Genomic DNA, 57,671 nt, shown 5'->3' on the forward strand with positions numbered 1-57,671 from the left:
CCCCAAAGGTTAGATTTTGACTCTAACTTTTGGGGTGCACAACATTTTCTCAAAGGTGGGTTTTTAGCGTGGAACGGTTTAGCGAAGTCCGTTATGATTATAAAAATAGATATGAAGGGGTATGGGATAGCATGAAACGTCTTACATTCCTAATTACAATGCTACTTACACTCAACCTTGGTTCGTGCTCCAACTCAGATGCCGGTATAAAAACGGAAATCCTTGTGGCTGCCGCTTCAAGCATGACACCTGCGTTAACGGATATTGCCGCCAAATTCGAAGAGACCAATAAAGATATTAAAGTTACGTTTACTTTTGGATCTTCGGGAAAACTTGCCCAGCAGATAAAAGGCGGTGCGCCTGTCGATGTTTACATTTCTGCGAACAGTACAGACATGGATATACTTGAGAAAGCAGATAAAATTGAACGAAACACGCGTGCAACAATCACAAAAAATACGTTGGTTGTCATTCAGCAAAAAGGTGGCGTGCATTCACTGTTGAATGCGGAGAATCCGTTAATGACTGAAGAGACCCACTTTGCCATAGGTAACCCGGATACTGTCCCAGCTGGAATCTACGCAAAGGAAGCACTTGTGAAAATGGGGAAATGGGAAGGACTTGAACCAACGTTTGTCTTCGGCAAAGACGTACGCCAGGTATTAACGTTTGTCGAAACAGGAAATGCCGAGATGGGCATTGTTTTTACAAGCGACGCAGAGTCGTCTGATAGAGTAGAAGTTATCTTGGAAATTGATCCGGCACTGCATTCTTCTGCTGATTATCCGGGCGCAATTGTGGCGTCTACAGAACAGCGGGAAGCAGCACATGCCTTTCTCGACTACATGAAGACACAGAAGGTCCAAGAGGTCCTGGTTGACTACGGATTTACAAACTAAAAGGGGGAATATAGCCAATGGGAGACATCAGTTACGGGCCGCTCATACTCTCGATTAAAGTCGCGGCCATCGCGACAATCATCGTCTTTCTCACGGGTACGTTCCTCGCGCACACATTCGCCAAGAAAAACTTCTTTGGAAAGACCATCATTGAAGCATTCTTCCTGCTACCACTTGTATTACCGCCGACTGTTGTCGGATTTGGACTTCTAATCCTTTTCGGTAAAGAGCAGCTCCTAGGGAAATGGTTGTATGAATATGCACAACTCCAAATTGTCTTCTCGTGGATTGGGGCCGTTATCGCTTCAACCATTGTCGCATTTCCACTCATGTATCAAAGTGCATCGGCTGCATTTAAACAAGTCGATGGGAAACTAGAAGCCGCAGCTCATACATTGGGTGCTTCGAAATGGCGCGTTTTTCGAACGATTACGTTTCCACTTGCATGGCCAGGTTTGTTAGCGGGGGTCGTTTTAACGTTCGCCAGGGCGCTCGGTGAGTTTGGAGCAACACTTATGATAGCGGGTTATATTCCAGGAAGGACAGACACCATCCCAATGGCTATCTACTTTGCGGTTGAAGCGGGGGACATGAACACGGCGACATTCTGGGTAATTATCATCATCGCTCTAGGGTTTAGCACAATACTTTGGCTTAGCTGGTGGTCGAACCGCAATTTACGCCGCTTCACTGTGAAAAGGAAAGGGGGGACTTCCCGAAATGCTTGACGCACACCTCGTCAAAAAACTACCGGATTTTACAATTGATGTAGAGCTTGAAACTGCTAAAGGGGAAGTAAGTGTTTTATTTGGACCATCGGGTTCTGGCAAAACGACTTGTCTCGATATGATTGCAGGTCTCGTTCATCCCGATTCAGGTTATATTCGTATGAGGGATAACACTTATTTTTCAGCAGCTGAAAAGTCTCGCCGAACTGAAAAACGCAACGTCGGATATGTCATGCAGGACTATGCTTTATTCCCTCATATGACGACAGAGAAGAATGTTCAATACGGCATGAAGTCTACGTGGAAAACTGAAAAAGCGCTACTGCTTCTTGAACGATTCGGAATCCATCATCTGCGAAACGCGTACCCTCATGAAATGTCTGGCGGCGAGAAACAACGAACCGCAATCGCCCGGGCACTTGCGACGGAACCTGATATCCTTCTTCTGGATGAACCACTGTCTGCCCTTGACGATAAGGCGCGTCATGACGCTCTTAAAGTCATTACAGATATTCAAGGTGAATTGAATATCCCAATTATTATGGTGACGCATAATTTGATGGAGGCAGAGAAAGTCGCAACGCATATATATCGATTCGAAAAAGGTCGCTTAATCTAGTCCGCTTTGGACAGAGTAAGCGGCCTTTTTATTAGGGGATTCCCCGCATCAAATAGGCACATCCCTACTGATTTTTCAACCAGAAGGCGCCTATATGATAGGTGTGCGCTTTTCAGCTTCATGTTTTGTCTGGGTTTCTCATTTTTGCAATGTGGCCGTTTACCAGATTGGTTCACGTCTGGAGTGTACCGTTGAATTATGTAGGAAGAAGCTATATCCTATATAGAAGGAACCATGAAAACCAATGAACGAAAAAAGGCAACGCTGCCTTTTTTCTATATAGGGAGAAATAGGAATGGATGAACCATTAAGATTTAATTATCAGCAAGAAATAGAGCGGTTACAATCATTTTTCGGTTTCGACTTTGTCGCACTTGCACTAGTTGAGTCAGCGGAAATGCGTTTCGCCCATAAATGGAAATACGTAACAGGCAATCACAGCAGCCGCTATAGACGTATCACTTTGCAAACAGGAAAAGGTGTTGCTGGGTATGTTTTTAAATCAGGAAAACCACTTTTTGTTCACGATGTAGACGTGGAACTTGATTCAATGGATCTGTTTAACTATCCGCTAATTGTTTCAGAAGACATAAAAAGTTTCGGAGCGATACCTCTTTATAAATACAATCGCGTCAACGGTGTGTTATTTGTAGCTTATCGAGAGAAAAAAAAGATGACTGCAGAAGAATTTTTAGAATTTATAAATCATGTCGGTCTGAGATTCGGTCCGTATTATAATGAGGAGATGGTAAAACAGTGATGCGTTTCGGGAGTTTTCAGTTGACAGACTTGTTAATGAAAATGTACGACAATTCAGCTGAGGCCATCTTCTTTTTTGACTCAGCTGGAAAAATAATTGACATGAATAGTGCAGCCAAACTTATTGTAGGCGCGGAAGTACTGGATGGAATGATTGCGGGAGATGTAAAATCAATTTGCGCGACATGCAAAGGCTATACGAGTGAAACGGAACTTCAGACATGCCTATCCTGCTATTTGGTAAGCCCACAAAATGATTTCAGCTCATTTCAAGTTTACCTGGATACGCAAGGCAAAGGAATAACTCCGTACACGGCAAGTTACCAAACCATTGATGAAGAAAATGGAATCCGTGTCTTTATGTTGAGAGATTTGACGAAGCAGTACAAGACGCAAGAAACGCTTAACCAGAAAACCATGATGAAAAGTATCATTAAAGCGCAAGAAGATGAACGCAAGCGGTTGTCAAGAGAATTACATGATAGCGTAGCTCAGGAAATGTTAAGCTCCCTTGTTGATTTGCGTGTGTTGAAGTACATGAATGTCGATCCAGAGGTACTCAAAAAAATTCAACAAACGGAAGGTTCATTGATGCGTTTGCTGGATGAAATTCGTCACTTGTCCGTTGAGTTACGACCTGCTACTTTAGATGACCTTGGCCTTGAAGCAGCTTTTAGAACACATTTTAAATGGGTGGAGAAAAATTATGGTTTAATCGTACATTTTACTGCTGAACTTGAAGCTAAAAGATATGAGGGTGAAATTGAGACAGTTGTCTATCGGATTTGTCAGGAGTCAGTTCTAAATGCGCTTAAATATGCAGGAACGGACGAAGTTTTCGTTCGACTGTTTGAATCTTCAGGACATCTGAAATTGAGTGTGTACGATAAAGGGACAGGATTTGATAGAAATAAAATCACCCCAAGTGGTACGGGTCTTGGTCTTTTTGGTATGAAAGAACGCGCAGAACTGGTGAATGGCCAATTCGTTATTAAATCAATTATTGGCAAAGGTACTTCAGTACGTTTGGAAATCCCACTAATCGCAACTGAAGAAGAGGTGGAAAGTAAATGAAAATAATTATTGCAGATGACCATGCCGTCGTTCGTAGTGGATTTATGCATATTCTGAATTATCAAAGTGATATGGAAGTCGTTGCCACTGCCGCAGACGGTCTAGAAGCATACGCATTAGTCGCAAAGCACCGCCCAGATGTTTTGTTGCTGGATTTAAGCATGCCTCCTGGAGAGAGCGGACTAATTGCTACCGGTAAAATTAATGAAGATTTTCCTGAAACAAAAATTCTGATTCTGACAATGCATGATGATGAAGAGTATTTATTTCATGTGTTGAAAAATGGGGCATCGGGTTATGTTCTAAAAAATGCGCCCGATGGTGAGTTACTTGCTGCGATACGTACAGTTTACGCGGGGGATACGTTTATTCATCCTGCTATGGCCACTTCACTTGTCCGTGAGTTTGTTAAACATGGCACGGAAGTGGTAGAAGATGATCCCTTCAAGATTTTAACAAAACGTGAAATTGAGGTTCTCCCGCTTGCAGCGAAAGGTTTTGGAAATAAAGAAATTGCGGAGAAACTATATATTTCTGTTAAGACTGTTGAAGCACATAAAGCTAGAATAATGGAGAAACTTCAGTTAAAAAGCAGACCAGAGCTCGTTGAATATGCATTACGTAAAAAACTATTAAACTTTTAGCAGAGAGGTGTGTTTCAAATGGCTGAGGCACAAAAGTTTAAATTCGACTTACCGGCTCTACGCGTGTTAGAAAATGAACATCACTATCTAGCGTATTTAATGAGCGGCTGGCATACAATTGTTCTGGCTTTTGAGCGGGATATCTATACCGTCAAAGAAGGCCACGAAGCTCTAATGTCACTTCGAAAACTCATCGTCGATTTCATCGAACCATTAAAGAATCATACAGACAAAGAAGAGGGATTTTTGTTTCCGATGCTTGCACAATACGTTGGCTCGGAACAGGGACCGATCAATGCAACGTCCTTGTCATTTGACTCTATTATATGGATCGACTTAGCCTGTCTGCGGAAGTCTTCAATTCGACGGGTCAAGGGATTGTTGTAACGGATGCGTCGGGAACAATTCAATCAGTGAATCCTGCTTTTACGAAGGTAACAGGATATACCGAAGAAGAAGTAGTCGGAAGAAATCCGAATATGTACAGTTCAGGTAAACACACGAAAGAATTCTACACATCGATGTGGGGTCAAATTGGCCAAGATGGTTTATGGTAAGGTGAAATATGGAATAAACGCAAAAATGGCGAGGAATACCTAGAACACCTGTCCATTAGTGCAGTGAAAGACGGTTCAGGAGATATAACCCGTTACGTTGGAACATTCAGTGATATAACGCCGAGAGGCTAAGAGGGCATCCGGTCGTTGAGAACGGTAGCCCTCGCTTCAATTTGTAGGAGGAGTAGACATTGGGAAATCGCTATTCAAGACAAACGTTGTTTAGGCCAATTGGGGAAATTGGGCAGGATAAGTTAAGTTCTTCCCACGTCGTTGTCATTGGGTGTGGAGCTTTAGGTTCAGCTATTTCAGAGACCCTTGTCCGAGGAGGAGTGCGAAAACTGACGATTGCAGATCGGGATTATGTAGAACCGTCAAACTTGCAAAGACAACAGCTGTTTACTGAGCAAGATGCGCGGGACGGTATACCGAAAGTGATTGCTGCTGAAGCTCGGTTAAAGATGATTCGAGAAGACATTGACATTGTAACAGTGCTTGATCATGTAGATGGACCTATTATGGAACAAATTATCGCTGACGCTGACTTAATCATGGATGCGACGGATAACTTTGAAACACGTCTGCTAATAAATGATATCGCATGGAAAAATAATATTCCTTGGATTTACGGGGCTTGTGTTGGTAGTTCAGGTACGGTATTCCCATTTGTTCCCGGTCAATCCGCATGTTTCCGCTGCTTATTGCCAGTCTTGCCGTCAGTTAACGAAACCTGCGACACGTCGGGAATTATTGCACCTGCAGTGCAAATTACAGCTGCACATCAAAGTGCAGAGGCACTGAAATGGTTAACAGGGAATATAGATGCAATGCGCAAGAAGCTATTCCATTTCGATGTGTGGAACAATACTCATGTAGAAGCAGGGATTTCCCGTATGCGAAACGAAGTATGTGAGACATGCGGAAATACGCCGACGTATCCAGCGCTACATCGTGCAGGAGGAACCGGATACGCGGTATTATGCGGTCGTGATACGGTCCAGATTATACCTGAAACAGGTCGTTCATTGACGTTAGTAGATGGAGAAATAGTTGCTAAACGTCTGGGGAAACCCTATAAAATGACTCCTTTTTTTGTGGAATTTAGCGCTGAGGGCTATCGTTGTATATTGTTCAAGAATGGGCGCTTGTTAATTCACGGATTGAAGGACATGAAGATAGGTCGTAAATTATACCATCAACTTTTTGGGTAAATCGGAGGAATGGGCTTGTCGCACTTAAGTGAAACTGAAAAAGAGAAAAAACTAGTTTTTTGTGTCTTGACGACGAGTGATACACGTAATGTGTCGAATGATCGAAGTGGTTGGACAATTCGTCAAAAGCTTGAATCCGCAGGACATTATGTATTTGAATCGTGGATATGTCAAGACGATTCAACGGAAATTGAATCTATTGTCGAAGAATGGTTGAGGAATCCTAACGTAAATGCCATTATTTCAACAGGCGGTACGGGCATTGGTTTCCGTGATGTCACAATCGAAACTGTATCGCCCTATTTCACGAAAAAAATAGATGGTTTCGGCGAGTTGTTCCGTTATTTGAGCTATACGGAGGATGTCGGATCGAAGGCGTTGTTAAGCAGGGCGGCAGCAGGTGTAGTGAAAGAAAAGGCGTTTTTCGCACTACCCGGATCCGTGAAAGCAGTGGAACTTGCAATGGACAAGCTAATTTTGCCTGAGATTCACCATATAGTGCATGAACTTACAAAACACTTAGATGACTGAATCAATTTCAAAATAGGAGATTTAGTATAAAATCCGAACAATGTTGATTTACACTCCAGGCGGACGCTTTCCGCGGGCACGGCTTCAATCTCCTCGTCACTGCGTTCCTGCGGGGCTTTCAGCTCGCGCTTTTCCCGCTGGAGTCGCCGCCTTCCGTTACAATCAACGGAAATCCACGTAAACGAATAATCGATTACGAGATTTCATTAATATTAGAGTTTTCAATCAAAATGAACAATTATGAAATTAGTTCGACCGACAATAAAAAAGCTCACCTGAAGTGAGCCATAGAGCTAATTACAATTGTCTTTCATAATCGCCATTTTTCCCGCCAGTTTTACGCAAAAGCATTGTCGGGCCGATGACCATTTCTTTGCCGGCCGCTTTGCACATGTCGTAAATAGTGAGTGCAGCAGCGGAGGCAGCAGTCAGTGCTTCCATTTCAACACCGGTTACGCCTTTTGTCTTTACTTCAGCTTCGATGAGTACTTCATAATGAGCGGCTACTTCATCGATGTTCCACTCAAACTGGATATTAACACCGGTCAAAGGGATTGGGTGACACATAGGAATGATGGAAGAAGTACTTTTTGCTGCCATGATTGCCGCGACTTGAGCGACAGCGAAAACATCGCCTTTTTTGTTTGTACCTTCAGAGATTTGGGAGTGGATTTTTTCATTAACGATGATGGATGATTTGGCGATAGCTGTTCTTGTGGTTTCTACTTTATCGGAAACATCAACCATCTTTGCACGTCCTTGTTCGTTGAAATGTGTGAGCTCTGACAATGGAGTCATTCCTTTCAAGAGTACATAATAAAATTAGTATAGCAGAAGGGGAGGGAAATACATGGTGGAAATGAGAAAGCCGATTCAAGTATCGGAAGCTATCGAACTTATCATGGAGAACAAACACGTAACAAAAACAGAGATGATTCCGCTTGATCATACATATGGAAGAATACTAGCCGAACCGGTTATTGCAAAACACGATGTGCCCTCATTCAATAGATCACCGTATGATGGATTTGCGGTCCGTGCATCGGATACGGCGGGTGCATCGGGAGAGAATCGCATCAAGTTCACAGTGATTGGTGAAATAGGCGCAGGGCATGTAGCGGATCGGGGAATCGGTCGTGGAGAAGCGTACAGAATCATGACAGGTGCTCCGATTCCGGATAACGCAGATGCTGTTATTATGTTGGAACAAACGATTGAAGGACAGGATAGTTTCACAATACGAAAACCATTCAGCCGAGACGAAAATGTTTCCTTTAAAGGCGAGGACTCCAAGAAAGGCGAGCGTCTTGTGGAAGCGGGAGCGTTCATCCATCCGGGTACGATAGCACTTCTGGCAACGTTCGGTTATGCAGAAGTCAAAGTCGCGAAACGTCCCAACGTGGGCATACTGTCGACAGGCACGGAGCTGCTGGAAGTTTCCGATGAACTTGTACCGGGGAAAATTCGTAACTCGAACGGACCGATGATTGCAGCACAACTTACACGTATGGGAATTAGCTACAAATCATATGGCATGCAAGAAGATGATCTAGATGCGTGCACTGAAATCGTTGAAAAAGCGCTCATTGAAACTGATTTATTAATTACGACAGGTGGTGTTTCTGTTGGTGATTATGATTATTTACCCGCAATCTATGAACGATTGGGAGCTAGGGTTTTATTTAACAAAGTTGCGATGCGTCCGGGAAGTGTAACGACGGTCGCCGTTCTTGGTGAAAAGCTATTATTCGGTCTATCGGGAAATCCGTCCGCTTGTTTTACAGGATTTGAATTGTTTGCTAGACCCGCCATTCTTGGTATGCAAGGTGCCAACACGCCTTATATGCCGCGCATGCAAGCGAAATTAGGAGAAGATTTCGCAAAGCCAAACCCTTTTACCCGCTTCATTCGTGCATTCTGGGAAATGACGACGGAAGGTTTAGTTGCAGTACCCGCAGGTTTTAATAAATCCAATGCGGTATCATCGATTGCCCGGGGGAATTGCTTAATCGTACTTTCAAGCGGGACGCGCGGTTACACAGCGGGAACTCGAGTTGATATTTTGTTGCTAGGATCTGAACAAGGGGTTGGTGAGTGGGTATTATGAAGACACTCCAAGTTGTTGGTTATAAAAATAGCGGAAAAACGACACTTACATCGAGATGGATTTGTTTGTTGAAAAACAATGGCTTTTCAGTCGCCGTATTAAAGCATCATGGCCACGGTGGACAGCCTGCCATGCCAAATCCATCGACAGATACGATGCAGTTTTTTGGAAGTGGAGCAGACGTTTCAGTTGTTGCAGGTGGGGGTGCGGTTCAAATACTGTTGAATGAAGAGCCTGGATTCACCGAACTTAAGATGCTGGCCGCAATCAACAAACCGGATATTTTACTCATCGAAGGGTATAAGAAAGAACAAGGAGAGAAAGTAGTCCTTCTCAGAGATGCTTTGGATTGGGCGTCGTTAAGCGAATTGGATGGTATTCAGCTTGTTATCGGGTGTCCAGAAATTACAGTAGATAGTTCGCATATTGAATCAGCGCTGAATGTTGAACAGCTCGATTCGTGGTTACTTAACTGGATTGAAAAGGAGGATTGAGATGAAACCGTTTGAAATTGTTGAAACACCGATTGAACCGAAAAAGTACTCCGATTACGTTCTCCATGCCGGTGCTGGTGCTGTCACTGTGTTCACAGGGCATGTGCGGGAATGGACGCACGGAGTCCGTACATTATATTTGTCATACGAGGCGTACGTTCCGATGGCGGAAAAAAAACTGGCGGAAATCGGGGCGGAAATGGAAGCGAAATGGCCTGGCGTGAAAGCGGCAATCGCCCATAGGATTGGGGAGATGCATATTTCGGATATTGCTGTCGTCATTGCGGTGTCTTCACCGCATCGTAAAGCGGCCTATGAAGCGAATGAATATGCGATTGAACGCATCAAGGAAGTCGTACCCATCTGGAAAAAGGAAATCTGGGAAGACGGCGAGGAATGGATTGGTGGTCAGAAGAAATATCCGGAAAAGGGGATTGAGTAAATATGATTATAGTGAGTTATTTTGCGAGGTTGCGTGAACTTACTGGCAAATCTGAAGAAACAATCAATCGTGAATCAATGACTGTCCGCGAGCTGTTGGACTGGGCGGAAACGGCGTATCCAGGTTTTGGAAAAGATACCGTACATGTTGCAGTGAATGAGGAGTATGCCTTAAAAGAAGATGTTATCCAATCGGGCGATATATGTGCATTCATTCCACCGGTGAGCGGGGGATGACGAAGACGGTTGGCATCGTCCTTGCAGGTGGACAATCAAGGCGGTTCGGTTCTCCGAAAGCGTTCGCCAAACTGAGAGAGCAGTATTTTTATGAAAGAGCAAAGGATGCTCTGGCGACAATCTGTGACGAGGTCATTGTCGTGACGCAACAGAATCTTTTAGAGCGTTTTCCGGCAGACGTTGAAGTTATTATCGATAAACCTGAGTATGCAGGACTCGGTCCGCTTGCAGGGATCCTGTCCGTGATGGAATCCGTGGAAGCGGACCGCTATGCGGTGTTGCCGTGCGATATGCCGTGTATAGATAGCCAGGTCATGTTAAAGTTGGTGGAACACCACGACAAAGGTGTTACTGGGGTTGTTTCGGATGGACGGTATCATCCGCTCGTATCCATTTGGGATAAGCAATTACAACTGGCAGTGAAGGAGTCTTTGGAAAACGGTCAACTGAGTGTTATGAAATTACTGACTCATAGCGATATTATGTGGATAAATGGAAGTGTATTGACCGACGATGAAAAGCGAATGTTTACAAATGTGAATACACCGGAAGCCCTGGAAAGGGGATGAAGTTTTGGAAGCGATTCTAGATAAACTCGGACGACCGATTCGGGATCTTCGGATATCCGTGACTGATCGATGTAATTTTAGATGTGCCTACTGTATGCCGAAAGAAGTTTTTGGTGATGATTATGTGTTTCTTCCGAAAAACGAACTTCTTTCCTTTGAAGAAATCGAGCGGTTCGCCAAATTGTTTGCTTCACTTGGCGTGAAGAAGCTTCGTTTGACAGGTGGTGAACCGCTTATGCGACGTGATCTGCCGAAATTAGTTGAAAAGCTGATGAAGATTGAAGGGATTGAAGATATCGGTTTGACGACAAACGGTGTGTTGCTCAAACAATACGCCCAGCCCCTTTATGAAGGAGGTCTTCGAAGGTTGAACATGAGTCTCGATGCACTTGACTCAGATGTTTTTGGAAAACTGAATGGTCGAGGGTTTAAACCGGAATTAATCCTTTCGAATATTGATTATGCGCAAAAGATTGGCTTTGAAATCAAAGTGAATATGGTTGTTCAAAAAGGCGTCAATGAAGGCGAAATCCTACCAATGGCCGCTTATTTTAAAGAGCGGGGTATCACGCTGCGATTCATCGAATTCATGGACGTCGGCAATGATAATGGGTGGAGCTTCGAAAAAGTCGTCACGAAAAAAGAGATTTATGACATGATTTCTGCCGTCCACGATATTGAACCGGCGGAAGAGGATTATTATGGTGAAGTTGCGAAGAGGTATAGATACTTGGATAATGGGGCGCAAGTGGGTTTCATAACTTCTGTTTCGGAGTCGTTTTGTTCTACATGCACACGTTCTAGGCTGTCATCGGACGGAAAATTGTATACGTGTTTGTTTGCGTCGGAAGGATTCGATGTAAGGGAATTGATCCGCAGTGGAATGACAGATGCAGAATTGCTCGATGCCATCACAAGAGTGTGGGAACGTCGCGGCGATCGCTATTCGGATGAACGCACTGAACAAACAGCGAAAAACCGGAAGAAAATCGGGATGAGTTATATAGGTGGGTGAGAAGGACAATATGTGTCGGGCGTTGTTTAGTACACTAGAAACGTTGCTTCCTCCATTAAAAAGTAAAAGCGGGTTACCTTATCTCCAAGGTAATCCGCTTTTGAAATTTAAGTTCTTTATTACCCTTCATCTTCCACAACAACTGACCGTCCTTTGAGTTTCAATAACATTGGAATGACAAGCCATAATGCAGCTACAATGATGAAAATAAGTGATAGCGGCTTTGTGAAGAAGATGCTGAATTCACCGTTTGAAATGGTGAGTGCCCGTCGCATATTATTTTCAATCATTGGTCCCAGAACAAGCGCTAAAACTAGTGGAGCTACCGGATAATCATTTTTCGATAGTAAATAACCAGCTATACCACAACCAAGCAACAAGTATAAATCGAATGTCGTATACTGTACGGCATATACCCCGAAAAATGAGATTGCAATGATGATTGGTAATAAATATTTCTTAGGTGTTTGAATGACTTTTGCAAACACACGAACGAGTGGCATATTCAGTACTAACAGCATCAAGTTGCCGATAAACATACTTGCAATGAGTCCCCATGCGATATCCGGGTGCTCGTCAAAGAGAAGAGGACCTGGCTGAATATTATACATAATTAGTGCACCCATTAATATAGCTGTAGTGCCGGAACCCGGGATTCCTAATGTTAGTAAAGGAATCATTGCACCGCCGGAAGCTGCATTATTTGCCGATTCTGGACCCGCTACTCCAGCAATGTTACCTTTCCCGAAACTCTCGGGATTTTTACTGAACTTCTTCTCCGTTATATAGGAGAAGAAAGATGCGAGTGTTGCACCGGCACCTGGAAGTACTCCAATGAAAAAACCGAGTAGAGAACCGCGTACAATGGGAACAGCGCTGTCTTTCATATCTTGTTTGGTCGGAAGGATGCGGTTAATTTTTGCAATCGCTCCGTCTTCTTCATCACGCTCCAATACCGTCTTGAATACTTCACCGAGCGCAAACAATCCGACAGCAATTGTTAAGAATTCCAATCCTGAAAAGAGAATCGGTTGATTGTATGTAAAGCGGGCAATTCCTGAAACCGCATCAATGCCGATCGTTCCAAGCATAAGACCAAAAACGGTCATCATTAACGCTTTCGTCATCGACTTACCGGCGAGTCCGCTTACCGCAGCCAAACCCAATAGCATTAAGGAAAAGTATTCTGCAGGCCCGAACTTGATTGCGACGTTGGAAAGCGGTTGGGCAAGTAGTACAAGGCCAATCAGCGAAATGATTCCGGCGCAAAATGAGCCGATTGCGGAGATAGCCAGAGCTGCACCGGCACGTCCTTGCCTAGCCATTTGATAACCGTCGAGCGTCGTGACGACAGACGAAGATTCACCGGGGGTGTTCAATAAAATTGATGTTGTGGAACCCCCATACATTGCTCCGTAATAGACGCCGGCCAGTAAAATAATTGAACTGGCAGCCGCGGCCTCAGTCGGCATTCCTGAAGTAATCGTTGCTGTAACAGGGATAAGGAGGGCAACTCCGCTCATCGGACCGATGCCGGGTAACACGCCGACTGCCGTACCGATGATGACCCCGACGAATGCGAATAATAGATTATGCCATTGAAAAGCTACACTGAATCCATCGGCTAAAAATTGTAAAGTGCTCATAGCTTGACTCCTTTCACACTAAAATACGGGGAATCCCGGCAATGATCCGCCAAGAAGTTTCGAGAACAAATAATAAATTCCGAATGAAAATGCCGCTGCAATGATGAAGGAAGGAAGTAATCGTCCGCGTTCCATTGTTTGGAAAGTAATGAGTAAAAATAAGAACGTTGAGATGACGTACCCGACCTTTTCCAAAAGAAATGCATATAAAACTGCGCTGACTATGATAATAATAAATTTCTTATATTGAAGCTTCGATCCAGATGTTGTTGTTGTTTTGTATTTAAATGTTTCATATAGTAGTCGCAAACTTAAAAGAATTAGAATAACGCCAAGCCACATCGGAAAGATTTTAGGACCAACTGTTGAACCGTACGCACTGTCCGAAATTCTCTGGCTTTCGATTACAAATAAAAGACCAATCAGTAAAAAGGCGACGCTGCTGTATCGATCGAATGTTTTACTCATAGTCTTTGACACCTCCCTAAAAGAAAAGGCGGCTGCTGAAGCCGCCCGAATAATGTTATTTTTGCATTCCTAGTGCTGTTAACAATTCCACTATAACTTTGTCCTGTTCTTCCAAATAAGTCGTGAAGTCATCAGCATTTCGGTATTCACTTTCCCAACCATTCTTCTCGAGTTCCGCTTTCCATTCATCTGTTTCCACCATCTCAGCTAATTTTTTAGACCAATAATCAGTAGCTGTTGCAGACATTTCTTTTGGACCGAAAATGCCGCGCCAAATTGTGAATTCGGCGTCAATCCCTTCTTCTTTAAAAGTAGGAACTTCTGTTAATTCACCGCTAAGACGTTCTGAGGAACTGACAGCAAGGACACGGACATCACCGGATTTCATATACGCGCCTATCGTTGAGGCATCAGTAGCGATAACGTCTGCATTTCCGCCTAGTAACGCTGCGACAGCCTCTCCGCCGCCATCGTATGATACATATTTCACTGTTTTTGGATTAAGTCCATATTCAAATGCTGGTAAAACACCGACAAGATGATCCATCGATCCAGGAGCGGATCCGCCGGCAAGTGTAACCGATTTTGGATCTTTTTTGATAGCTTCCAACACATCTTTCAACGTTTTAAACTCTGAGTCTGCCTTGACGACGATTGCTCCATAGTCACGTGTCAGCTGTGCCAAAGGCGTTGTATCTTTATAGCCGTAAGGACTGTTACCTTCAGCTTTATTGTTATTGATCAAAATTGGTGGAGATTTTACAAGAAGAACGTGATCATTTTTCGCTTCTTTAGTTGCGAATTCCGCCATATAAACAACACCGCCGCCGCCTGGTTTGTTTTCAACTACTATGGACTTATCGATTAGCTTGGTTTCGCTCATCGTTTTTGAAATTGCTCTGGCAGTTAAGTCCCATCCACCGCCTGCACCGGATGGAGCGACAATTGTTATATTACTTTCCGGATACTTAGATGTAGCGCTTTCAACTTTCCCTTCAGAATCTCCTGAAGAACATGCAGCTAGGCTGAGTGCCAATATACTTGCCAAGGCAACTGTTATTAATTTTTTTCCCATCTTCTAAAAATCCCCCTTTAAATTAAAATTGGTGATAGCGCTTTCATTCGCTATCACCAATCTATCAGAATATTTATATAACTAAAAGTTAACGTTTATAAGTTCGATAATGAAGTTAAACGTCATACTGTTCATTCTGTTCACGGTTTTTTGATAAAGTATCTTCTTTCCGGGCGCCCGACAGAACCGTATATAAGTTCTGTATATGCCCTTTTTTCCGTAACGAGGTATTCCAAATAACGTCTAGCGGTCGAACGGCTCACGCCGATTTCCGAGCCAAGTGTTTCTGCAGTAATACCGCCATCCATACTTTTAATATGATTCACTACTTTTTCTTTCGTTATGGGATCGATTCCTTTTGGCGGAATGATTTCTGTATTCGATGCTACGGATGTTGTTTTATTCCAAAGGGATTTGATGGAGTCCTCTCGCATAAGCCCTTCACCTGCAAGTGTTTTCCTCTTTTCTTTGTAAGAAAGCAGGCTCTCTTTAAAACGATCGAATGTGAGAGGTTTTAAAATGTAGTCTATCACCCCATGGCGGAATGCCTTTTTCACAATTTCGATTTCTGCCGATGCGGTTATAAAAATGATATCCGTTTCGGGGCTATTTTCATGGATGAATCCCATTAGCTCTGTTCCAAGAGTGTCGGGCAAATAGACGTCCAGTAATACTAAATCTGGCAATAGTGCTGTAATCCAATCTTTCGCTTCGTCGCCGGTATGCGCGGAACCTACGATTGTGAAGCCATCTATTTTCTCAATGAACCGTTTGTGGATGTCTGCAATTCGTATATCGTCTTCAATAATTAAGACTTCAATCAGTTTCGACATACGGAAATCCTCCTTTCGGGATAGAAATGATGAACAATGCTCCGCCTAAATCACCTTTTTCAAGCGTAACGGAACCACCGAGATTCTTCACATTTTCTTCTACTTTCACCAATCCGTATCCGCGGTCTTCCCGATCTTTTGTAGATACCTTTTCCTGAAATAGTACATCCAACACTTCATCGGCTATCCCAAGTCCTGAATCTTCCACTTCAATTAAGATTTCTTCCCCGTTATCCAAGATGAAGATGCGGACCATCCGCTTCTCTTCAGGACAAGATTCCGTTGCTTCGAAGGCGTTTGTAACCAAGTTTCCAATGATCGAAACGAAATGATTTTTTTCCAAGTGTTTTGGGAGACTTTTTAAGAAACTGTCTTCGTCAAGAAGGAAGCGAACTTTCAATTCTTTTGCCCGATTGAAGAAACCGATGACGATTCCACCGAGGAATGGGTCTTGTAAACGTTTTGTTACGAACTGGATAAGTGATTGGTGTTCGGCTGTCTCATCGTGAATCAGGCTTAGCGCCTCGTCATATGAATTGAGTTGAATAAGTCCTGAAATGGTATACAGGAAATTTGTGTATTCATGCGTTTGTGCCCGAAGTGCTTCTGTATAGCGTTTCACTTGTGATAATTCCATTGTAAGTTGGTCGATGTCCGATTGTAATCGGAAAGTTGAGACAGCACCGACGATTTGTTTACCGATGAGAATCGGGTTGCGGTTTACAATCACCTTTTTTCCGTAAATTTCCATCGGTTGATCGAGATGCCTTTCTCCTGTTTCAAGAACCTTTGGAAGGAGAGTGTTTGGAAGAACATCCTGAATTGTTCGACCGATAAGTTCAGCCTGATTGTGCAGGGAAAGCGTATCATAAGCGGCCATATTCACCGTTGTGATGATACCTTTGGCGTCTACCATTATAATTCCTTCGCGCACGGACTCGATAAGTGCATTCCGTTCAGTGAACAAATTTGCTATTTCCGCGGGTTCTAAATTGAAGAGTTCTTTTTTTATATTGCGGGCCAGAACGCTTGAACCAAGGATACCAAGGATAATTGCGATTAGTACGATGTAGAATATGTTATCTACATACTGAAAAAAGATCGAAGAAATATCCTCTCTTAAGAAACCGACGGAGACAATCCCAGTGATCACACCATCCTCGTTAAATACTGGGCTTTTCCCGCGCAGAGCATCCCCAAGAGTTCCGGTCGCCTCAGAAATATAGGATTCACCTAAAAGGAGTGCGCGTTCATTATCATCACCGACCATTTTTTGTCCAATTCTTTCAGCAACAGGATGAGCGTACCGGATGCCTTCGCTGTTTCCAATTACGACATATTCAGCTTCCGTTTTGAGTCGCACCGCTTCTGCAATGGGTTGCAATGCGTCCGTTGGATTAGCCTGTTCAAATGCCGCTCGAACATCGGGTCGATCCGCTGTTGTCCTGGCTATACTCAAGGCCCGGTCTCCAATCTGTTGCTCAATACCTTGCGACATCGTGAAGAAGAAGGAAACGCCGATAATAATTGCAATTACGGAAACAAACAATGCGCCATATGAAAAAATACGTGACTGTAAGGAAGTAGGTAACATGATATTCAACTCCGAATCTTGAAGTAATACATTTCTAAGTGCAGCTAGCAATCTGTTTGAAGCTAGTTGCTGATCAAATGCCACTCTTTATATGCTACACTATTGTCAATTATGGGAATAGGGGGATCCGAATGAAACCAAGAATCTTTATTACAAGAAAGCTGGATGACCGAGTGGTAGCACCGCTCCAGGAGAATTTCGATGTGAGAATGTGGGAATCGGAAAGTGAGAAGGTTCCGCGTGAAATATTATTGAAAGAAGTAGCGGAAGCCGTTGCACTTTGGAGTGTTACAGCGGATTCCATTAATCAGGAAGTATTTGCAGCGGCTCCGAACTTGAAAATCGTTTCAAATATGGCGGTCGGTTACAACAATATTGATATTGAGGCAGCGAAAGAAAAAGGTATTATCGTTACGAATACGCCAGGAGTGTTAACGGAAACGACGGCGGATCTTACATTCGGACTCCTTCTTGCGACAGCGCGGCGTATGATGGAAGCGGAAAGTGCTGTTCGTAAAGGCAATTGGACGTCTTGGTCTCCAATGGGCTATACAGGCATGGATGTCGGCGGAGCGACGCTTGGCATTATTGGCATGGGGCGGATTGGTGAAGCTGTTGCGCGACGGGCGAAGGGATTCGATATGCGTGTCCTATACAATAATCGCAATCGGAAACTTGAAGCGGAAGCGGAGCACGGTTTCGAATTCATGGAGCTGGATGAACTGTTGGCAGAAGCAGACTTCGTTGTCATCCTTACGCCTCTTACTCCTGAAACGGTGGGTCTAATCAATGCGAGAGAGCTAAAGCTTATGAAAAATACAGCAGTTCTCATAAATGTCTCACGAGGTGGAATTGTCGATGAGATAGCTCTATTCGATGCGCTGCAAGAGGGCACAATCTGGGCGGCAGGGCTTGACGTATTCAAAACCGAACCCGTCCCGCTCGATAATCCGCTTCTGACACTTCCGAATGTTACGGTCCTTCCGCACATCGGTAGCGCCAGCATTAAGACACGTCTTGCAATGATGAACTTGAACGCACAGGCGATTACTGCTGTACTTGAAGGGCGAGACCCGGAAAATCGAATTGTTTGATGAAGGATTCGGTTACAACTGTGTCGAATTAATTTAAAGTATATTTCAATTAAAGGAGGGAAAAAGCAATATGAAAGGTGCAGCTATACCTTATTTAACGTTCTATGGAGAAGGAAAAGAAGCGGCTGAATTATATACAAACGTATTGGGGCTTGAGCAAGTCAAAATACAGAAATATTCAGACGCTAATTTCCCGCATCCACCAGAAGCGGCGGATTACCTCCTTCATTGCCATTTGAAACAAGGTGATTTTCAAATCATGCTTGCCGATTCTGCGGACACGCCGATTGAACGCAGCAAACAAGACGTAACATTGCTCATCGACTGTGAAAGTGAGGAAGAGGTGAATCGTCTATATAACGGTCTCCGTGAAGAAGGACAAGTGCTCATGGAACTGCAAGATATGTTCTGGGGCGCGAAGTACGGAAAAGTGAAGGATAAATTTGGTTTTACGTGGGATTTGAACTTTGAGAAAGACAGCTGACTTTTAAAGTAGTCAAACGGAAGGTATCTGAAATCAGCCCCTTCTGTTTTTTATTGTCAAAATGGAAGGAGTGGAATAGGATTTGAAGGACGAAAGTGGTTTGGAAGTAAAGGCCAGGGAGAAGTTAAGGAATGTGGCTTTCGACTATATTGCTAGAGGCGCAGGGGAAGAAGCGACAATGAAGGCAAATAGAGAAGCCTTTAATAAGTGGCAAATCCGTCCCCGTGTGTTGCGAGATGTATCGGAACGCGATTTTTCAATTTCACTATTTGGGCAGAAGATGCAATCCCCTTTACTACTTGCGCCGATTGGTGTGCAGAAAATTGCCCACCCGGAAGGTGAACTTGCTTCAGCAAGGGCGGCCGCTGGTATGGGCATACCTTATATTGTGAGCAGTGCGTCTTCATATTCGATGGATGAAATTGCGAAGGAAATGGGAGATGGACCACGCTGGTTTCAGCTCTATTGTTCGCTTGAAGAAAGCGTGACGGAAAGTCTTGTCAAACGTGCAGAAGCAAATGGTTACTCGGCAATTGTCATAACAGTGGACACCCCGATGCTTGGCGTCCGAGAGACAGATCATATAAATGCCTACTCCCCGCTCAGTGAAGGGAATGGAAGTGGAAATTACATAACGGACCCGGCGTTTTGCAAACTGCTGGACAAGTCCCCGGATGAAGACAAGGAAGCGGCATATGTAAAACAAATTGAAATTATCGACCGCCCGAGTTTGAACTGGGAAGACTTACGAAAAATCCGGAGTTTTACTACGCTGCCTATTTTGCTGAAAGGTATTTTACATCCCGCGGATGCGCAGCTTGCAATGGATTATGGGGTTGACGGGATTATCGTATCCAACCATGGAGGTCGCCAGCTAGATCATTGCATCGCCTCATTGGACGCCCTCAAAGATATCAGTGACGTGGTAAAAGGGCGTATTCCTATATTGTTGGACAGTGGAGTCCGGCGCGGGACGGATGTATTGATAGCCTTGGCACTTGGTGCGGATGCTGTCTTGCTTGGCCGACCGTATATTTATGGGTTGGTAGTTGAAGGGGCAGAAGGGGTTGAGCGTGTTATCGCCCAACTTCTACATGAACTTGACGTGTCGCTGGCACTCACAGGGGCGAAATCCATTGGTGAATTGGATGAGTCAATTCTGGTTAGACGATAAAATGTGAAAAAACGGAAAGTCCTTGGTTGGGGACCTTCCGTTTTTATCTTTATTCAGCAAATGTTTTTGTACTGAAAGCGAAGCGTCAGCTACAGAAGACTCTCACCTCCAAAGGTGGGAGAAGATTGCGGTTTTGTTTTCCTGTTCAGTGGGTGTCCAAGCACCCGCTGAACGAGGAGGAATGAAGTTCAATTCCTCCCCGATAAAGCCTCCGGCGGATGTCACAGATTTTGAAAGGAGTCAATCGAGCAAGCTCGATTCAAAATCTGGACGCAATTACGCCGAGGCGTATTTGATTTATCGGCTTCTAGTTTAGTACGTCACCCAACCAATCACTCTCACTAGTTTGCAAACAATTTAAAGACGCCCAGTGCATCTAGGAAAACAATAATGATTGCGACGGGAGTAAGATATTTTAAAAGGTAGAACCAAATGTTGAAAAAGATCTTCCCAACTTTCGAACCTTGCTTCATTTCGTCAAATAATTCCGTTTTAGATATCTTTAATGGAATGAAGATAGAAATCAGTAATGCACCAAGGGGCATCAATATGTTGCTCGCTGTAAAGTCAACTAAGTCAAATACCGTTTTATCGAAAAATTTCACATCGCTCATTACTCCGTACGATAATGAAGATGGAATACCAACGATGAAAATAGCTATCCCAATAATCCAAGTGAATTTCTTACGTTTAGAAGGATTGTTTTTTGTTAACGTCGCAACGATAATTTCTATCATTGAAAAAGCTGAAGTTAAAGCTGCGAATAGGAACAAAATCAAGAACGCAATGAAAAATAACATACCAAAGGGCATTTGATTGAACACTGCTGGTAAGACTGAAAAGATCAATGTCGGTCCAGCATCTGGTTGCATTCCGAATGAAAATACGCCCGGAAAAATAGCAAGGCCTGCTAACAGAACAACGGCGATATTCATTGAGATGATTGAAATCGCAGAGCTCGGCAGATTTTGTGTTTTAGGAAGGTAAGAAGCATATGTAACCATGACCGATACACCTAAAGAGAGCGTGAAGAAGGCCTGTCCCAAAGCGAATAAAATCGATTCTGAGGTCAGTTTTGAGAAATCGGGAACTAGAAGGAACCTAACACCTTCCATAGCACCGTCTAAGCTGAGAGATCGGATAACGATGATGACAAATAAAATAAGAAGTGTGGGCATCATGAATTTACTTGTCTTCTCTATGCCTTTTTGAACACCTTTGGCTACGACAACAATTGTCAACACTATGAATATCAGTTGACCTGTCAATGTAGAGATAGGCTCCGAAATAATATCGTCGAACAATGGTCCAAATTGATCTGGCGAAAGTCCTGCAAGTTCACCGGTTAGCGCTTTAAATAAGTAGAGGATAATCCATCCTCCAATAACACTGTAAAATGACAACACTAAAAAACAGGTTACAACACCGATAATTCCAGTTATATGCCAACCTGATTGGGGGGCAAACTTTTTATAGGTCGTAATGGCATCGCTTTGGCTTTTACGCCCGAGAATAAATTCCCCGACTAACAGAGGGAAGCCTAATAAAAGTATGAATAACAAAAAGATTAGAAGAAATGCACCGCCTCCGCCTGTTCCGGCTACATAAGGGAATTTCCAAATGGCACCTAAGCCGATAGCGGAACCGGCAGCTGCTAATATAAATCCTATTTTTGATTTCCAATGTTCTTGTTGAGGCATATGGTCAATCCTTTCAATTCTTTACTTTATCATGAAGGTCTTACATTATCATGTTTCGATTAAAGTTGCATAAGATTATTCAAGAAATGCTTATAAAGGCTGAAATCACTTCATTTTAAAAGCATCGCCCTTTCCTACCTTTTTGAAAACTACTTGCCTTCATTATATCTGTCAGACGCTACAAATTCGACTAAACAGTTAGGTTGAAATAAATTCCATCTTTAATCATATCAGTCCGACAGACAGACTTCTGTCTAATATGATTAAAGAAAGAAATAGTCAGAATGCATCTACTAGGGGGAGAATTAAATGATCGGACGAAACGACCTATGTTCTTGTGGTAGTGGCAAGGAATAAAAGAAGTGTTGTGGATCGAAAGTGACAGATCTTGTTGATACGATTGTCAACGAAGAGCTTGACCGCGTGCTCGTCGGTTATTTTAATCATTACCTGAAAGATGATGGCGTTTAGTAAACATAGTTCTGTGATTGAATAAGAATAAAGGGTTGCCTCATCAGTCAAAAATAGACTTTTGAGACAACCCTTTTTGAGTGTCAGCTTATTGCGATGGAGAAGGTTAGATTGAAAACTTTTAAAGAAACTATTTTTTTCCGCCGAGCAAATCGAACAAGCCGCCGGTTATACTGCCTTCACCGACTGATTTTCCACCAGGTATTTGCGGTGCAGCTGCAAAAACACGGCTTGCCAGCCTTGAGAATGGAAGCGATTGAACCCAAACCGTTCCCGGACCACGCAAAGTTGCGAAAAATAGACCTTCGCCGCCGAAAAGTGCCGTTTTTATACCTTTCACCATTTCGATGTTATACCCGACGTCATGTGTCATTGCCACAAGACACCCAGTGTCCACACGTAATACTTCACCTGGGGTAAGTCTTTTCTCGATAATCGTTCCTCCAGCATGAATGAATGTCATGCCATCTCCTTCAAGTTTTTGCATGATAAACCCTTCACCACCGAAGAAGCCAGTACCAAGTTTACGCTGAAATTCAATGCCAACAGATACCCCTTTAGCAGCAGCCAGAAACGCATCTTTTTGACAGATGATTTTGCCGTTATGCTGACTTAGGTCCATCGGAATGATTTTTCCGGGATAGGGAGAGGCAAAGGAAACATGTTTCTTTCCTGAACCGTTATTTGTAAATGTCGTCATAAAAAGACTCTCGCCAGTCAACATCCGCTTTCCGGCCCCCATCAGTTTCCCCATAATCCCTCCGCCTGAAGAACCTGAACCATCACCGAAAATGGTTTCCATATCGATTCCGTCTTCCATCATCATAAGAGCGCCAGCTTCTGCGACTACCGTTTCCTTGGGGTCAAGCTCAACCTCTACAAATTGCATATCGTCGCCATGTATTTTGTAATCGATTTCGTGGTTGTTCATCGCTTCTTATTCCTCCTTTAAAATAAGTTATCTACTACTCAACCATACGGAATAGAGCGAATAAAGTTTCAAAATAGTTAGGAGAAATGTCTAATTAATTGAGCGTGTCTGTGTAACGCCAAACTGTATAGGCTAGTTCATGGGCTTCCGGTTCGTGAGAAGACCCTTTGAAAGCCTCGCGGAATGAGCGAATGACGGATTCTAATACGAATACCCGCGGGCATTCGGAGCGTAGTTCATCCAATAGAAACTCGACATATTGTTTGCCGGCGGGGAGCGTATCATCTTCGAGTAATTCCGAAAAACCTGTAAGGCGTTCGAGCAATTGCTCCTTTGTTTCCGTTTGTTCTTCTACATCACCGCTCAGCTTGAAAAATACATTTTCGGTGAAAAATACATCTTTTGTGCTAATCATGCCGAGGATGATGGAATCGATTCTTCGTATTAAGAAATTCACAAGTTTTGACGTGTCAATCTCCTCTTTGGAAACGGCAGACCATACATGTAGTGTCTGCTGCATCATTCCGAACAGGATGACCGCGCAATCGGCTGCGTAAGGTGCAGCATCCTTGCCATACACATCCACTAGTCTTCTTGTTAACCAAGAAAGTTCAGCTAAAAGCATGTTTTTGATGTGAGTTCTCAGGTCGCTATCGCCTGAATGGAAAACCGCCTCGTAAATTGGTAACAAATTCTGTTCACGATTCACGTGCATGCGAATTAAAATCTGCTCAACCAGAACGTTCTTATCTGATAAATCATGTCCAATAAGTAATTCACGCCTTCTTACAGTTGCTTCGTCGCGTGCATGTCCTAGTATCGCGATAAGGCATTCATTCTTGGATGAAAAGTAATTGTAGAATGTCCCTTTTGAAATACAGGACTCATCTAAAATATCTTGAACAGACGTGGTGGAAAATCCTTTATCTATAAAAAGTCGCTGCGCTGTCAATATAACCTGACGTTTACGGTCGTTGATAATAATCACCTTTATCCTATAGTTGGTTTTCGAAGCTATTCGGCTCATCAGATAAGTGTCTAAAAATTCAAGGTTGATGAACTCTTCATGAAAAGTAAAGTTCGTCTTATACCGTGGGTACACTTATATTTTATCTCTAAAAGGTTGATATATCAACGGAATAAAGTTCTTTTATGTGAAAGCGTTTTCTTGTGTTGCAAGTTTTGGACTATCGGTATAATATGTTTAACATGATGTACTCAGGGTACAAATTTTATACGTTACGTATTAAATTGGAGGAAGTAAGAATGGATATTAATAAAATGCACGAAAAACCGCCTTATGGGATGATAGCGATTTTGTTTATTGGGACATTCGTAGCGTTTCTGAATAATACACTGTTAAATGTTGCTTTGCCAACGATAATGACAGAGTTTAGTGTTAGTCCATCTGAAGTACAATGGCTAACTACAGGTTATATGCTTGTGAACGGTATCATGATTCCGGCTAGTGCTTACTTTGTACAAAAATTTACGAATAGAAAATTATTTTTATCAGCAATGACTCTATTTACAATAGGTACATTGATAGCGGCTATTACGCCGACATTTGGTTTGTTGATAGTTGCCCGCATGATTCAGGCATCTGGATCGGCAATGATGGTGCCTTTACTGATGAATATCATGCTAACGGCATTCCCGGTTGAACGCCGTGGAGCTGCAATGGGTATGTTTGGGCTAGTCATGTTTACGGCGCCTGCAATCGGGCCAACCTTATCAGGATGGGTTGTTGAACATTACACATGGCGTACGCTTTTCTTAATCGTATTGCCTTTTTCGATTGGTACGCTTGTTTATGCGATCTTCAAGTTGCGTAATATTACTCCAAACCGCGATGTTAAGTTGGATGTATTCTCCCTTGTTTTGTCGAGTATCGGTTTTGGAGGCCTGCTTTATGGATTTAGTTCGGCAGGGGATAAAGGATGGTCATCACCAATTGTTTACGGAACGATTATAATTGGGGCATTGTCACTTATTGCATTCGTCGTACGTCAACTCCGTATGGATGAACCGATGTTAGACTTCAAGATTTATAAGTATCCGATGTTCGCACTCTCTTCGGCTATTTCGATAGTCGTGTCAGTGGCCATGTTTTCGGCAATGATTCTTACACCGCTTTACGTACAGAACGTCCGCGGTATCGGTCCTTTTGAAGCGGGCATACTGATGCTCCCGGGTGCAGTTTTAATGGGAATCATGTCACCGATTACGGGTAGGTTATTTGATAAATACGGTGCGCGTGCTATGGCTATCATCGGCCTCACGATTACGATTGTTACGACATTCTTATTAAGTAAACTCGGTTTAGAGTCTGGTTATTATTACATTATGGTAGTCTATACGATTCGCATGCTAGGCATGTCTTTAGTGATGATGCCGGTCATGACGAACGGATTGAATCAGTTGCCGATGATTTCGAATCCGCACGGTACGGCTATGAATAATACGTTACAACAAGTTTCAGGTGCAATTGGTACGGCAATCCTTATGACCATCATGACGAAGAGGATGGAAAGTACGGGTGCAGATTTGGCTGCAGAAGCTGCAGCTTCCGGAAATGCACCGACCACTGCAGAAGGGCTTGCGTTGATGCAACAACAACTTGAAACGACAGCAATGCTTGACGGGATCAATTACGCCTTCTTGGTGTCAACCGTCGTTGCCTTTATTGCATTGCTTCTAACGTTCTTCATAAAAAGGGTTACACCGCCGAAGAAGGATATGTCCTATAAAGAAGCATTGAAAGACCAAAAATAAGCCGTAGATTAATATGTGCTCCGCGTGGGTATTCCTATACCTAAGCGGAGTTTTTGTGTTTCTGGTACAATTAAGAGATAAGTGGGATTTTCTTGAGAAGGATAGTAACCTAAAATGGCTACTGGGCTGGTTGATTGTGGTCCTATAGATTTAGAAAAAGGTGTGAGACGAATGATTGGAAGAAATGATCCGTGCCCATGTGGCAGCGGAAGAAAACATAAAAAGTGTTGTTCAGGGAAAAATGAAGTTTCTCTAGAGGTGCTTATTGATGAGGAACTTGAGCGCATTGTCTTTGGTGCATATGAACAGGCAACAAGTCCGGCAGATATGGCAGAGTTTGAAAACCACAAAAGACTGTGGAATAGTAAGCTCGGTAAGCTGATGGCCAAGGATGACATTGATGAGACGGTTAGTGAATACTTCCTATTTATTGCACGTCGTGATCTCTGGAAGCGTCATCTCCTTAAAGTGATGAATAGTCCGGTGCGAGAGTCGGTTCGATCCGTTTTGGAATTATGGAAAGATCCTTTTGTCCTGTTTGGTAAAGTGAAAGAGGACCGGGAAGGGTATATTGTTGTCGAAGAAGTACTAGGTAACAGCACATTCAAACTGGAAAAGAATCAAGGCATGCAAGTGGAAGACCATTCATTCATTTTTGGCGTCGTGTTGCCTGACAATCGCGATCCGGAAAATGATATTTATGTGATCTCATCTTTAATGTTCATTAAGGATCTGAATGGTTCAATTGAAAAGCAGCTAGTTGAACTCGCGGAGTCTAGCGGATTTGAAAAGAGCCTTGAGTTCTATAAAGAGCATATGACGGATATCTATGAAATTCTATTGGCTAGAGATTCCCGTACAATTAACGAACTGATAGAACATGACTTTACTCCAGTGCAGCAAGAGGTCATTGAGATTCTGGATACTGTACTTGAACAGAGAAATAGTTCTCAAGATGCACGTGATCTACTGAAGAATATTGCAGTTACATACTTCTTGAAGGAAAAGCCTAATTTCAGAAAAGCAGGAGTAATCGCTGCAGCAGTATACTTCGTTACGGTCGATTTAGGGATAATGGATGAGGTAGCTTTGACGAATGCAGAAATTGCTAAGCTGTTTGGTGTGTCGACTAGTTCTATGACCAAACACGCGGACAATATTCGTGAATTTGTTCTTGATATGTACGAGAGAAGCCAGGAAAAGGTTATGGAATAATCTAGTTCTTAGCATCAATAGCACTTAGGATGAATAGGATGGAAGTGGATTAACCCTGGACGGGGAAATGAGTCCGGGGTTTTAATTTTTGATAAAATAAAAGGAATATGATGGTAAACGTCGAATTATAAATATAATGGAAGCGGTTTCATTAACCGCGTGTAACGGAAAGGGGAATGTTGCAATGCAACTGAACAATTACATCGGAGGTTCTTGGCAGGAAGCTGGAGGGGCGGCTTATACCGCAGTCAAAAATCCGGCAAATGGTACAGAACTGGCGCAAGTAAGATTATCGACTAAGGAAGATGTGAGTCTTGCGGTAAAATCGGCGAAAGAAGCTCAAAAAAAATGGGCGCTCGTTCCCGCACCTAGACGCGCAGACTTTTTATATGAAATTGGCCGGATTATGAAGGAGAAGAAAGAGCATTTGTCACAAGTGTTGACGAGAGAAATGGGGAAAGTAATCGAAGAGGCACGCGGAGAAGTTCAAGAAGGTATTGACATGGCGTTTTACATGGCAGGTGAAGGTCGCCGCATGTTTGGAGAAACGGTGCCTTCTGAGCTTCAGGATAAGTTCGCAATGAGTGTCCGTGCACCAATTGGAGTTGTTGGACTTATTACACCTTGGAACTTTCCTGTTGCAATTGCGACATGGAAATCGTTCCCTGCAATTGTTGCGGGTAATACATTCGTTTGGAAGCCAGCTACGGAAACACCGATGATGGCTTACGAAATGGCGCTTATTTTTGAAGAAGCAGGACTTCCTGCAGGCGTTGCAAATATTGTTTTTGGATCAGGTTCAGAAGTTGGAACAGCGATGATTGAACATCCCGATGTCCGTGTAATTTCATTCACTGGTTCAACGGAAACAGGTCGTCATGTTGCAGAATTGGGCGGACGTCATCTGAAAAAAGTATCCCTTGAAATGGGCGGGAAAAATGCAGTCATTGTAATGGATGATGCTGATATTGATCTTGCAGTTGAGGGGATTCTATGGAGTGCTTTCGGTACGGCGGGCCAGCGCTGTACAGCATGCAGCCGCGTCATCGTGCATAAAGATGTGAAGAAGGAACTCGAGCAGAAATTGGTGGAAGCGATGAAGGTGTTAACCATTGGCGATGGATTGGATGAATCTGTGAAAATTGGACCGGTCATCAATGCAAAAGCGCTTGATAAGATTCATGGTTACGTAGGTATTGGCCAGGAGGAAGGCGCGAAACTTCTTGCCGGCGGAAATATATTGACTGAAGGAGTACTTGCAGAAGGTCATTATTACGAGCCGACGCTATTTACAGATGTGAAGTGGGATAGCCGAATTGCACAAGAAGAGATTTTTGGTCCGGTTGTGTCACTGATTGAAGTTTCAAGTCTCGATGAAGCCATTGAAGTTAACAATAGCGTAAAGTTTGGTCTTTCCAGTTCTATTTTCTCGCGTGATGTCAATAAAGTATTCCGTGCACAGCGTGATTTGGACACGGGAATCGTCTATGTGAACGCTGGGACATCTGGCGCTGAAATCCATCTGCCGTTCGGTGGGACAAAGGGGACGGGTAACGGTCACCGCGATTCCGGTGTTGCGGCACTGGATGTCTTTACGGAATGGAAAAGTATTTATATAGACTTCAGCGGGAAATTACAGCGCGCTCAAATTGACACGGAATAATTCTTAGCGTAAGGGGATGGGGAAATGAAGGTTGTTATACTCGGTGCAGGTTTAATGGGGAAAGAAGCAGCACGCGATCTCGTAAAAAGTGACGACGTCGAAAGAGTATATTTAGCTGACTTGAACGTTAGACAGGCAGAGGATTTTGCGGAAGAATTGATGTCCGACAAGCTTGATATCCTATTACTTGATGCAAAAAACGATGAGCAATTAAGCGATGTCATGGCCCTAGGAGATGTCGTCATCAACGCGCTTTTCTATACGTTCAATGAGAAGGTGGCACGGATTGCTGTCGACATCGGCGTCCATTCCATCGATCTTGGCGGGCACATCGGAGGCGCAACAGATGCGGTGCTCTGCCTCGCTGATAAGGCGATTGCGAAGGGTGTGACGATCATTCCGGATTTAGGGGTAGCACCTGGAATGATTAATATTCTTACCGGTTACGGGGCAAGTAAACTGGATAAAGTCAATTCCATCAAATTATATGTCGGAGGAATTCCGGTAAAACCGGAACCGCCGCTTAATTATAATGTCGTATTTTCATTGGAAGGCGTGTTTGATCACTACACGGATCCTTCCCATGTTATTCGGAATGGCCAACTGTTGGAAGTCCCATCATTATCCGAAATCGAAACCATCATTTTTGATAAATACGGTGAACTCGAAGCATTCCATACGTCAGGTGGCACGTCGACATTGACGGAGTCGTTCCCGAACGTCGATACGCTAGAATACAAGACAATCCGATACAAAGGGCATGCTGAGAAGGTCCAGCTGCTTGTCGACCTAGGATTACTATCTAGGGACAATGAAGTGACTGTAGGTGGCAATAAAGTAAAGGTACGAGACGTTATGCGAGAGCATTTGTCACCGCGGCTTCTCCTGGGTAAGAAATCCGATGCAGTGTTGCTACGTGTTATCGTCAGTGGTGAAAAAAGCGGCATGCCGGTGACCTACCAATACGATCTTATAACTGAAAAAGATATAGCAGTCAACGAGACTGCAATGGCACGGGCAACGGCGAATACGGTTTCCATCGTTGCGCAAGTGATAGGAAATGGCACGATTACTAAACGAGGTGTCCATCCTCCAGAAAACATCATACCTGGTGAATTATATATTAAAGAGATGAAAAAGCGCGGAGTCGTTATTGTAGAAAGTATCGAATCGAACGAAGCACACATTTGATTAGAAAAGCGGAAGGCGCCTGGAAAGGGAAGGCAGTCAAAGGTCGCCGCGTCCTGCGGCAATAAGGAAGGATGCAGTTCAATCCTTCCCTACTGCATGACCTACATCCTGTAGGCATCCGACAGGCATAAGACGGGTTGGCGGAGCGGCGTTCTTTGCCCGGGAAGGATGCAGTTCAATCCTTCCTAGCCGAACCGACTTATGACCCGAGGAGTTGGCGCATGTAGCTAGACAACAAGAAAAGTGGAAGGCGACTGGAAAGGGGGATGGGGAAGTGGACTTCGGATTTACGGATGAACAGAAAATGCTGAGAAAAACTGCACGCCAATTCGTGGATGTAGAGATTATGCCGTATATCCAAGATTGGGATGCGGATGGCGGATTCGACCCGGCAATTTGGAAGAAGCTCGCAGATCTTGGTTTCATGGGGGTTTGTATTCCTGAACAATATGGCGGCAGTGGGATGGATTACAATTCACTTGCTATTTTGTGTGAAGAATTGGAGCGAGGCGATACGGCTTTTCGTACCGCGGTATCAGTCCATATCGGTCTAAACTCGATGAGCATTATGCAGTGGGGAAATGAAGAGCAAAAGCAGAAGTATCTTGTACCTCAAGCAAAGGGTGAGAAAATCGGTGCATTCGGTTTAACGGAACCTGGTGCAGGGTCTGACGTCGCAGCAATGGCGACAACTGCCGTTCGTGACGGGGACGATTATGTATTGAATGGTCAAAAAACATGGATTTCCCTGTGTGATGTGGCGGATCATTTCCTCGTTTTCGCCTACACGGATAAAACGAAAAAGCACCATGGCATCAGCGCGTTTATCGTCGAACGAACGACGCCGGGTTTTTCATCGAAAGCCATCAAAGGGAAGTACGGTATTCGTGCAGGCAATACGGGCGAATTGTTTTTTGAGGATATGCGTATCCCGGCAGCGAACTTGTTAGGGGGAGAAGGTGACGGATTCAAGATTGCCATGGCTTCCCTTGATAATGGGCGCTTCACAGTCGCTGCAGGAGCAGTCGGTTTAATCATGGGCTGTCTCGAAGAAAGCGTGAAATATTGTCATACCAGGGAGACATTTGGTAAGGAAATCGGCAGACACCAGCTCGTCCAACAAATGATTGCCAATATGGAAGCGGGTTATCAGATGAGCCGTCTTCTCGTCTACCGGGCCGGAGAAATGAAAAACAAAGGCTTACGCAATACACGCGAGACGTCGCTAGCGAAATGGCAGGCATGCGATTTTGCCAATAAAGCGGCGGACGACGCAGTACAAATCCACGGCGCTTATGGCTATTCGGATGACTATCCAGTCGCTAGGTTCCTGCGGAACTCAAAAGCGCCGGTTATCTACGAAGGGACACGTGAAATTCATACAATTATGCAGGCGGAATATGTACTTGGATACAGGGAAGACAAGAAATTGAGCAAAATGCTACCGGAATGGCCGTATGAGTGAATAGGCAACCCCTGATGTGCTACATGCATCAGGTTTTTTTCGTGGGAAATTCGTTATTCTGTGATAATGGATAATTCTGATAGATGCGCTGATTCAACTTCTTCTATAAGAAAGAAGCAATATTATGTAACAATCCATAGTGTGAAACGGTCTAATTCTGCTAAAGGGGTGGTAAAGGATATGTTTAAGAAAAGGATGCTATCTTTATTGATGATAATTTTACTAGTATTTGTCGCGGGCTGCAGTACGGGATCAAATCCAAAAACAACCAACAGTACGCCGCCAATTTCGAATGACGTCAAGTTTGGTAAGGGGGATTACAAGAAAATTACCACTGCCAATAATGAATTGGGATTCGAGTTATTGAGTGTAGCCGAAGAAGATGATAATAACAATGTCTTCATTTCACCGGCAAGTTTATTCATGGCGCTGTCGATGGTTTATAACGGTGCGGACGGCAAGACGAAAGAGGAAATTGCGAAGACATTGCATATAGACGGTATGGAGGCGGACGAGCTGAATCAGGCGAATGCTTCATGGCTGACGAAGCTTATGAAAGAAAATGATCAAATTCAATTGAACATAGCCAATTCAATTTGGTTGAATGAAGTCTTTCATTTTCAGGACGATTTTGCGAAAAACAATAATGATTACTTCAATGCTGAAATTCAGGAAATCGACATTGCCGACAGTGATTCCGTAAAAAGGATTAATGACTGGGTTAAAAAGTCGACAAATCAAAAGATAGATGGGGTTGTTGAAGCCCCATTAGATCCTGACTTAGTGACGCTACTCATCAATGCGATTTACTTTAAGGGCGACTGGACACATGAATTTAATAAGGACTTTACTAATGATCAAGCGTTCCGTTTGCTAGACGGCTCTACAAAAGATGTCCCACTGATGTCTCTGAATGAAAAACTTGCCTATATGGAAAATGAACATTTTCAAGCAGTTGAGCTCCCTTATGGCGATGGGGAAATGAGTATGAAAGTGTTTTTACCGAAGGAAGACTCTAGTTTAGAGGAATTCAAGAAACTTCTGACCAATGAGAACTGGGTGAATTGGAGTAAGGAATTTAACGCAAGACAAGGTAACGTATTACTGCCTAAGTTTCAATTGGAATACGAAACGCAGTTGAATGATGCATTGAAGAAACTTGGTATGGGAAGTGCATTTTCAGATTCCGCCGACTTTTCAAAAATGATCAAAGAGGGCCATCCGTTGAAAATTAGCAAGGTAAAGCAGAAAACATTCATTGAAGTAAATGAAGTTGGTACCGAGGCAGCAGCGGTGACGTCGGTAGAAGTGGTTACAGAATCAGCATCCGTCGATGACTCATTTTTTATGGAAGTGAATCGACCATTCTTCTTTACAATTAATGATGATGAAACGAATACCATTCTATTTATGGGTAGTATTTTGAACCCGTAAGACTAGGGACGTATGAGCTAGGCTTAGGAGGGGGGCAATGAAGAAGTCCATCGTTATGATAGGACTAAGAATTCCCCTTACTTCTCACTTCGGCATCAATAGGATTTCTTGTTTCAAACTATTACCTGAGAAAAAGGTAACTCTATTTATCTTATAATGTTAGGCTACGAATGATGAGAGCTTTTCATCTATTCTAGCCTTATTTACAATAGTGCCAAAGTTTATGATAAACTAACTCTTGAAATAACTAACTTAATAATAAGGAGAAATGCCATATGAAAGTCGAGTCTTCATTTAAAGTAGAGCCTGCTTTAAAAATGTCTATCTTTTCACCGGCAATTTTTGGTGATTTAAGAGCGGCCGCTAATGCAAAAAAAGCTACAGGTACTGAAGTTTTTGATTTGAGCCTGGGTAGCCCCGATCTCCCGCCTGATGAAAAGGTCAGAAAAGTCTTATCGGAACAAAGTGCGTTAGCAAGTACATATGGTTACACTTTAGGCGGTACAAAACGCTTTAACGAGGCGGTCGCTAACTATTACCAACGACGTTCAGGTGTTGCGTTAAACCCTGAAACAGAAATCATCCAAACGATGGGATCCCAAGAAGGACTTGTCCATCTGCCTTTTGCTTTCTGTAATGAAGGAGATTTTGTGCTGACAACGAATCCGGCTTATGTAGCTTATGAAGCGGGCATTAAGCTTGCGGGTGCAGTTCCATATGAGATGCCATTGTTAGCGGAAAATGGTTTTTTGCCTGACTTGGACGCAATTCCTGAAGAAGTTGCACAAAATGCTAAATTGCTCATTCTGAATTTACCGGGAAATCCTGTTCCGGCGATGCCGAGCCTGGAATACTTTGAGAAAGTAGTAGCTTTCGCAAAGAAATATAATGTCATCGTGCTTCATGACGCTGCCTATTCCGAATACTATTTCTCAGGTGATTCCCCAGTCAGCTTCTTATCGACACCGGGTGCGATGGAGGTTGGAATGGAAATTAACTCATTATCCAAGAGCTTCAGCCTGGCGGGTGCAAGAATAGCCTATATTGCCGGCAACGCAGAGATGGTGGGTATTATGAAACAGCTTAAATCGAATCTGGATTACGGTACGTTCGGTCCGATTCAGGAAGCTGCAATCGTTGCTCTCGATAATGCCGAAGAAATTACGGATCGTTTGCGGGAAGAATTTTCAGCGCGTCATAAGGTTTTAATGAAAGGGATGGAGGAGATTGGATGGTCAGCCACTCCGTCAAGCGGCGGCATGTTCGTCTGGGCTAAGTATCCGTATGACATGGATGACAAGGCCTTTGTTTTTCATGTGATTGAACAATGTGGTGTCGTCATGGTTCCTGGTAGTATCTTCGGCACAGAAGGCGCTGGTTTCGTCCGGTTGGCGCTTGTTCAGAAGGTGGATGTGATAGAGAAAGCGATTGAACGACTACGGAGTTTAGGTATGTAAGTAGAAGAAGGTTAGCGAGGGGCGGAGATAACCGCCCTTGCTAACCTTTTTATGTGGAATGAATTAGAAAACCTGCTATTACCGCTTCGGCTATCACGTAGGCGCGCCTGCGCTAGATGGTAAATGTAAGAAAGTGTATTGCTTTTTCGGGGATTGCTAAGGCGATTAATATAAGTCCAATACATATGGATAGAGTTGGAAATCATTCTAATACCGCTTCGGCGCTTTGTGGATGCCTCCCGCGATAAGCCAGAAAGAAAACCGCTTTCAGTCTTATCGCTTCGGCTACCACGTAGACGCGCCTTCGCTAGATAGTCTCTATGTAGAAAAGCGTATTTCATTATCGGGGATATGGCCTACAGCTTGTAGTACGTACGTTTTCAATGAAATTAATATCAAATAATAATCACATTATAATCTCAGTCTATACATCTTAAAATCACTTTCAATAATGTACACACCAGCGTAGGCGCGGCAAAGGGGTAGCCGAAGCCTTGAGACTGGATGCGAAGCGCTAATCCAGGCTCATGGCGAGAGGCATCCCCAAAGCGCCAAGCGATCTACAATCCACACTCTGAACCGAAACTCCTTCAATAATGAATACCTAGAAAAGCTGGTAGAAAAAGCTTAAACTTTAGTGACGGGTTAACCAATGCTATACTAGGGTGCTGGGTGTAGAATTGCGTTTTAATTAGCCAAATCGAAGCGCCGTATCGGATTCATTTGAACTCTTTATTATATAGCTATCCTATTTATTGAAAATAGATTCAACGGAATGGAGTTAAAAACTATGGACAAGAAAAAAGGCGGATTGAAGCCGTTTTACTCTCTAATTGTATCAACAGGAATCCCGAAGCTGGCTTTAACTATCGGCTTGACAGCAGGCGTGTTGACGACACTTGCAGGGTTGGTTGTCCCTTTGCTAACGAAAAGCTTAGTGGATGGCTTTTCGGTTGCCTCGCTAAGTATCCCGCTAATGATTGCTATCGGAGTGGCGTTCATTGTTCAAGCGGTAATTGATGGGGTATCCATTTATTCACTTAGTTATGTAGGGCAAAAAGTGGTTGCCAAATTGCGTGAACGAATGTGGACGAAGTTGATTCGTTTGCCTGTCAGTCACTTTGACAAGGAATCGAGCGGAGAAACGGTGAGCCGTGTCATTAATGATACGGGAATCGTGAAAGAATTGATTACGCAGCATTTCCCACAATTCATTACGGGTGTTATTTCGATTATAGGCGCGGTGACAATTCTACTCATTATGGATTGGAAAATGACACTTATAATGTTGATTTCAGTTCCTATAACAGTAGTTATTATGATTCCGCTTGGCAGCAAAATGGCTAAAATTTCACGTGGATTACAAGATGAAACAGCTTTATTTACGGGGCAAATTCAGCAGACGCTCGGCGAAATTCGCTTGATGAAAGCTTCCAATGCCGAGAAGAATGAAGAGGCAAGTGGAAAAGCTGGAATCGGAAAATTACTCGGATTTGGCTTGAAAGAAGCTCGTATTTTTGCTCTGATTGCTCCCTTTATGTATCTAGTTGTCATGGTCGTCATCGTCATGATTATCGGATATGGCGGCATGCGTGTTGCGAACGGCACAATGTCGACAGGTACACTTATTGCATTCCTACTGTATCTATTCCAAATTATTTTTCCAATTACATCATTTGCTATGTTCTTCACGCAATTGCAAAAGGCGAAAGGCGCAACAGAGCGTATTATCGACATTTTGAAATTGCCATTGGAAGAAGGTCAGGATGGCTTAGTGATGGATATCACTGACAAAGTAATTCAGGTTGTGGATGTATCCTTTGCCTATGAAGCGGATGAGCCAGTGATTGGGAACGTGTCTTTTGAGGCGCGACCTGGTGAAATGATTGCATTCGCAGGGCCGAGTGGTGGGGGGAAAACGACGATGTTCGGATTGCTTGAACGTTTTTACGAACCAACAGCTGGTGAAATCCGAATTGGCGGCACGCCCATAAATGAGTTGTCGATGGCATCGTGGCGTAGTCAGATTGGCTACGTTTCACAGGAAAGTGCCATGATGGCCGGAACGATTCGCGAAAACTTATGCTACGGTTTAGAAGATGGTGAAAGTATTCCGGATGAAAGGCTTTGGGAAGTTGCTGAAATGGCTTATGCTGACGAATTCGTCAAAACATTTCCGAAAGGATTGGACACTGAAGTTGGCGAACGAGGTGTGAAACTTTCGGGAGGTCAAAGACAGCGGATTGCCATCGCACGAGCATTTCTACGTGATCCGAAGATATTGATGATGGACGAGGCAACAGCAAGCCTTGACAGTCAATCGGAAAGTGTTGTTCAAGATGCACTGTCGCGATTAATGGAAGGGCGTACAACATTCGTTATCGCCCACAGATTATCCACAATTGTCGATGCAGATAAAATTATTTTCATCGAGAATGGGCAAGTAACGGGCAGTGGAACACATAAAGAATTGATAGAAACACATGCGTTGTATCGTGAATTTGCGGAACAGCAACTGGCTTAACGCTTTAGCCCATACTAAGAGCTCGCAGAAGGTGTCTTTTTACCAGAATGCGGGCTCTTTTTATTCTTTAAATATATTCATTAAACCCATTAAGACGATCACTAGTAGAGAAGTTCCTTTTAGGTTGGACGGTAGGATAGATGACTCTGAAGCGATACTGTGTTAAACTATTCTTACTATTAGTGAGTGGAGGTGAGGAATGATGTTAGATACTGTGTATGCACGTGAATGTTTACTGGAATATTTAGCCACTTCATGTGCGATTACTCATGAAATTACAGTCAACGGGACAAGTCTGTCCTTTTTTAGACAATTTCAGTAATCACACAGCTGTTTGGCATTTCATTCCTTACGATTATTTTTTAAGGGGGAGATCGCTTACACGCGGTCTTTTTTTGATGTCTAGATTTCGGGTGTCTATAGGGCGCTCTGTGCTTTTCTAGAAATGCTTCCAGTTGTGAACATAAAACGGAAGGAAGCGAATAACGATGATATGTACAATTCAACAAGTAAGCAAAATGCTCGGTGGGAATACAATTTTTGAAAATCTTTCTTTGGAGATAAAAACAGGGGATAAGTTAGGTATCGTTGGTAGAAATGGGAGCGGGAAAACGACGTTATTTAAGCTGGTATCGGAAATGGAACAACCAGATAGTGGGGCAATTCATTTTAAAAAGGGTACGAAAATAGGCTATTTAGCGCAAATTCCTATATTTGAAAAAGAAACGACCGGCTTTGATGTGCTCAATAGTGCATTTAAAGAGCTGAAGGAAATGCAGGCGAAAATGTCGGAGTTAGAGACAAAGCTAGCCAATGTCGGAAACGAGGACATGGATAAGTTGCTTCGGGTATATGGGGATTTACAGGAGGAATTCGCGCGTCGTGATGGTTATGCGGTGGACTCGGAAATCGACAAAGTCATCAATGGATTACAGTTGAAATCTTTTGTCGGACGGTCCTTCGGACAATTAAGCGGCGGTGAACAGACGAAGATTATGCTAGGTAAGCTCTTGTTGACGAAGCCGGATTTGCTGCTATTGGATGAACCGACGAATCATTTGGATTTATTTGCTGTCGAGTGGTTAGAAGAATATCTGAAGGATTATACGGGAACAGTCGTCATCATTTCGCATGATCGTTACTTTTTGGATAGTGTCGTGATGAAGATTGCAGATCTTGAAGAAGGAGAGCTCAATCTATATTTCGGGAATTATTCCGCTTTCATCCACGAAAAAGAAGAGCGTCTTATGAGGGAGTTCCAGGATTACGAAGAGCAACAAAAGAAAATCAGGAAAATGAAAGAATCCATTAAACGGCTCCGCCAATGGGCAAATGAAGCCAATCCTCCGAATCCTGGATTGCACCGGCAAGCGCGCAATATGGAACGAGCGCTAGAACGGATGGGAAAGGTAAGGAAGCCACTCATCGATCCGAAGAAGATGACCTTGTCTTTTGAAGCCGCGCCAAGAAGCGGTAAGGAAGTTGTTGTAATGGAAGGAGTCATGAAATCATTTGGTCAACAGGAGCTTTTAAAGGGTGCCGATTTCCATGTATATTGGAAAGATCGAACAGCGATTGTCGGCCGGAATGGATGCGGGAAATCAACCGTACTAAAAATTCTTTTGGGAGAACTTCCAATTGACGCTGGGTTGAGTAAAGTAGGGAATAGCGTGAAAATCGGATTCTTGTCACAACACTTTGAAATCAAAGACCCGAAGGCACGTCTTATTGATGTCTTTCGGGGGGAAGTGAACGTAGCTGAAGGGGAAGCTCGACATATATTAGCGAAATTCATGTTTTACGGTCCAGATGTATTCATGCGAATTGGAGACTTAAGCGGTGGAGAACGGATGCGGCTTCGTTTGGCGCAACTGATGTATCAGGATGTTAATTTCCTAGTGCTTGACGAGCCGACCAATCATTTGGATATTGAGTCACGCGAGGTATTAGAAGAGGCACTTGAAGATTTTGCGGGTACAATTGTTGCGGTTTCGCATGACCGTTATTTCCTAAATAAATTATTCTCCCGCACGGCATGGTTGGAAGAAGGTCTTATTACAACATTTGAAGGGCCATACAATTGGGCTCGCCAGAAGTGGCAAGAGTTTCAAAGTAATAAGGTAGAAGAAGTGATTAAACCTGCTGTAGTCGAAAAACTGAAGTTAGCAAAAGTGAAAGAAGAAGATCTTGAAAACGTCGAAGAATCCATTATAAGGATTGAACTTGCAATTGGAACACTGGAAAAAGAAGCGGCAGACGAAACAGATTGGGTGAACTATGAATTAAGCTTAACGAAGATTGCAATACTGCAAAAAGAGCTAGAGTCTTGTTATGAGAGATGGACGAGTGAAGTAGACTCGTAAAATTAAAACAATCGAAGGTGGGAAAAATAATATGAAAATCATTGTCACCAACAAGATCAAGACAAGGCATTAAAGTTTTATACAGAAGCGCTAGGCTTTGTAAAAAAACATGATGTTCCCAGTGGAGAATTTAGGTGGATTACGCTTGTTTCACCAGGAGAGCAAGAAGGTACTGAGCTTCTGCTCGAACCAGATAATCATCCAGTAGCCAAAGAATATCAAAAGAAGCTGTTTGAAGAAGGCATACCTGTAACCATGTTTGGTGTTGAGGATGTTCGCAAAGAGTACGATAGGTTATTGAAACACGGCGTGAAGTTTACTTTAGAGCCAACAAAAGCAGGTGAAGTCACAATAGCTGTCTTCGACGATACATGCGGAAACCATATTCAGATAATACAGCAGTAACTTTAAGCGGCAAGCAATTATTCATAACAGGATAACCTGCCCCTCGGTAAAAGGGTCGTGATTCATTCGCCGAAAGCGGACCGGAAATAGTCCAGTGAAAATGGCGGTTTTCAAGCCCTTCTCGCCAGTAACTTATGTAAATTAGTAAGAAACCCAGCTAATCTTCACACGAGAAGATAGCTGGGTTTTTAAAGTTGGATATGCAAAATAAATGCGAATTATCGCTCACAGGTACAGACAGCCAAAGCAATCTTCAAAACAGTCACTTGTTCATGATCCTACAAAACCGCCTCCGTCTACATGAAGCGTTTGACCTGTCATATAACTGGAATCTGTAGATGCTAAAAATACATAAGCAGGTGCATTTTCTGCGGGTTGGCCGCGGCGTTTCACTGGTGTATCCGATCCATGCTGTTGCACTTTTTTTGCATCGAACGTTGCTGGGATGAGTGGCGTCCAAATTGGACCGGGTGCTACGGCGTTAACGCGAATCCCTTTTTCTGCTAAATTCAACGCTAGTGAGCGGGTAAATGAAGTAATTGCTCCTTTCGTCGCGGAATAATCTAGCAAGCCGGGGGAACCGTTATACGCCGTTACAGAAGACGTGTTAATGATGGAATCGCCATTTGTCATATGGTTTAAAGCCGCTTTCGTCAAATAAAATAATCCGAAGAAGTTCGTTTCAAATGTTTCTCGGAGTTGATCTGCTGAAATAGCAAAAATATCGTCCTGCGGAAACTGTTTTCCAGCATTGTTTACAAGGATATTCAAACTGCCGAATTCATTAACTACTTCATCGATTAATTGCTCACAATGTTCCTCTTCACTGATGTCGATTCGAATTTTTAGCGCTTTCCCGCCATATTCTTCAATCAATTTAACAGTCATGTTCGCATCGATATCTTCCTGCTCACTTAAATATGCGATAGCGACATTTGCACCTTCCTTTGCATATGCGACAGCAACTGCCCGTCCGATACCGCTGTCTCCACCTGTTATCAATGCGGTTTTTCCTTTTAATTTCCCTGAGCCTTTATAATTCTTATCGTCATAAATCGGGGCTGGATTCATTTCTGCTTCCACGCCGGGTTGCTCGTTTTGTGTCTGTCCTGGAATCTTATTATCAATTTTCTCATACTTATCTTCTGGCAAAGCAATTCCTCCTTACGAATGGTCTTCTTAAGAAATCATTCCCTGTCAATTAATGAACTAAACGAAAAACGCCCAAATTGCCGTAAATGGGGCAATTTGGGCGTTTCGTTCAACAAGGAGGAATGAAGTTCAATTCCTTCCTGTTGCAGCCTCGGAGTGATTGAATTTTATAGAAGTCCAATCCATTTCCAATACGTTGCACTGAATAGAAGGATAAGTAAATAGCCGACAACCGTAAGCACGATACCAGATTTCAGGAAATCCTTTACTGTAAACGAACCCGTACCATAAGCAAGCATGTTTTGCGGTGCGCTGACTGGAAGAAGGAAACCAAAGCTGATAACGAATTGTTGGATCAAAACAAATCCGACACTGTTCGCATCCAAGGAAATCGTCGTTGTAAGCGCGATGAAAATTGGAATAAGTGCCGATGACAAGCTCGTCGCGCTGGCGAATCCTAAGTGAATGAGAATGTTGAACAATGATAGTAAGGCAATCGTCGCTAGGAGCGGCATATTTTCAAGGCCCATTGCGCCGAACACCCGATTGGATAACCATTGGGCGCCTCCTGTATCCAAGAGGACCGTACCAAGTGCGATCCCTACGGCGAAGACGATGATTGTTCCCCACGGAATAAGTTTTTCAACCGTTTTCCATTCGAAGACGCCAATTTTTGGGGAGAGCAAAATCGCAATCGCCACAAGCGTCACGGTCGTCGTGTCAAATGGGTGAAGTACTTCTTCCGTTGACCAGAAGAACAAAAGAGCGAGAGCGACGACAATCAACCGTTTCTCTGAAGATTTCATCGGGCCAAGTTCTTTCAGCTGACCCTGAATCAGTTCCGCGCCACCTTCAACAACTTGCGTTTCAGGCTTAATTAGTTTAATCATAACGAAATACAGGACGACGGACATGATAATTGACCATGGAGCGGCATACATGAACCAAGCTCCCCAGGAGATAGACACGCCCATTTCACTTTCGATGAAACCGAGCGCCACCATATTTTGTGCAGCACCTGTCTTGATGCCGATATTCCAGATTGAGACTGATTGGACGGCAGTGATGACAAGGAGTGCACCAAGACGGCTATTATGTGGTAAACCGAACGCCGCTACCATCCCAAGAAGAATTGGAACAACCGCGCCTGCACGTGCAGTAGCACTTGGCACGAAGAACGCCAGAACAATCGATACAATGATGGCACCAAAGACGATAGCGCCAGTTTTCACGCCTACTTTCGAAAGAATATATAGCGCGAGCCGTTTATGAAGATTTGTGGCCTGCATCGCCGCTGCTAAAAAAAGGGCAGCGGCAACAAGCGCAACCGCGGAGTTTGAAAACCCGCCTAGCGCAAATGTAAGAGCCGCTTTTGTGCCAAGCAAGACATCGGGATTCGCCATATCGGGTGCAAGACCGAGTGTCACAGCAATAAGGCCGATAATCATTGCTGAACTCACAGGATAAGCTACCGCTTCCGTCATCCAAAGAATGACCGCAAACGCCAAAATAGCGAGTGCACGCTGCCCCATAACAGGCAAGTCCTCACCCGAATTAGGCAGAAGCATGATGACAATCATGACGATGAACGCCAGGGCAATCCAATATGGCTTCAGATTACGTTTGGGCTTTTTAATCGTTTCAGCGGTTTCCAACGGTTATCAAACCTTTCTGCTCTATACGTACTTATACTAATTGTACCCATACTATATAGGCGATAAAACACGCAAAAACTACAAAATTTGTAAAAACGAAAAAATCAAAAATTCACCTGAAATACATCATTATTCGAATCGTAAAATGAGGAATCACCACTTGTACCTGTATTATTAATTAGAAACTATAACGTTTAAGAGATTTCTTAATAGAATATTCGTTAACATGGATGAGTACCGTTGATTGTAGTGGAAGCGCTCGACTCCTGCGGGAATAGCATGAGCCTTGAGACCCCGCAGGGAGCGGAGCGGACGAGGAGGCTCAAGCCATGCCCGCGGAAAGCGAGCGCTGGAACGAAAAGCAACTGCTTTAGGTTAATCCTTGTTATCCTCTACCAACTTAATAAAAGTCTATTTGACTAGAGACGAGTAAGCGTTCGCCTAGAGTGTAAATTAACCTTGAATTTACTACTATTTCATTAATAAATAATCTGGATTTAATAGAAGAAAATGATAAGTGGGAAAATTTTCTGTTTAGTGTAACGAAATCTATTTATTGCAGTCTAATTATGTAATAGAACAAAGAAAGGGTTGGTCAAATTGAAAAAGAAGATAATTTGGCTTTTTATCACGGCATTCGTTACTGTAGCTGCAATTTCTCTAGCTTTATTAATGGATAAAGTGACCGTCACTGCGTCAGGTATTGCGCTATCGGAAAGAGGATGGAGCGCAACCTTCTCAACGGCTTTGAAAAAAGAAGCGCTAGGAACAGATGATTTATACATTACTGATCAAAATGGAAAGCGAATAGACACGGGTATCGCGCTTACCAATGCAGACAAGACGCTCCACGTACAAGGCCTTACGCCAGGCTCGTATGCCCTCCATGTCAATAAAAATGCAGTAAACGGGAAATACCTTACATCACTTCCAATCGATGAAATTAAGTTCACAGTGCATGAAACAATCGAGTCCGTCGCCTCTGAAAAAGAGCTGATAGCGTATTTCGAACGAGCGAAATCTATGCAGTCGACAGATGTAATGGCTACGGAAGAGTCAACAAATTCTAAGGCTGATTCAGCTGAATCTAGTGCTGGAGTGGGAGGAGAAGACCATTCAACAACGAACAACCAAGTTGAAGGGGTCGATGAAGCCGACTCCGTGAAGACGGATGGCAACTATATCTACACCGTAGGAATTGGCAATAATAAAGTTGCAATTACCGATATTCGCAACCCGAAGAAAGTTAAAAAAGTGGCAGAAATTAAAATGGAAGACGAGTATTACCCTTACCAATTGTTTCTACATGACGACACACTAATCGTTTTAGGCGATAAATATGTACCGCATCATTATGAGAAAGGCAGTGCGAAATCTGAAATAAGTAGGCCCGTGAACGGAATGACAACCGTCCGGATGTATAGTATTTCCAATCCCGAGAAACCCAAACTAATTCGCGAAATTGGTACAGAAGGTCATTTAAACGGTGCGCGGAAGACAGGTAATATGCTGTACTTCGTGACAAATGTTTGGCCGAATTTTTGGGGTGTGAAAAATGTCGAAGGAGACTTACTCCGCCCGCAAGTATACGACTCGACGGAAGACAAAGAGGCAACACTTCTAGACTATACAGATATCGCTATTCTTCCTGGAGCGATGGAACCATCCTACTCCGTCATTACGGCTATCGATCTATCATCACCTGCAGAAAGCAAGGTTACGACAAAAGGTTATCTCGGCGGTAGCGAGCAGCTTTATATGTCCAAAGATAACTTATACCTTACAGCGACAATTTACGAAACGAACGCCTCTACTTCTAGTAAAATGATTTGGAATCCAGGCAGTGCAAACAGTGAACTATTCAAATTTAATTTGAATAAAACAGATGTTGCGTTCCACAGCTCCGCCACGTTGAAAGGTCATTTATTAAACCAGTTTTCAATGGATGAGCATAACGGCTATTTCCGCGTCGTAACAACAGAGGGGAATATGTGGGATGAAAAGAAGCCGTCTCAAAATCATCTATTCATTTTAGATGAAAACCTAAAACAAACAGGATCGGTCGAAGGCCTTGCGAAAGGGGAAAGAATCTACTCTGCGCGCTTCATGGGGGATAAGGCTTATATGGTTACCTTCCGCGAAACGGATCCGTTATTCGTTATCGATGTGGCCGATCCAGCTGCTCCGAAAGTGCTCGGAGAATTGAAAATACCGGGATTCAGCAATTACCTGCATCCACTTGACGATAACCATCTAATCGGTTTTGGCTATGAAACGGTTGCTGAAAAGAATCCGCAAGGCGGAGAACCCTTCATTATGACGATGGGTATGAAAATTTCTTTATTTGACGTATCCGATTTCAATAATCCAGTTGAAAAGGACACTGAAATCATCGGTGGTCGAGGGACCCATTCACAACTCCAATATGATCACAAAGCGCTGTTTCAACATAAAGAACGAAAATTATATGGCTTTCCCATCTCAATTTATGATGAAAAGGGGAAAGACAGCATTGAGTTCCAAAGTTCAGGCGCACTTGTTTATGAAATTACACCGGAAAACGGTATCGTTTTAAAAGGAGATTTGCTGAAAAAGAGTACCCCTGGAGAACAATATGAGGAATGGGAATACGAAGTCCAGCGTATGCTCTACAATAAGGATGTTCTGTATACGATTTCAATGAAAGAAATTAACAACTATTCACTTGATACGTACGCGCCAATCAGCAATATACAAATTAACTAAATGCAAATCGAGTCAGAAAGATCCGGTTATGTGCCGGGTCTTTTCTCATGGACAAATTTAGCTGAGAGGATGATAACCTAATTGTTCATTGTTATTTTCCGCCAGCAACGATAAGATTATTTAAATAGATTGGAATTGAACGATTGTCTACAAGTACAGAGGGGGTGTGTATCATGCCGATAGTGGATAAAGAGATGGCAATTGATTGTTGTTTGCTCGCGGGACGTTTAATGATGGAAGCTGGAGCCGAGACCTATCGGGTGGAAGATACGATGGCACGTATGGCTGAAACACAGCAATTATCAGCTACTCATAGTTTTGTGATTCCAACAGGTATTATCTTTTCGCCGGGTAGCCCACACCATACGAGACTGGTTCGGATAAAGGACCGCACGACTGATCTTGAAAAGGTAGCGCTCGTTAATGATGTTTCGCGTAAACTATCAACTGATCACTACACACTCGAGGAAGCATACACGAAACTTCAAGAAATCGACAAAGCGAATGTTATGTTCCCATTATGGCTACAAATCATCGCAGCTGCCATTGCAAGCGGCTGCTTTCTAATTATGTATGAAGGTCTTTGGAAGGACGTACCTGTCGCTATCTTCGCGGGGGGTGTTGGCTACGTCATTGTGACTAAAATTCACGAGCTGACTAGAGTGAAGTTTTTCGCTGAATTTGTTGCATCACTTTTCATAGGGCTAACCGGCTTTGTTGTGGTGCAGATTGGATTAGGAACTGAGCTCGATAAGATAATTATTGGATCCGTCATGCCGCTCGTTCCAGGACTATTAATCACAAATGCTGTGCGCGACATGATGGCGGGGCATTTCATGTCCGGATTATCAAAAGGGGCAGAAGCCTTTCTGACTGCGTTTGCAATCGGAGCAGGTGTAGCACTCGTCTTATCTTTTTGAATGAAAAAGGAGTGAGGTCTTGACGTGGATTATTCAAGCGGTTCTTAGTTTTCTCGCCGCGACAGGATTTGGAATTATTTTCAATGCCCCTCGTAGAATGCTATTTTATTGTGGTTTTGTAGGGATGACGGGCTGGCTGGTTTATAGCGTGTTTAATGGGCTATCGGGTGATCCAATGCTGGCTTCCTTCCTAGGCGCATTCATGGTAGCGCTAGTAGCGACGATTTTTGCCAAACGTTTTCGAACGCCGATGATCATATTCAGTGTCGCGGGAATCATTCCGCTCGTACCGGGTGGGATGGCCTATAATGCGATGCGTCATATTGTTGAAAAGGATTACCTCACTGCAATTTCTTATGCTTCAGGGGCTTTCATGGTGTCCGGTGCAATCGCAATGGGGCTCGTTTTTGCAGAGGTAATTATTCAGCTCATTTTCCGGTCAGGTATTGGTAGGAAAAGAAGCAAGGTAGCATAAAAATGGAGTGCTCTTTTGCTAAGAGACACTCCGTTTCATTATTATTATTATTATTATTATTCCCCGAAAGTGATGTTGTCAGATGTAACGGGTATACCAATATAGTAGCCTTGAACAGCATCTACACCCATTTCTTTTAGAAGGTCGAATTGTTCTTTCGTTTCAACACCTTCCGCAACAACATAGAGGCCCATTGATTTGCTGAATCGGATCATTCCTTCAACGAGTTGCTGCGTTTTCGGCTGTCGTGTTAAAGAGTGGATAAAGAGCTTATCGATTTTTACCTTTGTAATCGGTAAATGTTGCATATAGCGGAATGATGCGTAGCCTGTACCAAAGTCGTCGAGTGCGAATTCGATTCCCGCGTCTTGTAGCGCTTTCATTTGAAGGTTGATGGAATTTTCCTCTTCTGCCTGAAAAGCAAATTTCTCTGTAATCTCAAGTTCGATGTAGTTGGCGGGACATTGAGTTGTCTCAAGGATATTAATTATTTTGTCCTTCATATTAGCATTGCTAAACTCCCTCACAGAAGAGTTCACTGAAATACCAACGCTATATCTCTGCCTATACCAAGATGCTGCAAGCTTTGCGGCTTCTTCGAGAACGAAAGCTCCGATGTCATGGATGAGACCGTTTTCTTCGGCGATTGGAATAAGTTCATCAGGCATGATTGTACCTAATTCGTCATCTTCCCATCGGACAAGAGCTTCGTATAGCGTTACTTTACCTGAAGCGATATCCAACTGCGGTTGATAGGCGACTTGTAAATTATTGTGGTTAAGCGCAGTGAGCATTTTTCTATCGATGGTTGCCCTTCTATTTAATACTTTGTGCGATGCTGCAGATAAGGAAGATATTTTTCCTCCACCGTTTCCAACAACATCTTTAGTGGCAGCGAGTGCAGCTTTCATCAAATGATTATACGTTTGTTGGTCTTCAGGATAACGAACGATGCCTCCGCTAATAGGTAGTGACAAGGCGAAGTTGTCGATGTAAATTGGATTCTTTTCAAGGAATATTAGGAATCCCTGTACATACCAATCACCGAAAGAAGTCAGAACGATAAATTCATTGACACCGACCCTGGCAATCAGATTATCCTGGAAGTAACGCTTGAGTCGGTTTGAAAATGATTTGACTAGTTCCGCCTTGGATTCCGATGATTGCAAATCCTTCAATGTATAATAGTGATCGATGCTTATGAAGACTAAGGAGAAGTGTTTTTTCTCTTCAATATGATTATTTACAACCGTCTCAAGCTTGTAACGGCTCATCAGTCCTGTTTCGTAGTCGATAAAAGCAATTTGTTGAAGCTGGTCACGTAATTCTATGTCGGCAGTAATGTCCAATTCAAGAAAAGTGAAAGAGTTATTTTTATCGTCACTGTCTGACTTAATCGGAATTGCAATCAGATTGACAAAGTAAGGTTCGCCGAAGCGTGTAACCTTTTCCACCGTGCCAAACCATGTGTTTCCACTTTTTACGCTATCCCAAATGACATAAGCATGTTCTTGTCCACGATCTGTGTCGGGGAACATTTGCCACAGGGATCTGCCAATTACCCGTTTTGGTGTCCATTTGCTTATTTCTAAAAAGTTCTTGTTAGTATATATAATTGAACCTTCGGCGTTTGTCCGGGTTACCATGTAAAATTGTTCAAGACTTTTCATTATGTCCGGTAGTTCCGGCACGAATAGTCCATAATCTGGTTTCATATAAATGCCTCCTTCCGGGTATGGGATACTACCATTATAATGAAGATATGGCGTCTGTACATCATGGAAATGCTAAATTCACAGTGAATATCGATAATGGTAGATAAATAGTCAGATTGGAGGAGGGGCAAGATGGGGAGATTGAAAGGCATCACTATGATTGTCTTCGGAGCGATGCTTTGGGGAGCGACAGGACCTATGATGGAATGGATTCTAGCAAACAGTCAGTTATCAATTCCATTCATGCTTATAACACGTCTTCTTGTCGCAGGGGTATTTATACTTGTGCCTCTGAAGTTAAAAGGTATAAAAATAATGCTTCCGCTGCAGCAAAAAGTATGGTTGCGTCAAATAATTATTTTCGGGATATTTGGGATGATGGCGGTTCAATATGCTTTTTTGGCTTCCATTAGTACAAGTAATGCGGTAATTGCTACGTTATTTCAATTCTTAGCCCCAATTTACATCATCGCCTTCGTATCTTGGAAGCAGAAAGCCAGTCCACCAGGAGCCCAGGTACTTGGCATGTCTGTCACCATTGTAGGGTTGTTTTTACTTCTTACAAATGGCTCTTTAACAGGTTTTTCTTTGAGTAAGGAAGCGATTATTTGGGGTATATTAGTAGGTTTTACATTTGCTTTTTATACACTTTATCCTGCACGGCTAATGGCTGAATGGGGCGTGTTGTTGGTAGTTGGTTGGGGTATGCTCATCGGCGGTAGTATCCTGCTTATTATGAATCCAGTGACGTACATAACAGAATTACATTATCTAATGGATTGGAAATTATCAATGATGCTTCTCCTAGTGATCATTGTGGGAACAGTAGCGTTCGTCTTGTTCTTAGGTAGCATGAAATATATAACAGCTGTGGAAACGAGCGTATTATCGAGCTTCGAACCACTTACGGCAATGATTATTTCCGTTCTATGGTTCGGCCAAATGCTTGGTAATTGGCAACTCACAGGAGCAATCATCATGCTGGTAGGCGTTGCGTGGCTATCAATAGCGGGAAGTAGAGCAAGAATATGAAAGCAAAAGAACCGGTCCCGCTTTAAAGTGTACCCTTTGTAAAGGACATTTTAAAAAAACCTTATATAAGTTGAACCGAAGAATTTAACTAACCGCTGATTTCCGTTCCGAGAGGACGCTTTCCGCGGGCACGGCCTCAGCCAATCGAACAGCGAAGGGTTCGATTTGCCTTAATATCTGCGTTCTTTGCAGAAATTAAGGCATCCTTCCCTCGTGCTCCCAACGCTAGCGCTGGAGTCGCCGCTCTCCACTTCAATCAGCTGAAGTGAGTAAGAATCATAAATTCAACATATTTAGGAAACTTGAAGAAGTGACCTAAACCCATTTTCTTCACAAGCTTTTGAAATTGGGGACTGGTATAGTGAACCCCTTGATCCGAGTGGATGAAAGCACCTTCCGTGAACTTTTTCCTTCTTCATTTACCTAGCTATTGCCTTAAATTCATCTGTATATGTAATTCCCTTTTCACTAACAGCTTTTACATAAGGATGTTTCTTCAGTAATCTTTGTTCTTGATCATTAAATAATATCTTTGACATAAGTTCTGCTGTTGGACTTATGTTCTCCTTGTAATCTCCAGCGAAGGCGCCTAACTGGGGTAGCCGAAGCAATAAGACTGACAGTGGTCTTCTGTCTGGCTTATTGCGGGAGGCATCCCCAAGCGCCAAGCGTTGTTGGTAGGCTTCTTTATGTCAACATATAATCGTTGTTATTTCCACTATAAATAAAAGTACCCCATAAGAGAGACTTTTTAAAGTGTCTATCTTATAAGGTACATTTTACTTTGGGTCCGGTTCTTGTTTTAGTTATCGACATAGTTAATATAAAGATCTTCGTCAGCTGTAATGATTAAGTCCTTTGGAACGAGTAGATGAATAGCAAGCGGGCGCTCCACTGAATTATGGGCATTACTTCTATGCCGCGGTACCTTTGTGAACTGATTTAGTAAATAGGCTTCCTGATAAGTGGTATAGCTAATTTCCGTCACAGGGGGTCGCGGAAAGTTGACGGAATCAGCTGTCCATTCGGGTACTTTATAGTTCAGTTTATCTGAAAAGTCAAAGTCACCTATTAAGAGTAGTGGTTTAATGAGTGTCTCTTCAATAAGCCCATCGTTTACACTTTTGCGTTCAACAATTATCATGGAATCCATATTGGAGCTTGCAGTTATTGCAAGCGTATCTGCTATATTATGCGATCTTTTTTCGAGAATCGCAGCAGGATCGATAGAACTGATATCCCCCTCGTAGATAGCAACCCCTTCATGATCGAATTGTTCCTCTGATCCCACTCTAGGTTGAGTGGTAAAAGAATCTGTGTCAATTAGTTCTACAGCGATTGTCGCAATAAGCAAAATTGCGGCGTATGTTGTCAAAAATACATACGTCCATTTTTTATTGATTTGACGTTTTGGTTTGTTCTTCGCCCGCAAAAAGAACCAGACAATTAAACCTATGACTATCAAAGGCAAGAGTGACAACATTATTTCCTCACCTCCGTATTATTCGTAAGTGCGATGGAAATAGCAAAGAGCACACTAATCGTCACAACTATTTTTATAAGAAAAATAAGCAATGACGTTTCAGTACCATAGAAAAAGACGACTTTTTCCATTAAATTTATGCCTCCCACATCTAATCGGAGCATGGGAACTATGAAAAATGCAACGAGTAATAGTGGAATGACAAGCTTGCTACGCTGGATGAACGAACCCGTCACATAACCTAGGCTTGCAAACAGCAAGGTGTAAAGAATGGAAGTCGCAATCCTAATGAAAAAGTCGGCTGGAGAACTGAATAGCCCTGAAGCTTCATTAATCAAGAGATCACTTTGGAATAATGCGAATAACTTAATAACGGAACCCGCTAGGACTGCTGTAATACCGGCAATGGCGGATGCGAGCATTAAAAAGAGAATGCTGGATAAGTTGTGGCTAATCCGGTTTGATACGAACGAAAAAGCATCGTTGCGATAGGCTAGTGTTGTGACAAGGATACCCGTTAAAAGAGCCCAAAATAGTGTGAAGAGTACAGGTACATCACCGGTTGAAAAGGTATATTCAGTTATTACTGTACCTCCACTGGATCCGCCTCCACCCCCGTTTTCAAAGCCTATAAAGAGTCCAATCAGTTGTATAATGAGTAGTGAGCTGAAGACGCTAGTGTAGGCATTCAATTTATGAAGAAATTGTTTTTTGACAATGTCATTTAGGCTTGGTTCCGTTAAATACATCATCAATCCCTCCTTTTGTACCGGTAGTCAATGCAACGTATGCATCATTTGCTGAGACGGGCACTATTTTAATGTCTTGTTGAGAGAGGTGCATCAATTCATCAGAAGTAAAGGTGTTTTTAAAAAGGAATTCACTATATGAACCATTCATCTGGCTACCAAACGTTTCTTTTATCGAAACGTACTCAAGCAATTTCTCGCTTTTACCAATCAGACGGACAAACATTTCTTGTAACTCTGTGATGGAATTGTGAAAGAGAACTGTTTTGTTATGAACTAAAAGGATATCTTCAAGCAAGTCTTCAATTTCTTCAAGGTGATGACTAGATACTAGAATGGTTCTGGGATGCGCGATATAATCTTTTAGGAGCGCACGGTAAAAGTCTTTCCGAGCAATCGTATCCATTCCGGTAGTGGGTTCGTCGAAAATCGTCAGCGGGCAATGTGAAGCCAGGCCGATAATGGCATTGAAGGTACTCTTCTTTCCTTTTGAAAGGTCAATATGACGAGCTTCTGAATGGAAACTGAAATAATCGAACAACCCTTGCGCAAGTGGCGCATCCCAGTTTGGGTAGAAACGATTAGATTCTATTAAAATATCTTGAAGTGTCAGTTTGTCAGAAAAGCTCATTGTATCTTCAATCAGAATGGAGTTTGCAGACACTTTCAAACTGTTGAAAGGATTGTCTGAAAACACTTGGACATCTCCTGATGTAGCTTGGATATGTCCGGCGGCTATTTTCATCAACGTAGATTTGCCAACGCCATTGCGTCCGATGATTCCTGTCAGAACGTTTTCCCGAATACTGAAATTCATCTGGTTCAGGACAGTGCGCCTACCAAACTTCTTTGTGACATCAGTGAAATCAATTACATTCATGATTTTTCCTCCTTTTTCCGCGAACGTTCCTCTTCGATCAGCGACAGCAAATGTGAATCGTCGACTTGGAGAAGCGTGGCTTCGTTGAGTAAGTCTATGATGAGTTGCCGTAGTTTCTCTTCTTTGCGTTTTTTTAACAGTTTGTCGCGTGCATCTGGTGCAACAAACATGCCGAGACCACGGCGCTTGTAAACGACTTCGGCTTCAAGCAATAATGTCAGTCCTTTACCAGCTGTAGCTGGATTTATCGTAAATAGTTCTGCCAATTGGTACTGGGAGTAGACTTTTACATCGGGCGGAAGGGTTCCATCGATTATTTCCGTCTCAAGCCATTCCGCGATTTGTAAGTAAATCGGTTTTGAGCCGCCCATATCGAGCATTCACGTGACCTCCTTTTCAATAGTGCATTACTGTTGTAATGTACTATACGTTAATTTGAAATGAAATGCAATCCGATTATTTAAACATTTTAATTCAATGTACTTTAGATGCAATATTTCCTGGGTTAAGATGTCTCACAATTCAGTCGTATTGGCTATACACAGCCTAGTACCTGTGGCATAATTAGCTTATCAAGAAGTAATTCGTGAAACGAAAGAGTTTTTGGAGGTCAGTGAGATGAAAACTGTTTTTTCTTATGCATTGCCATACAAATGGCCAATTGTAATTGCACTATTTCTTATGCTTCTGGAGTTGTCGGTAGAACTGATACAGCCGCTTCTCATTGCTAAAATTATCGACGATGGCATCTTGGCGGGAAATGAGACTGTTATTTGGACGTGGGGAAGCGTCATGATGGGGCTGGCTTTTGTGGCATTCTTTTCGGGGGTTATCAATTCGTTTTTTGCTGCACATGCTGCACAAAGTTTTGGATTTGATTTGCGTCAGGCACTTTTCCGCCAAGTCCAGACGTTTACCATGGCTACATTTCTCAGGTTCCCAACATCGGGACTGATCACACGTCTGACGAGTGATGTAACGATGGCACAAAACGTCCTGTTTATGGGGCTGCGAATCATGTTGCGTGCGCCGTTGCTTGTTATAGGTAGTTTAATCATGGCTTTTTTCGTTAATGTAAAACTCGCTTTGTTCCTTGTGGTAGGGGCACCATTTTTGCTGGTCTTCCTATATATCATGGCGAAGAAAGGAGTTCGTTACTTTTCTCACGTCCAAAAAAGGCTAGATCGGGTAAATCGTGTAATTCAAGAAAACTTACAAGCGGTTCGGCTCATAAAAGCTTTTTTACGCGGGGCTTATGAAGCGAGCCGCTTCTCCAAAGTATCCGATCTGTTAAGAAAAGATACTGTAAAAGCGATGCGGATGATGGAACTTATCTTGCCAATTCTACTGTTCGTTATGAACGCCAGTTTAATGGCTGTGCTATGGTTTGGTGCAATTGAAGTTCGTGACGGGGGAGCGCAAGTGGGGGAGCTGGTCGCGATCGTCAACTATGCGATGCGTATGACTGGTGCATTTTCCATGTTCTCTTTCATCATCATTGCATTCTCACGTGCGAAAGCCTCCTCCGAAAGGATGGAAGAAGTATTACTTGCAAATGAAGACCTAGAAATCCATCGTTCAGAAAGTACAGGACTGCTGCGCAATGAAGGCGATTTACGATTCGAAAACGTGTCGTTCATGTACCCGGGTAAAATGGAACCAATTTTGGATAATGTGTCATTCCATGTTTCCTCCGGTGAAAAGCTAGCAATCATGGGGGCAACCGGCTCTGGGAAATCCACTTTACTAAACCTCATTCCTCGGATTTTCGAAAAGAGTTCTGGTGAAATATATGTGTCTGGGACAGAAGTGGATGAATGGCCGTTGAAAGACTTGCGGGATACAATCGGACTCGTTCCACAGCAATCGATTTTATTTACAGGGTCCATTTTGGAAAACTTATCGTGGGGAGATACCGAAGCGCATGTCGATGAGTTGGAAGAGGCGGCGGAGAAAGCGCAAATCCATGAATCAATTGATTTGTTCCCGCTAAAATATGGGACACGGGTCGGACAGAAAGGCGTCAACTTATCAGGCGGTCAAAAGCAGCGATTGTCCATCGCACGTGCGCTTGTGCGAAAACCATCTATCCTGATTCTTGACGACAGCACAAGTGCACTTGACGTGAAAACGGAAACTGCGTTATGGGATGCGCTTGAAGGGGAAGAGGCAACAATGCTCGTTGTAACACAAAAAATCCGGACTGCACAAGGCGCAGACAAAATTCTTCTTCTGGATGAAGGGAAAGTTGTCGGCTACGGAACACATGACGACTTGATTCTGCAATCTGCATTGTACCGAAAAATTGCAGAATCTCAATCCGATGAGGAGGTGGCTGCCGATGTTACGCGCAATTCGTAAACCGTTCGGCTACGAGCCGATCCTATCCAAAGAAGATATTCAAGGTAAAGGAAAAAAGAAGAAAGAGCGTGCAGGTAATTGGAAGTCAGTCCTATACCGGATTTGGACACTTGTAGATGAACAGCGAGGTCTGCTAATTGCAGTGCTCTCACTTGTTTTTGTCAGTTCGATTTTGGCGTTGCTCGGACCGTTGATGATTGGAAAAATTATTGATAACTACATTATTCCGATGAATTTTGCAGGTCTAGGCGGCAATATAGGATTGCTAATCGCAATTTATATTGGTATATCGTTTGCCATGTACTTTCAGAACTATTGGATGGTAGGTATTGCTCAGCAGACGGTTTTTCGTTTGCGAACAAGCCTGTTTGCCCATCTGCAAAAATTACCGGTCACATTTTTCGATAAACGGCAACACGGCGAACTGATGAGCCGGATTACAAACGATATTGAGAACGTCAGCCAAACGCTGAATTCCTCTTTCATCCAAGTGTTTTCAAGTATTTTGACACTGACGGGGACATTTGCTGTCATGCTTTACTTAAGTCCACTTCTGACACTACTGACAATGATTATTGTGCCTATCATGTTCATAGCGATACGATGGATTACCCGTCGTACTGGGTTGTTGTTTAAAGAACAACAACGGGCGGTCGGTGAATTGAATGGAATGATTGAAGAGACCATTTCCGGTCAGCGTATAGTCAAAGCGTTCTCGCAGGAAGACCGTGTGATGGAGGAATTTGCACAGAAGAGTGACAGGCTTCGTGGTACGGGATTCTGGGCATTGGCCTATTCCGGGTTTATCCCCAAAGTGATGAACATGCTGAACAATGCCAGTTTTGCGGTCGTTGCAGGAGTTGGTGGATTACTTGCATTAAAAGGAGATGGGGTTGTTACAGTTGGAACAATCGTTATCTTTTCGGAATTTGCACGCCAGTTTACTCGTCCACTCAATGATCTTGCTAACCAGTTCAACACAGTTCTATCGGCAATTGCGGGGGCTGAAAGGGTATTCAAGATAATGGATGAGCCTGTTGAGAAAGACGAAGCAACAGAATTTGGAAATACAACACTGCGAGGGGATATCGAATTCCGCAATGTGTCATTCGGTTACGCAGTTGAAACTGACGGCTATACGATTGACGATGTATCTTTCCATGTGAAATCAGGTGAAACGGCGGCGTTTGTCGGCGCGACAGGGGCAGGAAAGACAACGATTATGCAATTGCTAGCTAGGTTTTACGAAGTTGATAAAGGAGAAATTTATATCGACGGCATTCCGATTAGCAAGTTGCCGCGAAAAACGCTGCGCAGTCAGACTGCATTCGTCTTGCAAGATCCTTTTCTCTTTGAAGCGACAGTATTTGAAAATATCCGTTACGGAAAATTGGACGCCACTGACGAAGAGGTAATCATCGCTGCGAAACAGGCCAATGCACATAGCTTCATTAGCCGGCTTGAAGATGGGTACGAGACTGTGCTTACATCGGATGGTAGCGAAATTTCGCAAGGGCAGAAGCAATTGCTGTCAATCGCTAGGGCACTCGTTGCAGATCCAGTACTCTTACTTCTTGATGAAGCGACGAGCAGTATCGATACCGTCACAGAACTGGAAATCCAGGAAGCACTCGATTGTCTAATGGTAGGTAGAACCAGTTTCGTTATTGCACATAGACTGAACACAGTTCGAAAAGCCGATACCGTCTATGTTATGGAACAGGGGAAACTCATTGAATCAGGAAATCAAGAAGAGTTAATTGAGCGACAAGGCGTTTATTACAACATGCTTTTGGAATCGAAAGTATAGCGATTAGAAATTTAAAAGGCTGCAAGGACATATTAAAATGTCTCTGCAGCCTTTTAAATAAATTATTTCTTTTCTTCTATATCGAGAAGCGTACCATCGTCAAAATCGACTTCAAGATCGAATTTTGAGTATGTGTCCAGTTGATACCACTTAAGGATATTGTCGATTACTTCTTGTTTAGGCGTATCCTTCATAATACGGATATCTAAAAAGAATAAATGGAGCTCATCCATAGCTGCGCTGTCTTTTAACTTGATGTTTTCCAATTTGTTTTCATACTCTGCTTCTGCACTTTTTTGGACATTATAGTCTGCCTCGATTGCATCTTTTCCACCTACGTCAATGTCAAGATCAAATGAAGAGAAGCCATAACCATTACCTGTATTGATGGTTCCGCCTTCTTTCTCACGTTCAAGAATAATATCCGCGTCTTCGCGGTTAGGTTCATCGGCATTTTTCCCGAGGTTACCACATGCACCCAACACCAATGCACCGATTAAAAGAAATGTACCTATTCTATATTGTTTTTTCAATATACACACAACCTTTCATATAGTTAGCCTTCTTATGTATTTTGCCTATAATGTTGATTTCTAAACAAAATACGTATATCAATTGAAAAAACCGACATGAATGCCGGCGTGTAAAATGAGATATTATGTGCGAGATCAGATTATTCATTTACCATTTTGCGTTGTGTTCTTCGGATGAACCAAGCATCTTACGTATTTGTAGAATGGAACCGTCATGTAAGCGTATCTTTCCGTCGAAATAACCGATGACTTGATGGACTTCGGTACGGACCAACCGGACATTCGTCGTAGAGACTCTTTCGAAAAAGGGTGTA

General features: G+C 43.1%; 53 protein-coding genes and 3 pseudogenes (1 of these 56 running past the window's edge). 38 read left to right on the forward strand and 18 right to left on the reverse strand.

What is annotated here, in order from left to right; all coding sequences use genetic code 11:
* Window positions 1-68 precede the first annotated feature (68 nt).
* The 11 genes and pseudogenes from modA (at window position 69) to AC25Y6_RS14500 (ending at window position 7,022) form a co-directional block, all read left to right on the forward strand.
* Window positions 69-899: a molybdate ABC transporter substrate-binding protein gene (gene modA, locus AC25Y6_RS14450; protein WP_488143520.1), complete on the forward strand. Its 831-nt coding sequence runs from the start codon at window positions 69-71 to the stop codon at window positions 897-899.
* 17 nt (window positions 900-916) lie between these two features.
* On the forward strand, window positions 917-1,627 hold the full coding sequence (gene modB, locus AC25Y6_RS14455) for a molybdate ABC transporter permease subunit (protein WP_488143521.1): 711 nt from the start codon (window positions 917-919) through the stop codon (window positions 1,625-1,627).
* Window positions 1,620-2,246, forward strand: a complete 627-nt coding sequence (locus tag AC25Y6_RS14460; protein WP_488143522.1) for an ATP-binding cassette domain-containing protein — start codon at window positions 1,620-1,622, stop codon at window positions 2,244-2,246. Before modB ends, AC25Y6_RS14460 begins: the two co-directional genes overlap by 8 nt.
* A gap of 107 nt (window positions 2,247-2,353) precedes the next feature.
* A pseudogene (locus AC25Y6_RS14465) lies at window positions 2,354-2,494 on the forward strand (respiratory nitrate reductase subunit gamma); the annotation flags it as partial.
* A 47-nt stretch (window positions 2,495-2,541) separates the two neighbouring features.
* Window positions 2,542-3,006 carry a GAF domain-containing protein gene (locus AC25Y6_RS14470; RefSeq protein WP_488143523.1) on the forward strand — a complete coding sequence of 155 codons (465 nt, stop codon included), beginning with the start codon at window positions 2,542-2,544 and terminating at the stop codon, window positions 3,004-3,006.
* Complete coding sequence (locus tag AC25Y6_RS14475; protein ID WP_488143556.1) at window positions 3,006-4,079, forward strand: sensor histidine kinase; 1,074 nt, start codon at window positions 3,006-3,008, stop codon at window positions 4,077-4,079. Before AC25Y6_RS14470 ends, AC25Y6_RS14475 begins: the two co-directional genes overlap by 1 nt.
* The gene (locus tag AC25Y6_RS14480; RefSeq protein WP_482105642.1) at window positions 4,076-4,723 is read left to right on the forward strand and encodes a response regulator; all 648 of its coding nucleotides are present in this window, start codon (window positions 4,076-4,078) and stop codon (window positions 4,721-4,723) included. Before AC25Y6_RS14475 ends, AC25Y6_RS14480 begins: the two co-directional genes overlap by 4 nt.
* Window positions 4,724-4,741: 18 nt before the next feature.
* Window positions 4,742-5,110 carry a hypothetical protein gene (locus tag AC25Y6_RS14485; RefSeq protein WP_488143524.1) on the forward strand — a complete coding sequence of 123 codons (369 nt, stop codon included), beginning with the start codon at window positions 4,742-4,744 and terminating at the stop codon, window positions 5,108-5,110.
* Window positions 5,050-5,412 (forward strand): annotated as a pseudogene (locus tag AC25Y6_RS14490) (PAS domain-containing protein). The gene AC25Y6_RS14485 and the pseudogene AC25Y6_RS14490 overlap by 61 nt, the downstream one beginning before the upstream one ends.
* Window positions 5,413-5,471: 59 nt before the next feature.
* On the forward strand, window positions 5,472-6,491 hold the full coding sequence (locus AC25Y6_RS14495; RefSeq protein WP_488143525.1) for a ThiF family adenylyltransferase: 1,020 nt from the start codon (window positions 5,472-5,474) through the stop codon (window positions 6,489-6,491).
* Window positions 6,492-6,500: 9 nt separating this feature from the next.
* A complete protein-coding gene (locus AC25Y6_RS14500) occupies window positions 6,501-7,022 on the forward strand; it encodes a MogA/MoaB family molybdenum cofactor biosynthesis protein (protein WP_488143526.1) in 522 nt (173 codons plus the stop codon).
* Between the two features lie 297 nt (window positions 7,023-7,319).
* Here AC25Y6_RS14500 and moaC read toward each other — a convergent pair whose 3' ends face one another.
* A complete protein-coding gene (gene moaC, locus AC25Y6_RS14505) occupies window positions 7,320-7,811 on the reverse strand; it encodes a cyclic pyranopterin monophosphate synthase MoaC (protein ID WP_488143557.1) in 492 nt (163 codons plus the stop codon).
* Window positions 7,812-7,872: 61 nt separating this feature from the next.
* Here moaC and AC25Y6_RS14510 point away from each other — a divergent pair, with 61 nt between their 5' ends.
* The 6 genes from AC25Y6_RS14510 to moaA are packed head-to-tail and all read left to right on the forward strand — an operon-like array spanning window position 7,873 to window position 11,885.
* Window positions 7,873-9,129, forward strand: a complete 1,257-nt coding sequence (locus tag AC25Y6_RS14510; RefSeq protein ID WP_488143527.1) for a molybdopterin molybdotransferase MoeA — start codon at window positions 7,873-7,875, stop codon at window positions 9,127-9,129.
* Window positions 9,126-9,623, forward strand: coding sequence for a molybdopterin-guanine dinucleotide biosynthesis protein B (gene mobB / locus AC25Y6_RS14515; RefSeq protein WP_488143558.1), 498 nt, complete (start codon window positions 9,126-9,128; stop codon window positions 9,621-9,623). The genes AC25Y6_RS14510 and mobB overlap by 4 nt, the downstream gene beginning before the upstream one ends.
* 1 nt (window position 9,624) lies before the next feature.
* The gene (locus AC25Y6_RS14520; protein ID WP_488143528.1) at window positions 9,625-10,065 is read left to right on the forward strand and encodes a molybdenum cofactor biosynthesis protein MoaE; all 441 of its coding nucleotides are present in this window, start codon (window positions 9,625-9,627) and stop codon (window positions 10,063-10,065) included.
* Between the two features lie 2 nt (window positions 10,066-10,067).
* Window positions 10,068-10,301, forward strand: a complete 234-nt coding sequence (gene moaD, locus AC25Y6_RS14525; protein WP_488143529.1) for a molybdopterin converting factor subunit 1 — start codon at window positions 10,068-10,070, stop codon at window positions 10,299-10,301.
* Entirely contained in the window at window positions 10,298-10,870 is a 573-nt protein-coding gene (mobA, locus tag AC25Y6_RS14530; RefSeq protein ID WP_488143530.1) for a molybdenum cofactor guanylyltransferase, read from the forward strand. The genes moaD and mobA overlap by 4 nt, the downstream gene beginning before the upstream one ends.
* A 4-nt stretch (window positions 10,871-10,874) precedes the next feature.
* Window positions 10,875-11,885: a GTP 3',8-cyclase MoaA gene (gene moaA, locus AC25Y6_RS14535; protein ID WP_488143531.1), complete on the forward strand. Its 1,011-nt coding sequence runs from the start codon at window positions 10,875-10,877 to the stop codon at window positions 11,883-11,885.
* A 119-nt stretch (window positions 11,886-12,004) separates the two neighbouring features.
* On the opposite strand, the gene AC25Y6_RS14540 is transcribed toward moaA, so the two are convergent.
* From AC25Y6_RS14540 to AC25Y6_RS14560, 5 genes are all read right to left on the reverse strand, one after another.
* The gene (locus tag AC25Y6_RS14540; protein WP_482105650.1) at window positions 12,005-13,531 is read right to left on the reverse strand and encodes a tripartite tricarboxylate transporter permease; all 1,527 of its coding nucleotides are present in this window, start codon (window positions 13,529-13,531) and stop codon (window positions 12,005-12,007) included.
* An 18-nt stretch (window positions 13,532-13,549) separates the two neighbouring features.
* Entirely contained in the window at window positions 13,550-13,999 is a 450-nt protein-coding gene (locus AC25Y6_RS14545) for a tripartite tricarboxylate transporter TctB family protein (protein ID WP_488143532.1), read from the reverse strand.
* 55 nt (window positions 14,000-14,054) lie between these two features.
* Complete coding sequence (locus tag AC25Y6_RS14550) at window positions 14,055-15,074, reverse strand: Bug family tripartite tricarboxylate transporter substrate binding protein (protein ID WP_488143533.1); 1,020 nt, start codon at window positions 15,072-15,074, stop codon at window positions 14,055-14,057.
* A gap of 140 nt (window positions 15,075-15,214) precedes the next feature.
* Window positions 15,215-15,907 (reverse strand): response regulator, encoded by a 693-nt coding sequence (locus AC25Y6_RS14555; RefSeq protein ID WP_488143534.1) that lies wholly within the window; start codon window positions 15,905-15,907, stop codon window positions 15,215-15,217.
* The gene (locus tag AC25Y6_RS14560; RefSeq protein WP_488143559.1) at window positions 15,891-17,501 is read right to left on the reverse strand and encodes an ATP-binding protein; all 1,611 of its coding nucleotides are present in this window, start codon (window positions 17,499-17,501) and stop codon (window positions 15,891-15,893) included. The genes AC25Y6_RS14555 and AC25Y6_RS14560 overlap by 17 nt, the downstream gene beginning before the upstream one ends.
* Window positions 17,502-17,632: 131 nt before the next feature.
* Here AC25Y6_RS14560 and AC25Y6_RS14565 point away from each other — a divergent pair, with 131 nt between their 5' ends.
* The 3 genes from AC25Y6_RS14565 (at window position 17,633) to AC25Y6_RS14575 (ending at window position 20,253) form a co-directional block, all read left to right on the forward strand.
* Window positions 17,633-18,595 carry a 2-hydroxyacid dehydrogenase gene (locus tag AC25Y6_RS14565; RefSeq protein ID WP_488143535.1) on the forward strand — a complete coding sequence of 321 codons (963 nt, stop codon included), beginning with the start codon at window positions 17,633-17,635 and terminating at the stop codon, window positions 18,593-18,595.
* A gap of 70 nt (window positions 18,596-18,665) precedes the next feature.
* Window positions 18,666-19,079: a VOC family protein gene (locus AC25Y6_RS14570; RefSeq protein WP_488143536.1), complete on the forward strand. Its 414-nt coding sequence runs from the start codon at window positions 18,666-18,668 to the stop codon at window positions 19,077-19,079.
* Between the two features lie 82 nt (window positions 19,080-19,161).
* Entirely contained in the window at window positions 19,162-20,253 is a 1,092-nt protein-coding gene (locus AC25Y6_RS14575) for an alpha-hydroxy-acid oxidizing protein (protein WP_488143537.1), read from the forward strand.
* 341 nt (window positions 20,254-20,594) lie between these two features.
* Here AC25Y6_RS14575 and AC25Y6_RS14580 read toward each other — a convergent pair whose 3' ends face one another.
* A complete protein-coding gene (locus tag AC25Y6_RS14580) occupies window positions 20,595-21,953 on the reverse strand; it encodes a sodium-dependent transporter (RefSeq protein WP_482105656.1) in 1,359 nt (452 codons plus the stop codon).
* 309 nt (window positions 21,954-22,262) lie between these two features.
* Here AC25Y6_RS14580 and AC25Y6_RS14585 point away from each other — a divergent pair, with 309 nt between their 5' ends.
* Window positions 22,263-22,310, forward strand: a complete 48-nt coding sequence (locus tag AC25Y6_RS14585; RefSeq protein ID WP_482101409.1) for an SEC-C metal-binding domain-containing protein — start codon at window positions 22,263-22,265, stop codon at window positions 22,308-22,310.
* Window positions 22,311-22,554: 244 nt separating this feature from the next.
* On the opposite strand, the gene AC25Y6_RS14590 is transcribed toward AC25Y6_RS14585, so the two are convergent.
* Window positions 22,555-23,355 carry a TIGR00266 family protein gene (locus AC25Y6_RS14590; RefSeq protein ID WP_488143538.1) on the reverse strand — a complete coding sequence of 267 codons (801 nt, stop codon included), beginning with the start codon at window positions 23,353-23,355 and terminating at the stop codon, window positions 22,555-22,557.
* A gap of 94 nt (window positions 23,356-23,449) precedes the next feature.
* Window positions 23,450-24,343, reverse strand: coding sequence for a TetR/AcrR family transcriptional regulator (locus AC25Y6_RS14595; RefSeq protein WP_482105658.1), 894 nt, complete (start codon window positions 24,341-24,343; stop codon window positions 23,450-23,452).
* 278 nt (window positions 24,344-24,621) lie between these two features.
* Between AC25Y6_RS14595 and AC25Y6_RS14600 the strand changes: the two genes are divergently transcribed.
* From AC25Y6_RS14600 to AC25Y6_RS14650, 11 genes and pseudogenes are all read left to right on the forward strand, one after another.
* Window positions 24,622-26,130, forward strand: a complete 1,509-nt coding sequence (locus tag AC25Y6_RS14600; RefSeq protein WP_488143539.1) for a DHA2 family efflux MFS transporter permease subunit — start codon at window positions 24,622-24,624, stop codon at window positions 26,128-26,130.
* A gap of 114 nt (window positions 26,131-26,244) precedes the next feature.
* A complete protein-coding gene (locus tag AC25Y6_RS14605) occupies window positions 26,245-27,345 on the forward strand; it encodes an SEC-C metal-binding domain-containing protein (RefSeq protein ID WP_488143540.1) in 1,101 nt (366 codons plus the stop codon).
* A 184-nt stretch (window positions 27,346-27,529) separates the two neighbouring features.
* Entirely contained in the window at window positions 27,530-29,008 is a 1,479-nt protein-coding gene (locus tag AC25Y6_RS14610) for an aldehyde dehydrogenase family protein (RefSeq protein WP_488143541.1), read from the forward strand.
* A 24-nt stretch (window positions 29,009-29,032) separates the two neighbouring features.
* Window positions 29,033-30,199, forward strand: coding sequence for a saccharopine dehydrogenase family protein (locus tag AC25Y6_RS14615; protein ID WP_488143542.1), 1,167 nt, complete (start codon window positions 29,033-29,035; stop codon window positions 30,197-30,199).
* Window positions 30,200-30,473: 274 nt separating this feature from the next.
* Window positions 30,474-31,664, forward strand: coding sequence for an acyl-CoA dehydrogenase family protein (locus AC25Y6_RS14620; protein ID WP_488143543.1), 1,191 nt, complete (start codon window positions 30,474-30,476; stop codon window positions 31,662-31,664).
* Between the two features lie 180 nt (window positions 31,665-31,844).
* Complete coding sequence (locus AC25Y6_RS14625) at window positions 31,845-33,098, forward strand: serpin family protein (protein ID WP_482105664.1); 1,254 nt, start codon at window positions 31,845-31,847, stop codon at window positions 33,096-33,098.
* 275 nt (window positions 33,099-33,373) lie between these two features.
* The gene (locus AC25Y6_RS14630; RefSeq protein ID WP_482105665.1) at window positions 33,374-34,555 is read left to right on the forward strand and encodes an aminotransferase class I/II-fold pyridoxal phosphate-dependent enzyme; all 1,182 of its coding nucleotides are present in this window, start codon (window positions 33,374-33,376) and stop codon (window positions 34,553-34,555) included.
* 790 nt (window positions 34,556-35,345) lie between these two features.
* Window positions 35,346-37,079, forward strand: a complete 1,734-nt coding sequence (locus tag AC25Y6_RS14635; RefSeq protein WP_488143544.1) for an ABC transporter ATP-binding protein — start codon at window positions 35,346-35,348, stop codon at window positions 37,077-37,079.
* Window positions 37,080-37,281: 202 nt separating this feature from the next.
* On the forward strand, window positions 37,282-37,401 hold the full coding sequence (locus AC25Y6_RS14640) for an RAxF-45 family protein (RefSeq protein WP_488143560.1): 120 nt from the start codon (window positions 37,282-37,284) through the stop codon (window positions 37,399-37,401).
* Between the two features lie 166 nt (window positions 37,402-37,567).
* A complete protein-coding gene (gene abc-f, locus AC25Y6_RS14645) occupies window positions 37,568-39,442 on the forward strand; it encodes a ribosomal protection-like ABC-F family protein (protein WP_488143545.1) in 1,875 nt (624 codons plus the stop codon).
* Between the two features lie 51 nt (window positions 39,443-39,493).
* Window positions 39,494-39,847, forward strand: a pseudogene (locus AC25Y6_RS14650) (VOC family protein); the annotation flags it as partial.
* A gap of 270 nt (window positions 39,848-40,117) precedes the next feature.
* Here the strand turns inward: AC25Y6_RS14650 and AC25Y6_RS14655 are convergent.
* Both AC25Y6_RS14655 and AC25Y6_RS14660 read right to left on the reverse strand, forming a co-directional pair.
* Entirely contained in the window at window positions 40,118-40,999 is an 882-nt protein-coding gene (locus AC25Y6_RS14655; RefSeq protein WP_482105668.1) for an SDR family oxidoreductase, read from the reverse strand.
* Between the two features lie 167 nt (window positions 41,000-41,166).
* Window positions 41,167-42,654 (reverse strand): DASS family sodium-coupled anion symporter, encoded by a 1,488-nt coding sequence (locus AC25Y6_RS14660; protein ID WP_482105669.1) that lies wholly within the window; start codon window positions 42,652-42,654, stop codon window positions 41,167-41,169.
* A gap of 600 nt (window positions 42,655-43,254) precedes the next feature.
* On the opposite strand from AC25Y6_RS14660, the gene AC25Y6_RS14665 reads away from it, so the two are divergent.
* The 3 genes from AC25Y6_RS14665 (at window position 43,255) to AC25Y6_RS14675 (ending at window position 46,794) form a co-directional block, all read left to right on the forward strand.
* Window positions 43,255-45,399: a beta-propeller domain-containing protein gene (locus tag AC25Y6_RS14665; protein ID WP_482105670.1), complete on the forward strand. Its 2,145-nt coding sequence runs from the start codon at window positions 43,255-43,257 to the stop codon at window positions 45,397-45,399.
* A 173-nt stretch (window positions 45,400-45,572) separates the two neighbouring features.
* Window positions 45,573-46,319 (forward strand): threonine/serine exporter family protein, encoded by a 747-nt coding sequence (locus AC25Y6_RS14670; RefSeq protein ID WP_482105671.1) that lies wholly within the window; start codon window positions 45,573-45,575, stop codon window positions 46,317-46,319.
* A 19-nt stretch (window positions 46,320-46,338) separates the two neighbouring features.
* Window positions 46,339-46,794 carry a threonine/serine exporter family protein gene (locus tag AC25Y6_RS14675; RefSeq protein WP_482101207.1) on the forward strand — a complete coding sequence of 152 codons (456 nt, stop codon included), beginning with the start codon at window positions 46,339-46,341 and terminating at the stop codon, window positions 46,792-46,794.
* A 56-nt stretch (window positions 46,795-46,850) separates the two neighbouring features.
* On the opposite strand, the gene AC25Y6_RS14680 is transcribed toward AC25Y6_RS14675, so the two are convergent.
* Window positions 46,851-48,509, reverse strand: a complete 1,659-nt coding sequence (locus AC25Y6_RS14680; RefSeq protein ID WP_482105672.1) for a sensor domain-containing protein — start codon at window positions 48,507-48,509, stop codon at window positions 46,851-46,853.
* A 132-nt stretch (window positions 48,510-48,641) separates the two neighbouring features.
* On the opposite strand from AC25Y6_RS14680, the gene AC25Y6_RS14685 reads away from it, so the two are divergent.
* Window positions 48,642-49,541, forward strand: coding sequence for a DMT family transporter (locus AC25Y6_RS14685; protein WP_482105673.1), 900 nt, complete (start codon window positions 48,642-48,644; stop codon window positions 49,539-49,541).
* An 802-nt stretch (window positions 49,542-50,343) separates the two neighbouring features.
* Here AC25Y6_RS14685 and AC25Y6_RS14690 read toward each other — a convergent pair.
* The 4 genes from AC25Y6_RS14690 to AC25Y6_RS14705 are packed head-to-tail and all read right to left on the reverse strand — an operon-like array spanning window position 50,344 to window position 53,033.
* Window positions 50,344-51,024, reverse strand: a complete 681-nt coding sequence (locus tag AC25Y6_RS14690; RefSeq protein WP_488143546.1) for a hypothetical protein — start codon at window positions 51,022-51,024, stop codon at window positions 50,344-50,346.
* The gene (locus tag AC25Y6_RS14695; RefSeq protein WP_488143547.1) at window positions 51,024-51,773 is read right to left on the reverse strand and encodes a hypothetical protein; all 750 of its coding nucleotides are present in this window, start codon (window positions 51,771-51,773) and stop codon (window positions 51,024-51,026) included. Before AC25Y6_RS14695 ends, AC25Y6_RS14690 begins: the two co-directional genes overlap by 1 nt.
* Window positions 51,745-52,653 (reverse strand): ATP-binding cassette domain-containing protein, encoded by a 909-nt coding sequence (locus AC25Y6_RS14700; RefSeq protein ID WP_488143548.1) that lies wholly within the window; start codon window positions 52,651-52,653, stop codon window positions 51,745-51,747. The genes AC25Y6_RS14695 and AC25Y6_RS14700 overlap by 29 nt, the downstream gene beginning before the upstream one ends.
* A complete protein-coding gene (locus AC25Y6_RS14705; RefSeq protein WP_482101200.1) occupies window positions 52,650-53,033 on the reverse strand; it encodes a GntR family transcriptional regulator in 384 nt (127 codons plus the stop codon). The genes AC25Y6_RS14700 and AC25Y6_RS14705 overlap by 4 nt, the downstream gene beginning before the upstream one ends.
* Before the next feature lie 238 nt (window positions 53,034-53,271).
* On the opposite strand from AC25Y6_RS14705, the gene AC25Y6_RS14710 reads away from it, so the two are divergent.
* Window positions 53,272-55,014 carry an ABC transporter ATP-binding protein gene (locus AC25Y6_RS14710; protein ID WP_482101199.1) on the forward strand — a complete coding sequence of 581 codons (1,743 nt, stop codon included), beginning with the start codon at window positions 53,272-53,274 and terminating at the stop codon, window positions 55,012-55,014.
* Window positions 54,995-56,824: an ABC transporter ATP-binding protein gene (locus AC25Y6_RS14715; RefSeq protein WP_482105678.1), complete on the forward strand. Its 1,830-nt coding sequence runs from the start codon at window positions 54,995-54,997 to the stop codon at window positions 56,822-56,824. Before AC25Y6_RS14710 ends, AC25Y6_RS14715 begins: the two co-directional genes overlap by 20 nt.
* A gap of 62 nt (window positions 56,825-56,886) precedes the next feature.
* On the opposite strand, the gene AC25Y6_RS14720 is transcribed toward AC25Y6_RS14715, so the two are convergent.
* Window positions 56,887-57,357 carry a YusW family protein gene (locus tag AC25Y6_RS14720; protein WP_482101197.1) on the reverse strand — a complete coding sequence of 157 codons (471 nt, stop codon included), beginning with the start codon at window positions 57,355-57,357 and terminating at the stop codon, window positions 56,887-56,889.
* Between the two features lie 148 nt (window positions 57,358-57,505).
* Window positions 57,506-57,671 carry the final stretch of a DUF2804 domain-containing protein gene (locus tag AC25Y6_RS14725; protein WP_482101196.1) on the reverse strand. It continues 854 nt past the right edge of the window, so only the last 166 of its 1,020 coding nucleotides appear in the window; its start codon lies off the right edge, out of view; it ends in the stop codon at window positions 57,506-57,508.

The sequence above is a fragment of the Sporosarcina sp. Y1004 genome (assembly GCF_057669665.1).

Excerpts from the sequence above, each read along its gene's own strand:
- modB (WP_488143521.1), top strand. The coding sequence starts at position 917 with ATGGGAGACATCAGTTACGGGCCGCTCATACTCTCGATTAAAGTCGCG.
- AC25Y6_RS14460 (WP_488143522.1), top strand. The coding sequence starts at position 1,620 with ATGCTTGACGCACACCTCGTCAAAAAACTACCGGATTTTACAATTGAT.
- AC25Y6_RS14470 (WP_488143523.1), top strand. The coding sequence starts at position 2,542 with ATGGATGAACCATTAAGATTTAATTATCAGCAAGAAATAGAGCGGTTA.
- AC25Y6_RS14475 (WP_488143556.1), top strand. The coding sequence starts at position 3,006 with ATGCGTTTCGGGAGTTTTCAGTTGACAGACTTGTTAATGAAAATGTAC.
- AC25Y6_RS14480 (WP_482105642.1), top strand. The coding sequence starts at position 4,076 with ATGAAAATAATTATTGCAGATGACCATGCCGTCGTTCGTAGTGGATTT.
- AC25Y6_RS14485 (WP_488143524.1), top strand. The coding sequence starts at position 4,742 with ATGGCTGAGGCACAAAAGTTTAAATTCGACTTACCGGCTCTACGCGTG.
- AC25Y6_RS14500 (WP_488143526.1), top strand. The coding sequence starts at position 6,501 with ATGGGCTTGTCGCACTTAAGTGAAACTGAAAAAGAGAAAAAACTAGTT.
- AC25Y6_RS14510 (WP_488143527.1), top strand. The coding sequence starts at position 7,873 with ATGGTGGAAATGAGAAAGCCGATTCAAGTATCGGAAGCTATCGAACTT.
- mobB (WP_488143558.1), top strand. The coding sequence starts at position 9,126 with ATGAAGACACTCCAAGTTGTTGGTTATAAAAATAGCGGAAAAACGACA.
- AC25Y6_RS14520 (WP_488143528.1), top strand. The coding sequence starts at position 9,625 with ATGAAACCGTTTGAAATTGTTGAAACACCGATTGAACCGAAAAAGTAC.
- moaD (WP_488143529.1), top strand. The coding sequence starts at position 10,068 with ATGATTATAGTGAGTTATTTTGCGAGGTTGCGTGAACTTACTGGCAAA.
- mobA (WP_488143530.1), top strand. The coding sequence starts at position 10,298 with ATGACGAAGACGGTTGGCATCGTCCTTGCAGGTGGACAATCAAGGCGG.
- AC25Y6_RS14540 (WP_482105650.1), bottom strand. The coding sequence starts at position 13,531 with ATGAGCACTTTACAATTTTTAGCCGATGGATTCAGTGTAGCTTTTCAA.
- AC25Y6_RS14545 (WP_488143532.1), bottom strand. The coding sequence starts at position 13,999 with ATGAGTAAAACATTCGATCGATACAGCAGCGTCGCCTTTTTACTGATT.
- AC25Y6_RS14550 (WP_488143533.1), bottom strand. The coding sequence starts at position 15,074 with ATGGGAAAAAAATTAATAACAGTTGCCTTGGCAAGTATATTGGCACTC.
- AC25Y6_RS14555 (WP_488143534.1), bottom strand. The coding sequence starts at position 15,907 with ATGTCGAAACTGATTGAAGTCTTAATTATTGAAGACGATATACGAATT.
- AC25Y6_RS14560 (WP_488143559.1), bottom strand. The coding sequence starts at position 17,501 with ATGTTACCTACTTCCTTACAGTCACGTATTTTTTCATATGGCGCATTG.
- AC25Y6_RS14565 (WP_488143535.1), top strand. The coding sequence starts at position 17,633 with ATGAAACCAAGAATCTTTATTACAAGAAAGCTGGATGACCGAGTGGTA.
- AC25Y6_RS14570 (WP_488143536.1), top strand. The coding sequence starts at position 18,666 with ATGAAAGGTGCAGCTATACCTTATTTAACGTTCTATGGAGAAGGAAAA.
- AC25Y6_RS14580 (WP_482105656.1), bottom strand. The coding sequence starts at position 21,953 with ATGCCTCAACAAGAACATTGGAAATCAAAAATAGGATTTATATTAGCA.
- AC25Y6_RS14590 (WP_488143538.1), bottom strand. The coding sequence starts at position 23,355 with ATGAACAACCACGAAATCGATTACAAAATACATGGCGACGATATGCAA.
- AC25Y6_RS14600 (WP_488143539.1), top strand. The coding sequence starts at position 24,622 with ATGGATATTAATAAAATGCACGAAAAACCGCCTTATGGGATGATAGCG.
- AC25Y6_RS14605 (WP_488143540.1), top strand. The coding sequence starts at position 26,245 with ATGGCTACTGGGCTGGTTGATTGTGGTCCTATAGATTTAGAAAAAGGT.
- AC25Y6_RS14610 (WP_488143541.1), top strand. The coding sequence starts at position 27,530 with ATGCAACTGAACAATTACATCGGAGGTTCTTGGCAGGAAGCTGGAGGG.
- AC25Y6_RS14615 (WP_488143542.1), top strand. The coding sequence starts at position 29,033 with ATGAAGGTTGTTATACTCGGTGCAGGTTTAATGGGGAAAGAAGCAGCA.
- AC25Y6_RS14625 (WP_482105664.1), top strand. The coding sequence starts at position 31,845 with ATGTTTAAGAAAAGGATGCTATCTTTATTGATGATAATTTTACTAGTA.
- AC25Y6_RS14630 (WP_482105665.1), top strand. The coding sequence starts at position 33,374 with ATGAAAGTCGAGTCTTCATTTAAAGTAGAGCCTGCTTTAAAAATGTCT.
- AC25Y6_RS14635 (WP_488143544.1), top strand. The coding sequence starts at position 35,346 with ATGGACAAGAAAAAAGGCGGATTGAAGCCGTTTTACTCTCTAATTGTA.
- AC25Y6_RS14640 (WP_488143560.1), top strand. The coding sequence starts at position 37,282 with ATGTTAGATACTGTGTATGCACGTGAATGTTTACTGGAATATTTAGCC.
- abc-f (WP_488143545.1), top strand. The coding sequence starts at position 37,568 with ATGATATGTACAATTCAACAAGTAAGCAAAATGCTCGGTGGGAATACA.
- AC25Y6_RS14670 (WP_482105671.1), top strand. The coding sequence starts at position 45,573 with ATGCCGATAGTGGATAAAGAGATGGCAATTGATTGTTGTTTGCTCGCG.
- AC25Y6_RS14680 (WP_482105672.1), bottom strand. The coding sequence starts at position 48,509 with ATGAAACCAGATTATGGACTATTCGTGCCGGAACTACCGGACATAATG.
- AC25Y6_RS14685 (WP_482105673.1), top strand. The coding sequence starts at position 48,642 with ATGGGGAGATTGAAAGGCATCACTATGATTGTCTTCGGAGCGATGCTT.
- AC25Y6_RS14690 (WP_488143546.1), bottom strand. The coding sequence starts at position 51,024 with ATGTTGTCACTCTTGCCTTTGATAGTCATAGGTTTAATTGTCTGGTTC.
- AC25Y6_RS14695 (WP_488143547.1), bottom strand. The coding sequence starts at position 51,773 with ATGTATTTAACGGAACCAAGCCTAAATGACATTGTCAAAAAACAATTT.
- AC25Y6_RS14700 (WP_488143548.1), bottom strand. The coding sequence starts at position 52,653 with ATGAATGTAATTGATTTCACTGATGTCACAAAGAAGTTTGGTAGGCGC.
- AC25Y6_RS14705 (WP_482101200.1), bottom strand. The coding sequence starts at position 53,033 with ATGCTCGATATGGGCGGCTCAAAACCGATTTACTTACAAATCGCGGAA.
- AC25Y6_RS14710 (WP_482101199.1), top strand. The coding sequence starts at position 53,272 with ATGAAAACTGTTTTTTCTTATGCATTGCCATACAAATGGCCAATTGTA.
- AC25Y6_RS14715 (WP_482105678.1), top strand. The coding sequence starts at position 54,995 with ATGTTACGCGCAATTCGTAAACCGTTCGGCTACGAGCCGATCCTATCC.